The following is a 57,671-nucleotide window of genomic DNA, read 5'->3' as shown; positions in this document are numbered from 1 at the left end:
CGCCGATGACGGCGACCAGACCGGCGATGCTCCGTTCGGCGAAGTGACCGATCGGACGCCGAGCCACCTCTTTGACCGCGGTCACCCCGCACCTCCCTTGTCGTACCTGGCGAGGCGAGGTACCCGATCCGCGTCCGGCGTACACCCGGCGCGCTCAGAGCGCGGTCATGTCCCCGGTGTCGAACAGCTCGGCCCGGTCGGCCTCGGGTTCCCACAGGTCGGGCTGCGCGGGCTCCTGCACACCGATCCGCAGCGCCTCCAACTGGGCGGCGAAGGCCAGCCCGCCGAAGAGCGCCATGCCGGTCAGGTTGGCCCAGAGCAGCAGCGCCATCATCCCGGTGAGCGCGCCGTAGGTCTGCCCGAAGCCGTCGCTGAACTTGACGTACGCGGCGAGCAGCAGGCTGGCCAGCCACCACAGGGCGGTGGCGATGCCGGCGCCGAAGAACAGCCAGGACAGCCCCGGCTGGTTGCGGCGCGGCGCGTGCCGGAACAGCACCGCCACGGCGAGCACGGTCAGGCCGAGGCTCAACGGGAACCGGATCACGTTCCAGATGATGTTGGCGGTCTCGCCCCACTCGTAGTGCTCGCGTACCGAGTCGCCCATCGCCCCGCCGCCGACGAGGATCAGGAAGCCGGCCAGCGCGGGCAGGCCGGCGGTGACGGCCAGCACGGCCGCCCGCAGGTATTTCCAGAACGCCGGGCGGTCCCGTTCGACGCCGTAGATGCGGTTGGCGCCCCGCTCGATCTGGGCCATCGTGGTGGTCAGCGCGACCAGGCCGGTGAGCAGACCGAGGGTGAGCGCCAGCTCCCCCGCGTCCTCGACGCGTTCGCCCTCGCCGAGCAGTTCGCCGACGACCTCGGCGCTCTGACCGGGGGTGAGCGCCAGCACGGTGTCGGCGACCACCCGGCCGCCCTCCTCCACGCCCAGCTCGCTGATCAGACCGGTGAGCGCGATGAGGAACGGCACCACGGCCAGGCAGAGTTGCAGCGCGAAGGCGCGCGAGTGGCTGAACCCGTCGCCGTAGCGGAACCGGATGAACGCGTCGCGCAGCAGGTGCCAGCCGCCCTTGCGGCGCAGTGTGTGCCAGGCGTCGTCGGCCGACAGCTCCTCGTCGGCCATCAGCCGGGTCTCCGGCACGATCCGGGTGCTACTCACGGCGCGCTTCCTCGATCAGCTGCTCGCCCCGCTCCCCGGCGCCCTGCGCGTCGTCGGACAGGTCGGGGGCGTCCTCGGGCTGCGGGACGCAGAGCCACAGCGACTGCGGTCGGATCTCGGCGTGCAGCCGCCGGCCGGGGGCGATGAGATCGCCGTCCAGCTCCCGTGGCTGCGGACGGTTGCTGGTGACCATCACCTTGCGGCCGCGGAAGACCTCCAGCTGCGGCACCTGACCGCTGCGGCGGACCACGGCCCAGCCGAGCGCCAGCCAGTGCCGCAGGTTACGCGGGGTGAGGACGGCGACGTCGAGCCAGCCGTCGTCCGGCTCGGCCTCGGTCAACAGGGTCACGCCGCCCTGGAGCCGGCCGACGTTGGCGATCAGCACCGAGCGGGCCCGGCGGCGCACGGGCGGGCGGTCGTCGATGCGGATCTGCACCCGCATCGGCCGGTCGCGCAGGTGCTTCACGGCGCCCATCACGTACGCCGGCCAGCCGATGCGGGCCTTGGTGGTCTCGTTCGTCGCGTCGAGCATCTGGGCGTCGAAGCCCATACCGGCCATCACGGTGAAGTACTGGTTCTCCACCGCGCCGACGTCGAGCAGTCGCCGACCGCGTTCGACGGCGACCTGGAGCCCCGCCGCGAGGTCGGTGGAGAGGCCGAGGTTCGCGGCGAGCAGGTTGCCGGTGCCCTGCGGCAGCACGGCGAGGGCCACGTCGGTGCCGACCAGCCCGCTGACGCAGGACATCACGGTGCCGTCGCCGCCGCAGGCGAAGACCAGGTCGACCCCGTCCTTGACGGCCTGCTCGGTCTGGCCCCGGCCGGGGTCGTCGACGGTGGTCTCGAACCACTGCGGCTCGGGCCAGCCGGCGGCGGCCAGCGCGTCGTTCACGGTGCGGCGCAGCTCGTCGAGGTCGGCGACCTTCGCCGGATTGACCACCACGGCGGAGCGCAGCCCGCCGTCGCCACCTGAGGGGCGCCTGTCCTGTCCAGCATCCACGGCGCCAGTGTGCAGCACCGAGCCGCCGTCAGCGACCCGGCGGACGGCCTGCGTCGGAAGTGCCACAGACAGGTTTCAACGCGCGGGTGACGCCTCACGCCGCCGTACGCAGCGCCACCTCCACCCGACGACGAAGATCGTCGAGGTCGACCCCGGCCTCGGTGAGCACCAGCGCGCCCAGCCCCTGGCCCTCACGCAGCACGCCGAGCAGGATGTGTTCGGTGCCGATGTGCTTGTGGCGCAGCCGCAGCGCCTCGCGCAGCGACAGCTCCAGGGCCTTCTTCGACCGGGGCGAGAACGGGCCGCCCAGGTAGCGGCGACGCCCCCAGCGACGACGCGGCGCCGGCACCGCCTCGCGCAGCGCGTCCGGGCCGAACGACTGCTCGATGCGGGCCACGATCGCGGCCAGGTCGATGCCGATCTCGCGCAGCGCCGCCGCGTCCGCGTCGCCGAGCCCGGCGCCCCCGCCGGTGGTGTGCCGCCGGACCCGCTCGCGCAGGTCGTCGGCGCGCACCCCGGCCTCGGCCAGTACGCGTCCGGCCAGGCCGTCCTCGTCGGCGAGCAGGGCGAGCAGCAGGTGCTCGGTGCCGATCGGCCGCCGGCCCTCGGCGCGCGCCTCCTCCAGGGCCCGCCGGACCACGTTCCGTGCCCGGTCGGTGAACCGTTCGAACATCACGCCTCCCAGGATGAGTTGACCGCCGGTCGCCCGGCGTGCTTCTTGTGCACCGCCTGCCGGCTGACCTCGAGCGCGTCGGCGATCTCCTGCCAGGACCAGCCCTGTCGGCGGGCGTTGTCCACCTGGACCACCTCGAGTCGCTCGAGCAGCCGACGCAGCGCGCGGACGGCGCGGAGCCCGACCCGGGGGTCGGTGCTGCCGGCTGCCGCCGCGAGTTCTGTCGCCTGACTCATGCTGTCAACATACGTTGACAGCATGCCCGTCGTCAACATCCGTTGACACGACGCGCCCGCCTTCGCGTACCCCATGGTCCGATCCCACCCACACACCGCGACTGCCCGACTACCCTCGGTGCAGGGAAACGCGGTCGTGCCGGGCGCGACGCCCGGGAGGTGGTATCGGATGGCGGCATCGGCCGACGCGGCGGTGCTGGTCGGCCTCGGTTCGGACGGTGACCTCCCTGTCGTGGAGCAGGCCGCCCAGGAGGCCGCCGGACATGACCGGCCGCTGCACCTGGTGCACACCTTCGACTGGCACGCCGCCTTCGCGGCGGACACCGTCGCCGCGCCCCGCGACCAGGCCGAGGCTCTGATCACCCGGGCCGCCCAGCTCGCCCACCAGGTCGAACCCGGCCTGACCGTACGCGGCGAGATCGTCGAGAGCGCCATGCTGCCCACCCTCATCCGCCGGTCCGAGACCGCCTTCCTGCTGGCGGTCGGCGACAGCGGGATGGCCGGCAGCGGTCAGTGCGTCCCGGCCGACACGCCCGCCGTGCAGTTGGCGGCGCGGGCCAACTGTCCGCTGCTGACGGTCCGCCGCGAACCACCGCCGCAGGGCCCGGTCCTGGTCGGGGTGGACGGCTCACCCAGCTCGCACCTCGCGCTGCGGTGGGCCGTCGAGTGTGCCGCCCGGCGCGACGCCCGCCTGGTGGCCCTGCGGGTGGTGGAGAGCGACGAGGACACCGACGCGGTCACCGAGCAGCTCGGCGAGGCGCTGGCCCGGCATGCCGACCGGCACACCGGGGTACCCACCGAGTGCCGGGTCGTGCGCGGCGACCCCGCGCAGGTGCTCATCGACACGTCCCGGTCGGCCCAGGTGGCGCTGGTCGCGGCCCGCGGCGACGAGCCTGGACGGGCCATGCTCGGCGCGGTCGCCCAGTCCCTGCTCTACCACTCCCCCGCCCCGGTGGTCGTCGTCCGCGGCCTCGCCGAGATGCCGCTCACCGGGCCCGACGCCCACCCGACCCGGGACCAACGACCCTGACCGAGCGCGTCCGCAGCGGCGAGGCTGGACGCCGGACCCACCCCCTACCCGCGAGAGGCAGCATCATGGACACCGCTCTCGACGTACAGCGCGCACTCACCGACGACGAGCTGCGCCGGCTGGACGCCTACTGGCGCGCCGCGAACTACCTCACCGTCGGGCAGATCTACCTGCTGGGCAACCCCCTGCTGCGCGAGCCGCTGACCCCCGAGGACATCAAGCCCCGGCTGCTCGGGCACTGGGGCACCAGCCCCGGACTCAACCTGATCTACGCCCACCTCAACCGGCTGATCGTCGCCCGCGACCTGAACGCCATGCTGGTCACCGGCCCCGGGCACGGCGGCCCGGCCATCGTGGCCAACACCTGGCTCGAGGGCACCTGGTCCGAGCGCTACCACGACGTCGCCCGCGACGAGGCCGGGATGGCCCGGTTGTTCCGGCAGTTCTCCTTCCCCGGCGGCATCCCCAGCCACGTCGCGGCGGACGTGCCGGGTTCGATCCACGAGGGCGGCGAGCTGGGGTACGCCCTGAGCCACGCCTACGGGGCCGCCTTCGACCATCCAGATCTCGTGGTCGCCTGCGTGGTGGGCGATGGTGAGGCCGAGACCGGCCCGCTGGCCGGCAGTTGGCTCTCCAACGTCTTCCTCAACCCGGCCCGGGACGGCGCGGTGCTGCCCATCCTGCACCTCAACGGCTACAAGATCGCCAATCCCACCGTGCTGTCCCGGATCCCCGAGACGGACCTGCTGGACCTGATGCGGGGCTCGGGTTACGAGCCGTACGTGGTGGCCGGCGACGACCCGAGCGTGGTGCACCGCACCCTCGCGGCCACCATGGACCGGGCACTGGACGAGATCGCCGCGATCCAGCGCCGGGCCCGCTCCGGCGGCGTCGTCGAGCGTCCCCGCTGGCCGATGATCGTCCTGCGGACGCCGAAGGGCTGGACCGGACCGCGCGAGGTCGACGGCACGGAGGTGGAGGGCACCTACCGCGCACACCAGGTGCCGCTGGCCGGCGTGCGCGACAACCCGGCGCACCTGGCCGAGCTGGAGCACTGGCTGCGCAGCTACCGACCGGAGGAGCTGTTCGACGCCACCGGCGCACCTGTCGACGAGCTGCGGACGCTGCCGCCGACCGGCGACCGGCGGATGAGCGCCAACCCGGTCACCAACGGCGGCGTGGTCCTGCGCGACCTGGTCCTGCCCGACTTCCGCGACTACGGCGTGGACGTCCCCGAGCCGGGTCAGCCCATGGCCGGGGCGACCGGGGTGCTCGGGCCGTGGATCCGCGACGTGATCGCCGCCAACCCGCAGGCGTTCCGGCTGTTCGGCCCGGACGAGGTCGCATCGAACCGGTTGGGTGCCGCGTTCGAGGTGACCGACCGGGCCTGGATGGCCGCCACCGTCCCCGGCGACGACCACCTCTCGCCGGACGGCCGGGTGATGGAGGTGCTCTCCGAGCACCTGTGCCAGGGCTGGTTGGAGGGTTACCTGCTGACCGGCCGGCACGGCGTGTTCACCAGCTACGAGGCGTTCATCCACATCGTCGACTCGATGCTCAACCAGCACGCCAAGTGGCTGAAGGTGACCCGGGCCATCCCGTGGCGGCAGCCGATCGCCTCGCTGAACTACCTGCTGTCCAGCCACGTCTGGCGGCAGGACCACAACGGCTTCTCCCACCAGGACCCGGGCTTCATCGACCACGTGGTCAACAAGAAGGCCGAGGTGGTACGGGTCTACCTGCCGCCGGACGCGAACACGCTGCTCTCGACGATGGACCACTGCCTGCGCAGCCGGCACTACATCAACGTGGTGGTCGCCGGGAAGCAGCCGGCGCCGAACTGGCTCACGATGGACGAGGCGATCCAGCACACCCGGCGCGGGCTCGGCATCTGGGAGTGGGCCAGCACCGACGGCGAGAGCGAACCGGACGTCGTCCTCGCCTGCTGCGGCGACGTGCCCACCCTGGAGACGCTGGCCGCCGCCGACCTGCTGCGCCGGCACCTGCCGGACCTGAAGGTGCGGTTGGTCAACGTCGTCGACCTGATGCGCCTGCAACCCGACACCGAACACCCGCACGGCCTGCCGGACAAGGAGTTCGACACCATCTTCACCCCGGACCGACCGGTCATCTTCGCGTACCACGGCTACCCGTGGCTCATCCACCGGCTCACCTACCGCCGCACCAACCACGAGAACCTGCACGTACGCGGCTACAAGGAGGAGGGCACCACCACCACCCCGTTCGACATGGTGATGCTCAACGACCTTGACCGGTTCCACCTGGTCATCGACGTCATCGACCGGGTGCCGGGGCTGGGCGCGCGCGCCGCGCACCTGCGCCAGCAGATGGTCGACGCCCGGCAGGCGGCCCGTGACTACACCCGCCGGTACGGCGAGGACGACCCGCAGGTCGCCGAGTGGCGGTGGGTCCGCGAGACCGACCCGACCAACCCGTGAAGAAGGAGGACGACGTGCGGGACGCGGAGATCCTGGTCGGCTACGACGGCTCGACCGACGCGTCGGTGGCCCTGACCTGGGCGCTGGACGAGGCCGAGCGCAGCGGTCAGCCGGTGCGGCTGGCGTACATCTTCGAATGGTTGACGGTGGCCGGTTGGATCGGTCCCGGCGTCGCGCCCGGCGTCTGGCCGGACGACGCCGCCCGGCAGCAGGTGGACGACCTGGTCCACAAGGCCGCCACGGAGGCCGCCGCCGCGCATCCCGGTCTGACGGTCACCGGCGAGGTGTACGACGGACCGCCCGCCCTGGTCTTGCAGGAACGCTCCACCGAGGCGGGGATGCTGGTGCTCGGCAGCCGGGGGCACGGCGGGTTCGCCGGGCTGCTGGCCGGGTCGACCGCGGTGTCGGTCGCCGCGCACGCGCACTGTCCCGTCATCGTGGTCCGCGACGGCACCGCCCACGGCCCGGCCGACCCGGTGACGGTCGGTGTGGACACCTCGCAGCCGTCGCTGGTGGCGCTCGGCTTCGCGGCCGAACGGGCGGCCCAGCGCCGGGTACCGCTGCGCGTGGTGCACGCCTGGACGCCGGGCCCCGGTGGGGCGGCCGGGACGCCCGACGAGCGGGCGGCCGTCGAGGAGGCGGTCGAGCCGTGGCGGCGGACGTTCCCCGAGCTGGACCTCACGGTCGACCTGGTCGGCGGAAACCCTGCGGCAACGCTGATCGAGGCGAGCCGGTCGGCCCAGTTGGTGGTGGTCGGCAGCCGGGGCCGGGGCGGGCTGGCCGGGATGCTGCTCGGCTCGGTCAGCCAGCAGGTCATCCAGCACGCCGGCTGCCCGGTCGCCGTGGTCCGGGAACGCTGACGCCGAGCCGGCCTCACCGCCGCTCGGGGGCCGGGTCGAGGGTGAAGAACTCCTCCTCTTCCTGCGCCAGGTGCAGGCGCAGGACGGCGTCCAGCCCGTAGAGGGTGGCCAGCAGGTCGGGCACCTGGTCCGGGCGCAGCCGGCCGTCGACCTGGGCCAGCTGCGCGCCGAGCAGGTCGACCTGACGACGGATCTCCACGTGGGCGCGGCTCATCGTCGCCGTCGCCTCGCCGCTGCCCAGCGGGTCGGCCAGAGCGGGATAGAGCTGCCGCTCCTCGGCCGCCTCGTGCGGCAACACCCGCTCGGTCAGCCGGCGGTGCGCCTCGCGCACCGCCGGCAGGCACCTCGGCGACGCCGGATCGGTGGCGGCCAGGTCGGCGGCGTCGCGCACCCCGGCCAGCACGTCCCGGACCGCCGCGTGTTCCTCGGCCGCGCGGGCCAGCAGCTCCCGGGTGCGCGGCGGGACGTCGCGGTGGCGCAGTCCACCCCGCAGGGCCCGCAACGCGTTGAGGATCACCAGGACGTCGATGCCCTCCTGGAGGAACGCGCCGGCGACCGGTGGCAGCCGGCCGGCCGCCGCCGCGAGCATCGCCAGCACGGCCAGTCCCATCCCGACGGTGGCGCTCTGCACGGCGATACGACGGGCGTACCGGGCGATCTCCACGGCGTCGGCGAGGCGGTCCAGCCGGTCCACGGTGAGCACCGCGTCCGCCACGTCCGCCGAGGCGTTCGCCCCGGTCGCGCCCATCGCCACGCCGACCTGTGCCTGGGCCAGGGCGGGGGCGTCGTTGACGCCGTCACCGACCATCACGGTGACGGCCCGGTCGGCCTCCTGCCGGACCCGGGCCACCTTCTCCTGTGGCGTGCAGCGGGCCACCACGTCATCCACGCCGACCGCCTCGGCGACCTGGGCGGCGGTGGCCGGCCGGTCACCGGTGACCATGACGATGCGCCGCAGTCCCGCGGCGCGCAGCCGGCGCACGGTCCGGCGGGCGTCGGGGCGTACCGGATCCTCCAGCAGGATCGCGCCGAGCGGGCCGCCGTCGTCGCTCACCCACACGGCGGACCAGCCGGCCAACTCGGTACGGGCCCGCGCCCGGTCCGCCCACTCGGGCAGCTCGCCGCCGAGCTGCCCGACCCGGACCAACCGCCCGTCCACCCGACCGGTGACCCCCCGACCGGGCTCCTCGGTCACGTCGGCGGGCTCGGTCAACGCCAGTCCCCGCGCCCGGGCCTGCCGCACCAGCGCGGCGGCCAACACGTGCGGGGAGAGCTGCTCCACCGACGCCGCCAGCCGCAGCACCTCGTCCCGGTCACCGCCGGGGGCGACGACCGTCTCGGCCGTACGCGGGCGGCCGGCGGTGAGCGTGCCGGTCTTGTCCACCAGCAGGGTACGGGCCCGGCCGAGCAGTTCCAGCGCGCCGCCGTCGCGCACCAGCACGCCGCGTCGGGCCACCCGCGACAGCCCGGACACGATCGCGATCGGGGTGGCCAGTAGCAGCGGGCAGGGGGTGGCCACCACGAGCACCGCCACCGCGCGGACCACGTCGCCGGAGAACAGCCACGCCAACCCCGCCAGCACCAGCGTGAACGGGACGAAGGCGGTGGCGTACCGGTCCGCCAGCCGCACCATCGGGGCCTTGTGCGCGCTGGCCTCCTCGGCCAGCCGGACGATGCCGGCGTACGTGCTCTGCGCCGCGCTCTTGGTCGCCCGCATGCCGAACCCCGCGCCCGCGTTGACCACGCCGCTGGCCACGGCCTCCCCGGCGGCCCGCTGCACCAGCCGCGACTCCCCGGTCACCACCGACTCGTCCAGGGTGGCCGCCTCGTCGACGGTCCCGTCGACCGGCACCACGTCACCGGGCCCCACCAGCAGTCGGTCCGCCACCGCCACCCGGTCCAGCGGCACCACCTCGATGGTGCCGTCGGCGCCCCGCCGGCGTGCCGTGCGCGGGGCGCGCTCCAGCAGGGCCCGCAGGTCCCGGGTCGCCCGGCGCTGCGCGTACGCTTCCAACGACCGTCCGGTCGCCACCATCACCGCGATCACCGCCCCGGCCAGGTACTCGCCGACGACGAGCGCGCCGGCCAGGGCCAGGACGGCGATCACGTCCACGCCGAACTGCCGACGCCACAACTGGCGCAGCATCGACCACAGGGCCGGTGCCAGTGCGGCGACCGTGACGGCCGCCCAGATCACCTGGGCCGCGCCGGGTCGGCCGGCGATCCACAGCACCGCACCCACCAGCACCGCGACACCGAGCCCGATCAGCGGCGCCCACGCCCACCAGCGTCGGATGCGGCTGCGCGCCGGCTGCTCGTCGACGCACTCGGACGGCTCCGCTGTCACCTGCGCATCGTCGCAGCCCAGCGGCGTGCACCGTCCCCACACCGCGCGATTGGCCGGCCGGCGGGCCGGTCGCGCGAGCCGGGCCGACGACCGGGCCGGCGTACGGTCACGCGAGCCGGCTCGGCGGGCGGCACGACCCGGCGCGGGCGGGACCTTCGACCCCTGCGGTCCCGAGTCCGATGCCCCAGGATGGAACGGCAACGCACCCGCAGGACATCCTCCGGTGAGGCACGATGGGCAGAGACGGAAAGGTCGTGACGATGAGTCAGGAGAGCCAGCTGACCACCGCGCTGGTGGAGGCCGCCACCACCGCCGGCCACGCCCCCTCGGTGCACAACACGCAGCCCTGGCGCTGGCAGGTCCTCCCCGACGCGCTGGAGCTACACACGGCCGCCGACCGGCAGCTCCTGGCCGGCGACCCGGAGGGACGACTGCTGGCGGTCAGTTGCGGCGCGGCCCTGCACCACGCCCGGGTGGCGCTCGCCGCCGAGGGCTGGCGCACGGTGGTGCGACGCCTTCCCGACCCGGGCGACCCCGGCCTGCTAGCCCGCCTGTCCGACCTGACCCGGACCGAGCCCGACCCCGATGCCATGCGCCTGGTGCAGTGCATGTCGGTGCGGCACACCGACCGACGGCCGGTCAGCGACGAGCCGGTGCCCACCGACGCGATCGGGGAGATCACCCGGGCGGTCACCGCCGAGGGCAGCCGGCTACAGATCCTCGACCGCGACCAGGTGCTGGAGCTGGCCGCCGCGGCCGGGCACGCCGGCTCGGTCGAGGCCGAGGACCCGGAGCTGCGCGCCGAGCTGGCGTACTGGACCAGCCGCGCCGACACCGGCACCGGCCTACCCGCGAACGTGCTGCCCGCGGAACCCACCCAGACCACCGTCCCGAGCCGGGACTTCGGCCGTCCCGGCAGCCTGCCGGTCGGCCCCGGCCACGACCACGCGGCGGTGTACGCGCTGCTGCACGGCGACGAGGACGAGCGGGACAGCTGGCTCCGCGCCGGTGAGGCCCTCTCCGCCGCCTGGCTGACCGCCACCCGGCTCGGCGTGTCGGCGGTGCCGCTGAGCGCGGTGGTCGAGGTCGAGGGCACCCGGCAGACACTGCGTCAGGTGCTCGCCGGCATCGGCTTCCCGTACCTCGTGCTGCGCCTGGGGATCGCGGACCCGGCGCACGCGGGGCCGCCGCACACCCCGCGACTGGCCGGCGAGCAGGTGGTCGACACCTCCGCCGTCCGCGGCGACCGGGCCTGACGGGTCGATCGTCGCCATTCGTCGGCGCTAGGATCGCGCGGTGACCAGCAGCGTCCCGCAGCCCCGCCCGGAAACCCCGGTCACGCCGTCGCTCGGCCTGAGCCCGCTGTCCCGGGTCCGTCTCGACGAACTGCTCCAGGAGATGCTGGACCGGGTCGGCGAGGTGATGACCAGCCGGGAGCGGCTGCGCGCGCTGCTCGACGCGGTCGTCGGTATCGGCACCAACCTGGACCTGCGCACCACCCTGCGGCGCATCGTGCAGGCGGCCTGCGAGCTGGTCGGCGCCCAGTACGGCGCACTGGGCGTGGTCGGCCCGGACCGGCTGCTGCACGACTTCATCGTGCACGGTGTCACGCCCGAGCAGCACGCGCTGATCGGCGACCTGCCGCACGGGCGGGGCGTGCTCGGCCTGCTCATCGACGATCCCCGCCCGCTGCGCATGCCGGACATCACCCAGCACCCGCGTTCCTACGGCTTCCCCGCCAACCACCCGCCCATGCACAGCTTCCTGGGCGTGCCGGTGCTCATCCGGGAGCAGGTGTTCGGCAACCTCTACCTGGCCGAGAAGCAGGGCGGGGCCCAGTTCACCGAGGACGACGAGGAGATCGTCGTCGCGCTGGCCGCCGCCGCCGGCGTGGCCATCGAGAACGCCCGCCTGTACGCCCTCGCCCACCGGCGGGAACGCTGGCTCGCGGCCACCGCCGAGATCACCACGGTGCTGCTCGGCGAGGTGCGGCGCACCGACGCGCTCGCGCTCGTCGCCCGCCGCGCCCGGGAGGTCGCCGAGGCGGAGTTGGCGCTGGTGCTGCTGCACGACGCCGACACCGCGCAGTTCACCGTGGAGGTCGTCGACGGCGTCGACGAGCGGGCCCGGGCGCTGGTCGGCGCGGTCCTGCCGGCCGCCGACACCAGCTTCGGGGCGGCCGTGGCGCAGGGACGGCACGACCAGGTGGACGACCTGGCGCACGCCGCGCCGTGGCCGGCGCTGCTGCACACCGGGCCTGCGATCGTCTCACCGCTGGCCACCGCGGAGACGCTGCACGGCGTACTCATCGTGGCGCACCGGCCGGAGCGGGGCGGCGGCGCCAACGACGAGGACGTGGCGCTGCTGGGCAGCTTCGCCGGCCAGGCGGCGCTGGCCATGGAGCGGGCGCGCGGTCAGGAGGAGCGCGAGCTGTTGGTGGTGCTGGAGGACCGTGAGCGGATCGCCCGGGACCTGCACGACGTGGTGATCCAGCGGCTCTTCGCCACCGGCCTGCAGTTGCAGAGCGCCGCGCCGATGATGGCCCGCCCCGAGGTGGCCAAACGGATCAACGCCGCCGTCGACGACCTCGACGACACCATCCGCGACATCCGGCGCACCATCTTCGAGCTGCGGACGCCGATGACCGCCGCGCTGCGCACCGAGATCCGCGAGGCGATCGAGCTGGCCGCCGAGTCCCTGGGCTTCAAGCCGCACCTGGAACTGACCGGCCCGGTGGACAGCGCCGTCCCCGACACCATCCGCCCGGAACTGACCGCCGTGCTGCGCGAGGCGCTGTCCAACACGGTCCGCCACGCGCAGGCCACCCGCGTCGACGTGGCCGTACGCGTCGACGGCGATCAGGTGAGCGTGACGGTCACCGACAACGGGGTGGGCTGCGACCCGAGTGCCGCCCGAGGCGGCCTGATCAACCTCCGCGAACGCGCCGACCGCCTAACCGGCGCCTTCACGATCCGCCCGGTCGATCCCCAAGGCACCGAGCTGCACTGGTCAATACCCCTGCGCGACTGACCACGCCGGCACCCTTGCGCACGCCGATCTTGCAGTTTCGGTTGACGGTATGAGGGACAACGTCGGTTTTGTCGGCGCAGAAAGTGCAAGATCGCGGGGAGCGGGGTGGCTCAGGGGGTCTTGCCGAGCAGGCGGGTCGCCAGGACCGCCGCCTGGGTACGACGCTCCAGGCCCAGCTTGGCCAGCACGCTGGAGACGTAGTTCTTCACCGTCTTCTCGGCCAGGAACATCTTCCCGGCGATCTCCCGGTTGGTGAGCCCTTCGGCCACGTACTCCAGGATCCGCCGCTCCTGCTCGGTGAGCGACTTCAACTCGCGCGGCTGCTCGACGCCGTTACGGATGCGTTCCAGCACCCGGGTGGTGATCGCCGGGTCGAGCAGGGACTGCCCGGCCGCCACCCGGCGCACCGCGTCGACGAGGTCGGTGCCGCGGATCTGCTTGAGCACGTACCCGGCGGCACCCGCCATGATCGCGGCGAACAGCGCCTCGTCGTCCTCGTACGAGGTGAGGATCAGACCCTTGATGGCGGAGTCGACGGCCCGGATGTCGCGGCACACGTCGATGCCGTTGCCGTCGGGCAGCCGGGCGTCGAGGATCGCCACGTCGGGCCGCAGCGCCGGAATACGACGCGACGCCTCCTGCGCGGAGCCGGACTCGCCGACCACCTCGATGTCACCGCTGCTCTGCAGCAGGTCGGCCAGGCCACGGCGGACGACCTCGTGGTCGTCGAGGAGGAAGACGCGGATCATCCCTCGTTTCTACAGGCACCGATCGGCGGGTGCACGGGCCGAAGGTCCCGACCTCGGCCGGACTCCGGCTCGGCCCGTCCGGCGATGGACGGCGGGCAGACCCCGGCCTCGAAGCGGTCCCGGGCCGGGCGGTCGGCCCGATGGGTCGGGACGTCCGGCCCTGCTCGGCGCCGCCGGATCGGCGCAGGGTGGAAGTGCGCCAGCCGTCCCGGCTCGACGACCCACCCAGGCAAGGAGCACCGCCATGGACATCGGCTACACCGCGGACCACCTGCGGACCGCCGCCGCCACCGCGGTCCGGGCGCCGTCGCTGCACAACACGCAGCCGTGGCGGTTCCGGCTGCGGGACGGCGGCATCGAGGTGCTGGCCGACCCGTCGCGGCGGCTGCCGGCGACCGATCCCAGCGGCTGGGGCGTACGGGTCGCCTGCGGCGCGGCCCTGTTCAACCTGCGGATCGCGTTGGCCGTGGCCGGCATCCCCGCCCGGGTACGGCTGCGTCCCGACCCGGCCGAGCCGGACCTGCTGGCCCGGCTGGTGCCGGACATCCCGCGCCGGCCCAGCCCCACCGAGCAGAGCCTGCACCTGGCCGTCCCCCGTCGGTTCAGCAACCGGCTGCCGTTCTGGCCGGACCCGGTGCCGTCCGACGCGCGTTGGCGGCTCGGCGACGCGGCCCGCGCCGAGGGATGCTGGCTGGAACTGCTGGTCGGGGTGAGCGCGGTGAACGCGTTCGGCGAGATCGCCCGCAGCGCGCACCGGGTGCTGGAACGCGACCCGGCGTACCGCGCCGAGCGGGAGCAGTGGCTGCGTCACGAGCCCGCGCCGGACGGCGTACCCGCCTCGGCCGGCGGACCGCAGCACGAGCCGCAGGACGTCCTGCCCGCGCGTGGCTTCGGCGGGCGCGACCGCGCGCCGGGACGCGACTTCGAACCCGAGCCGCTGGTCGGGGTGCTCGGCTCGGCCGGCAACACCGCCATCGACCAGGTGGTCGCCGGTCAGGCCCTGCAACGGGTGCTGCTCACCGCCACCGACTCCGGGTTGGCCGTGTCGCTGCTGTCCCAGCCGATCGAGGTGCCGACCGCCCGGGAGCAGCTACGGGTGTCGCTGGGGCGGTTCGGCACGCCGCAGATGGTGCTGCGCATCGGGTACGGCCAGCCGGGCCGACCCACCCCGCGCCGGGAGGTCGACGAGGTGGTGGACCAGCCGGTCGTGCCGGCCTGAGACCCGGGGCCAGCGGTGGATCAGCCGGCGAGCAGTCGGTCCAGCGGGCGGGGCACGCGGTCCGGGTCGAGCGCCCGCACCAGCGCCTCGGCGTAGCGGGCCTTGCGCCCACTCATCGTGCCCAGGAATCGGCGCAGTTGCCGTCCGACCGACCGTTCACGTTGGGCCGGCTGGTTCTGGAAGACCCGCCAGCGGGTCAGGTCCCCCTGTTCCGCGATGACCCGCCGCACGCCGTCGCTGCCCAGCGCACGGATCAGCTCGTCCTCCAGGTCGGTCACGCACACACCGAACCCGAGCGCCTCCAGCGCCGGTCGGTCCAGGGCGGCACCGAAGCCCGCCTGCTCCAGGCCACGGCGGAAGAAGCCCTCCTCGGCCTCGTCGCACAGCCCCCGTACCGGCACGTCGAGCCCCTGCGCCCCGAACAGACGGAGGTACCGGCCGACGCTCATCGCACCGCCGAGCGGCACCACGCAGACCCCCTCACCGGCGAGATCGCGGTGCCGTCGTTCCGCGAGTGCCTCCACCGCGCGCTGGTCGCTGACCCCTTCGACGAGGACGACGGCACGCAGGCCGGCCGCCGCCTCCCGGGCCGTGTCGGCGGCCGTCGCGGCCTCCGGACCGCCGGCCGCCCACAGGTGTACGGCGGCGCGAAAGCGGTCCGGCTCGGGCACGGGACCGAGTCTCGCAACGGTTGGTCCACCCCGCCACCGGATTCTCGGCGTCGAATGACCTCAGCACCTCGACGCCGCCGCCCGCTCACCCGGTGAGCGGCTTGGCGGCGAACCTCAGCTTCTCGATCTCGTGAAACGCCTGGCCCCCCTCGTGGCCGTTGAACGGGTAGACGCGGATCTGCTTCGGTCCGGCGTAGTGGTTGTACGAGGCGTACACGGTCGAGGGCGGGCAGGCCTGGTCCATCAGCCCGACGGAGTACAGCGCCGCGGCGCTGGCCCGCTTGGCGTGGTTGACCGTGTCGAAGTAGGAGAGCGTTCGCATCACCCGGTCCCGTTCGTCACGGCGGACCTTGAGATAGCCGGCGATCTCGGCGTACGGCGAGGCGTCGGTGATGGTCAGCGCACGGGGAAAGTCGGCCAGGAACGGAACGTCGGGCATGACGGCCACCAGACCCGACGCGAGGCCGGCCACGGCGGTGGCGATTCCGCCGCCCTGGCTGGTCCCGGTGACAGCCACTCTGCTCGGGTCCACCTCGGACATCTCTCGTACGGCGTCGACGGCACGGACCCCGTCGGTGAAGACCCGGCGGTAGTAGTAGGTTTCCGCACTGGCGATGCCTCGGGTGGTGAAGCCCGCGATCGCGGGGTCACCAGTGGGGTCGGGATCGGGTGTGTCCCCTCTGGGGCCCTTGGCGCCCTGACCTCGGGTGTCCATGATGAGGTGGGCATATCCGGCCATGGCCCACAGCGGCCTCTCGTGCGGCAGGCCGCGGCCTCCGCCGTATCCGACGTACTCCACCACGGCGGGCAGTGGACCGGTGCGGGTGACGGGCAGATGCAGCCAGGCCTTGACCGGGTTGCCGTCGTAGCCGGCGAAGGTGACGTCAAGGGTGTCGATCAGTGCGAGGCCGTTGTCGACCGGCGTGACGGTGAGATTCAGCTGATGAGCGCGCGCATCCTTGAGTGTCGCGGTCCAGAAGCTGTCGAAGTCCTCCGGCTCCGAGACGTCGGGCCGGTAGCTGCGCAGCAGGTCTTCGGGCAGGTCGAACAGTGCCATGGCATCTCCACGGTTGCGGGTGGTCGGAAGTCGGGTGGGTCGTCACCACTCGGTGAACGCGCCGTCCGGGCCGCGCCAGACGGGGGAACGGAACCGGTGGCCGCGTGCCGCCGCTTCGCGCACCGCCTTCTCGTCGACGTCGATGCCGAGGCCGGGTGCGCCGAGTCGCTCCACGTGCCCGTCGCGCAACCGCAGGACGTCGGCGTCGACGAGATAGTTCAGGCCGTCCTGGCCGTTGTTGTAGTGGATGCCGAGGGCCTGTTCCTGAATGAGGAAGTTGGGTGTGGCGAGGTCGATCTGCAGGCACGCGGCCAGCGCGATGGGACCGAGTGGGCAGTGCGGGGCCAGGACGGCGTCGTACATCTCGGCGACGGCGGCGATGCGCCGGACCTCGGAGACGCCTCCGGCGTGCGAGAGGTCAGGTTGGACGACGGCCACGCCGGCGTCCAGGACGTCCCGGAACTCGCGCCGGGTGTAGAGCCGCTCGCCGGTGGCGATCGGCAGTGCGGTCGCCGTGACGATCCGGGCGATGTCGCTGGAATACTCCGGCCGCAGCGGTTCCTCGACGAACAGCGGCACGTACGGCTCAAGCAGTGGCAGGAGGCGACGGCTGGCGGCGATCGAGGCCCGGCCGTGCAGGTCGACCGCGACGTCGTTGTCGGGGCCGATCGCGTCGCGGACCTTGGCCACGAGATCGACGACGGATCTCACGCCCGCGGGGGTGTCCAGGAACGCCATCGGGCCGGACGGTGCGATCTTGACGGCGGTGTATCCGGCAGCGATCGCCGTGGCGGCGGCTTCGGCGACCTGTTCGGCGGTCTCGCCGTACGCCCAGCCGTACATCCGGACGCGGTCGCGTACCGGCCCGCCGAGCAGTTCGTGGACCGGCGCCCCGCGGACCTTTCCGGCGATGTCCCACAGCGCCTGGTCGATGCCGGCGACGGCGCTGGAGAGTACGGGGCCGCCGCGGTAGAAGCCACCGCGGGTGAGGACCTGCCAGTGGTCCTCGATGCGCAGCGGATCGCTGCCGATGAGCAGGTCGGACAGCTCACCGATGGCGGCCTGGACGGTCTCGGCGCGTCCTTCCACGACCGGTTCGCCCCAGCCGACGACACCGTCATCGGTGGTGATCTTCAGAAAGAGCCAGCGGGGCGCGACGAGGAAGGTCTCCAGACGGTCGATCTTCACGGGGCCACGATCCCGCCGTCGAGGTGCCGAACCTGGGCCGACCACCGTTCGTGGAGGTGTTCCACGGGCGGGTACTTGGCCGCCTCCGCCTCGTCGAGATCGATGCCCCAGCCGGGCGCGTCCGACGGATAGAGGAAACCGTTGCGGGGTGCGAGCGTGCCCGGGAACACCGCGTGGACCTCAGGTGCGTACTCGTGGCCCTCCTGGACGACGAACGCCGCACTGGTCACGTCGAGGGCGACGTTGGCCGCCGCGCCGACCGGGGACACGTCGGCCGGGGCGTGCCAGGCGGTGCCCACACCGTGGAGTTCGCACAGGGCGACGAGCTTGCGCGCCGGGCTCAGGCCGCCGATCGAGGAGATGTGCAGGCGCAGCAGATCGACGCCGCCGCCCGTCACGAGCCGGGCCGCGTCGGCCACCGACGCCACCTGTTCGCCGACGGCGATGGGCATGGGTGCGGCCGCGCGGACCTCGCTCAGCCGGTCGTAGAACTCCGGGGCGATCGGATCCTCCAGGAAGAACAATCGGTACTCCTCGAGCTGGCGGGCCAGTCCGACGGCCTGCTTGACGGTGAGCCGGGAATGGACGTCGTGCATCAGGTGCGGCTCGGGCCCGAGGGCCGCGCGGGCCTGCGCGAACAGGTCCGGAGTGTCGCGCAGGTAGCGGTGCACGTCCCACCCGCCGGGATGCGGCGTTCCGGGGTACCCGCCGGGCGTGGGCGGAGCGCCGTAGGTGCCGACACCGGGGCTGCCGACCTGGAGCCGGACGTGCCGGTAGCCCCGGGCGAGCAGGGCGCGGGCCTGCTCCAGGGTGGCGTCGACGGTGGCCCCGCCGGCGTGCAGGTACGTGTCGGCCGCCGCCCGGACCCGCCCGCCGAGCAACTCGTAGACGGGCATGCCGGCTCGTTTACCGGCGATGTCCCACAGCGCCTGGTCGACGCCGGACAGGGCGTTGTTGGTGACCGGGCCGCTGCGCCAGTACGACGAGAAGTGGACCATGCGGAAGATGTCCTCGATGTCGGCCGGATGGCGGCCGACGAGCAGCGGCGCGACATGACGATCGACGGTGGCGGCGACCGCGTGGAACCGCTGGGTGAACGTCGCGCAGCCGAGCCCGTACAGGCCGGGATCGTTGGTGTCGACCCGGACGACGACGAGCGGCACGCCCTCCGGGGCGGTGACGATCGACCGGACGCCGGTGATGCGCAGCCGGTCACGGCCGGGCCAGGGTGCCTGCGTCTCCGGCATGGGATTGAGGGGCACGAACGTGGTCTCCTGTTCGAGGATCGTTGCGTGGATGGACGGCGGCGGCAGATCGTCAGGCGTAGGCCCGCACGGCGATCAGCTGGGCCGACCCGGTGCCGTTGGTGGCGGTGACGACAACCCTGATCCGGTCGGTCACGATCGGGGCCGCGAGACGGTGCGTACGGCGCCGCTGCCGGTTGTCGGCCACCGACACGAGCGGCTGCCAACCGGTCCCGACGGCGCGGGCCTCGATCCGGTAGTCGCGCACGAGCGTCGGCATGAGCGTGAACGGCATCCGGTGGTGGGGCAGATTGATCAGGTCCTCGTTGACGTCGTCGTTGGCGATGACCTCGACCCGGCTCACCGTCACCGGCTCCGCCCAGGTCAGCTGCAACCACGGCGCGCCGTCGGTGGCTAAGGGCCGCGACATCCACAGGTGCGGTCCGGCGAAGGGCCGCAGGTACCCGTCGACGACCTTGTCGGCGGAGTAGGCCGCCGTCGGACCGGTGCGCAGGCAGAAGGTCCGGCGGCGCAGGGCCGCGCTCTTCCACTCGAGCACCGGTTGCGGCTCCGTGCGGTCCGGCGGCGGCACGTGGGACAGGCAGAGGACGCCGGGGACGGTCGTGTCCGCGACGTGCAGGGCCACGGCGGGGTTGGCCCGTACCCGCAGGAAGGCGTTGCGCGCGGTCGGCGGCGTCCAGGCCAGCGGAAGGCGGACCCACTGCCGGGCGCCCGCGCCGACCGGGACCTGCACGGTGTCGATCAGCGTGTCCGGTACGTAGTTCTGCCCGAGGCCGGGGTCGTAGAGGTCCACCACGAGCGTGGTGGCCTCGGCCGCGTCGACGAGGAGTTCCGGGCCGGCCAGCGCGGGATCGACCGGCAGCACGATGCCGGCGTCGGCGGTCAGCGGCCACTGCCCACCCGGTCCGGTCACGTCGATCCCGTCCAGCGTCGACGACGCCGTCACCAGCGCCGTGCGGGCCTGATCGGTGGGGTCGGCCGCGGCCACGCCGATGAGGGACGCGTCGGAGCGCAGGAGGGTCTGCTGCAGGTGACCCGCGTCGAGTTCGCGGGGGGCCACCTGCCGGTCGAGGCACAGGGCAGCGGCGGTTCCCGCCGCCTGGCCCAGCGTCGCGCAGGTGGCCATCACCCGGGTCGACCCGAACGCGATGTGGCTGGCCGAGACGTTACGCCCGGCGAACAGCAGGTTCGTGGTGTTCACCGAGTACAGGCAGCGGTAGGGGATGGGGTAGACGCCGTCCGGGTGCAGGTGTTTGGAGGCGGCCTCCGTCGCGTACATGCCCTGCGGCGGATGCATGTCGATGGACCACCCGCCGAAGGCGATCTGGTCGGGGAACTCCCGCTGGCCCATGATGTCGTTCTGGGTCAGTACGTAGTCGCCGATGAACCTGCGGTACTCCCGCTTGCCGGGGACGGCCCCGACCCATTCCAGGGTCATCGTGTCCGCGTCGAACCGGCCCGAGTTCTTGATGTGGTCCCAGATGCCGTAGATGACCGACCACAGCTCGTCCCGGATGACGTCGTTGTCGTGGACGGTGTCCAGCTCCCCGCCGTACTCGATCCACCAGTACGCGGTGCCGTTGTCACCGGCCCGGATGATGCGTCGCTGCGGGATGCTGGTCTGCGTGATGTCCTTGGCGAACGACGGCGCCACGTAGGTGACCGGCTCACCGGCGTCCTTGGTGTAGAAGAGCAAGGTGCTGCCGAGGGTGATGTCATCGGCCTCGACGGGTGCCCAGGGTTCGTCGTACTCGCTGCGGGCCTCGCGGCCGATGCGGTACTCGGCGCCGGCCAGGTGTCCGACCAGTCCGTCGCCCGTGCAGTCGAGGAAGATCGGCGCCGAGAAGTGGATGAGCCGTTCCGAGCCCATCATCCAACCGGTGACGGTGTGGATCCGCCGCGCCTCGGGCGGCCCGTCCGCCTCGACGTCCCGGACGTCGGTGTTGAGATACAGGGAGATGTTCGCTTCCGCCCGTACGGCGTCGAGCACGACCGTGTCCCACACGTACGGATTGCCCTGCGGGTTGCGGTACTGGTTCTCCACGAACAGCTCACCCATGATCCCGCCTTCGCGGGCGTAATGGTTGTCGCCGTGGCTCGTGGCCCCGACCACCCAGACCCGCACCTCGCTGCTGGAGTTGCCGCCCAGCACCGGCCGGTTGTTGATCAGCGCGACCGTCCGGCCGAGGCGGGCGGCGGCGATGGCTGCGCACACACCCGCCAGACCACCGCCCACCACCACGATGTCGTGCTCGGCGTGTTCAACACGCATGGTGATGAGCCTCCGTCGGTGTCACTTGAGCCCCGTGCGGCTCAGTGCGGACAGGAACTGGCGCTGGAACACGAGGAACACGATGATCATCGGTACGACCGAGGAGGTGGCCGCGGCCATCGACAGCCCACCGGCGAGGCCGCCGTCGCCGTCGACGAAACGGGTCAGGCCGACGGGAAGCGTGTAGTTCTCGTCGGTGGAGAGCATGATCAGCGGCGTCTCGTAGCTGTTCCAGGACCAGACGAAGCCAAGAATCGCCAGTGCGGCGAGGACGGGCTTCGCCATCGGGAGGTAGATGCGCCAGTAGATCGACCATTCGCCGGCACCGTCGATACGTGCGGCCTCGGCCAATTCCCCGGGTACGGCGGAGAAGTGCTGACGCATCAGGAAGGTGCCGAAGACGGTGAACATGCTCGGCAGGATCAGCGCCCACAAAGTGTCGTACAGGCCGACGGCCTGGAAGAACATGAACCGGGGCACGAGCAGCAACTGGGTCGGCACGATCGAGGTCGCGATGTAGAGCAGGAAGAGGCGGTCGCGACCTTTGAACCGCATGCGGGCGAAGGCGTACCCGGCCAGGGAGGACGTGAACAGCTCGCCGGCGACGGCGACGGTCGCCACGATCAGGGAATTGGCGAAGTAACGCAGCAGGGGTGGGTCGCCGGCCCACACGTCGGCGTAGTTGACCCACCGAACCGGGTCGGGAATCCACGTCACCGGAAGCGTGAACACGTCGATGTTGCGTTTGAGCGAAGCCGAGATCATCCACAGCAGCGGGAGGGCGAAGAGCACGGCGATCGCCCACATGACGAGGCTCAGCAACCAGGTGCGCAGGGTCCGGTCTGTACGGCTGCGGGTCATGTGTAGAGCCCTCGTCCCTTCTGGAACCGCCACAGCACCAGCGTCAGCAGCAGTACCGCGGCGAACGTGACGACGCCGATCGCTGCGGCGTAGCCGAACTTGTAGGCCTGGAATCCGGACTGGTACATGTAGTAGGCCAGCACGGTGGTGGACTCCCCCGGGCCGCCGCCGGTCAGGAAGGCGATCAACCCGAACCCCTGTGACGTGCCGATGAACGACGTGATCGCCAGGAAGACGGTGGTCGGCATGAGACTCGGCCACGTGATGGTGCGGAACCGACGCCACGCGCCGGCGCCGTCGATCATCGCCGCCTCGTGCAGGTCCTGGGGCAGCTCCTGAAGAGCGGCCAGGTAGATCACCGCTTGGTAGCCCATGCCGGCCCACACCTGGATAAGCACGAGCGCCGGCAGAGCCCAGTCCTCGGACACCAGCCAGGTCGGCGGCTCGGACAGACCCAGGAACCGCAGGGCCTGGTTGAGCAGCCCGGCGCTGGGGTTGAGCACGAGCAGCCAGACCATACCGATGGCGACCGTGTTGACCATGCTGGGTACGAAGAACACGACCCGCAGCGCGGCCCGGCCGACCAGCGGCCGGTTGAGGGCCAGCGCGAGCAGCAGGCCGAACGCGATCGACAGCGGAACGCCGAGGCCGGCGAAGAACACCGTGCGGCCCAGGGCTTTCCAGAACTTGGGGTCGGCGAACAGCTCCGCGAAGTTGTCCAGGCCCACCCACTCGATCCCGCCAAGGCCGGACAGCACGTTCCAGCGGGTGAACGCGATGCCCAGCCCGGCCAGCATCGGACCGAGGGTGAAGGCGATCAGTCCGATGAGATTGGGAGCGATGAACAACCACGGCAACCAGGAACGGACCCCGGCGGGCCGGCGCTTCTTCTCCCGTACGACGGGCGGTACCGGTGACCGGGCCGACCCAACCAGAGTCTGCATGTGTCTCTAGGCCGCCTTTTTGATCGCGGCGTCGCACTGTTCCTTGGCGGTCCGGGCCCATTGGTCGATGCTGATGTTCCCGAGCAGGACCCGCTGGTTGAGCCCGTTCATGATCGTGGTGATCTCCGCGTGCGCCGTCTGGATGGCGTCCACGGGAATCCTCGCGTCCGAGGTCAGCAGGTTGGTGACCAGCGACTGCTCGTCGAACAGCTTTGCGGCGTCGGGGCCGCCCAGATCGCCGGCCAGTTTGGCGGTGTCGCCCCCGGGCAGCGACGGGAGCCGGCCGCCGGGCACCATGTGTGCCGCGCCTTCGCCGAGCCAGAACTGCAGGAGCGTGAAGGCGGCGTCCTGGTGCTTGGACTTTTTGGTGATGGCCACGTTGTCGCCGTACGCACCGGTGTTCCAGAACTGCGCGCCCTTCTGCGGCGCCGGCATCGGCAGCAGAACGGTCTTGAAGTCGTGCGGATACTCCTTGGTGTCCTTGATGTAGCGCATGACGAACGGCTGGGAGATCCACATCGCGACCTTCCCCGTGAGGAACGGGGTCTGGGCGAACGCGTCCCACTTCTGCGCGACGATCTCGGTCATCGGTACGGCGGACTTCTCGGCCATCATGTCCAGCCGGAGCTGGAAGTTCTCCCGGAACGCCGGGTGGTCGAAATTGGACTCGCGGCCGCCGGGCTTGTAGGTGAAGTCCGGGCCGAGCTGCTGGCGGGCAAGGTCCGGCGGGATGAGACACCCGTACACGCCGTTGCCGGAGAGCTGTTTCGCGATCGCGCGGAAGTCGGCGGTCGTCCAGTCCGTCGGGACGGTGACGCCGGCCTTGTCGAGCAGGCTCTTGTTCGCCAGCACCGTCTCCACGCTGCGGCTGGCCGGAGCGGAGTACGCCTTACCGTCGAAGAAGTAGTTGCTGGCCGGATTCGCCCCGGGGGCGAAGACCTTCAACACCGGGTCACCGGCGAGCCGGTCGGTGAGGTCGGTGAGCAGACCCGCCTCGACGCGTTTGGCCAGGGCCGAACGCGCGTACGACACGACCACGTCGATGTCGAGACCGCCCTGCAGCGCGGTGTCGAGCTTGAGGTTGCCCTGATCGTCGTTGACGAAACGGGTGTACTTGACCTTGATGTTCGGGTGCTTCGCGGTGAACGCGGCGAACAGGGCGTCGGGTCCGTTCTCCGCGGGGACTCCGCCCCAGACGTTGAGGGTCACCGTGCCGGCGTCACCGGAATCGTCCTTGCCGCAGGCCGCGAGGAGGGCGGCGGAACCCAGTCCGGCCGCGCCCGCGAGCAGGCGCCGGCGGCTGATCGTACGTGTCATGGCGTCACTTCCTGGTCTGAGGATGGTGGCTGTCCGGGTGGGGACAGTGGGTAGCGGTGCTCGGGGGTGAAGCCGAGCAACCGGGTGGCCCGACCGGTGTCGATGGCGACGTTCCGGCCGGTCAGTCGCGTCCGCCGGGGCACTCCCGGCAGGTGTTCGTCCAGCAGCGCCTCCGTGTCGGTGGCGCTCAGGGTGTCCGGGGCGGCGACGAACACCGGGTGAAATCCGGTCAGGGGGGCGGTGAGGGCCAGCAGACCGGCGCGGGCGGCGTCGCGGGTGTCCAGGTACGCCCACATCTCCTTGGCACCCCACGACGGGTGTTCGGCGTAGTAACCGGCGTAGGTGTCGAACTGGTCGTTGGGCCCGCCGAGCAGCGGCAGGCGCAGTGCGACGACGGTCATCCCGTGCCGGCGGGCCATCATGGCGCCGATCGCCTCGTCGGTCTGCTTCGACAGCGCGTACGGGTCGGCCACCTGCAGCGGCAGATCCTCGTCAATGGGCAGGTAGGCCGGTGTCTGCGGATGCGGCGACCAGGGCAGGCCGGTCACCGACAGGCTGCTGGCGATCACGGCCCGACGGACGCCCCGCTGAGCCGCCTCCTCCAGCACCGTGAACGTCGCCTGGGTGTTGGTGGTGAACACCTCGTGCGGTGTGCCGAGGGTGGGCGCGGGGATGGCCGCGCAGTGGAAGACGGCGTCGACCTCGGCGAGGGCGTCGCGTACCACGATGGGGTCCCCGGCGGATCCGGTCACCATCCGGTCCGCCCGGGTGTCGCCCGGGTCGTGCAGGTCGAGACCGGTGGTGGGGATGAGCTGGTCGGCGAGGAGCGTCAGGGCCGCCCGGCCCAGCCGTCCGGCCGCACCGGTGACCAGGATCCGCCGGGGCCCGCTCACGGCGCCATCACCTGCACCGGCCGGAACTCCGCGGTGTTCTTGGCCAGGACGATGCCGCCACCCCACTGGATCCAGCCGGCCCGGCCGATGCCGTCGTCGTCATCGTTGACCACGAAGGACAGGGCGACCGGCGCGGTGGGCGGACCGCTGAGCCCGAGTGCGGACCAGGGCACCGACACGCGGTAGGAGGTGGTGGTCCCGTTCCGGACGATCGCCGCCGTCGCGCCGGGCGTCGCCCCGGCCACTCCGCCGGCCGGTGGCGTGAAGGTGTACACGGCCGGACCGGTGCCCAGCAGCGCCGCGCCGATCTCGACGCGGGCGGTCGACCGCCCCGGAAGGTCGGGGCTGACCGCCAGTTGGATGGAGTCGCCGTCCCACATACTGCCGGCCGTCTTCGTCTGGGCGTGGACGTTGTCGGTCACGTCGGCCGTCAACCACAGGGCGTCCGCGGTGCGGGTGAGCTTGACCGTGCCCGACAGGTCCGACGTGCCGCCGTAGGGAACTCGCCGGTAGTCGACCGCGCCGTCGGCCGCCAGATTCACGGGTACGACCGTGTTCTGTCCGTCGGCCTCGATCGGGTTGAAGCCGACGGTCCCGCCGGCCCGGAACGCGCCCAGCTGTGTCGTGTCGACGCGCACCGACATGTCGTACGACTTCCACGGGGCGATCCCCGCGACCGGTATGTCGACCGAGGTGACGGAGTTCGGCGGTACCGGGGCGACGCTGCTCACCGTGCCGCTCTGGGTCCCCACCGTCCACGCGATCTGTGCGACGTTCAGCGCCGTCGCCGACTTGTTGTTGGTGATCTTCACCCGCAGCGACCCGCCGAGCGGCCCGACCGACGTCACGATCGGATCGACGGTCGCCACGACCGGATCGGTGATCATCGCGTCGTCGCGCAGCACCATCGACGCCGATCCGCCGGACCCGGCCCGCACGTGTACCGTTCGCGGGCCCTTCACCGTACTGCCGGGAACCGTGACGGTCTTCGTTCCCACCTGCCCGGCCGACGCGTACACCGCGTAGGTGCTGTCCTCGATGTGGAAGTTGGTCCACGTGCCTCCACCGCCGTGGGTCCGGTCCACCTTCAGCGTCACCGGGATGTCATCGCCGACCGCGACGGTGTCCGGAACCGAGACGGAGTAGACCTTCGGGTTGCTCACCGCCAGGGCCGTCGGCTTGCCCCGGGTGAAGACCGGGTGCTCGGTCAGGTCCAGCGTCACCTTGCCCTGTAGGGGTTCCAGGGTGTTCGACCGGCCGTAGGCGTTGGTGACCGTGACCGGCGTGGTGGTGCTCAGCTCCACCTGGGTCGGTGTGGTCGCCCACATCACCCGGACCGGCGTCTTGCCGGCCCCGCCGGCGAACTCGTACGAGTGGACACCCGAGCCCAGGTTGTCGGCGGCACGGAAATCCAGACCGGCGAGCTGGCGGATCAGCACCGACTGCGTGACCAGCGCCGGCTTCGGGGCGTAGGCGTTCATCCCCAGGTACCCGGGACGGCGCATCACGCCGAAGTTGTACTCCTGGTTCGACGCGGTCGTGCCGTCGTTGAGGAAGTCGTACCAGTAGTAGCGGCTGGCCCCGTTGGCCACGGCCAGGCTCGCCGTGCGGACCAGGTAGTCGCCCTGCTGGAGCTCCGTGACGCCGCCGCTGGTGTGGGTCGGGTATCCGTTCTCGGTGATGTCGATCGGCATGTCACGACCGTTGTTGTAGCGGCGGATCAGATCTTTGAACGTCGGGATCATGGTCACGCCGCGGACCTCCGGCGGTGCCGGGAAGCCGTAGAGGTGCGCGCTGAAGCGGTCCATGTACTGCAGGCCGCCGATCTGGAACAGCTCTTCCCACCACGCCGGTCCGCCGCCGGCCGGCGCGACGACCACGGCCTGCGGGTGGTCGGCCTTGACCTTGGCGTAGGTCGCCTGCAACAGAGGCAGGTAGCACTCCGGGGTACGACCGCACAGGCCGTTGTTGAAGCCCCCGTCGAACTCGTTGTACACCTCGATCTTGTTGGTGCCGGAGAGGGTGAGCATCGCCGAGGCGTAGGCGGCGAAAGCGGCGTGGCCCTCCGGCGTGCTCGGCGTCTTTCCGCCGTCGTAGAGCGGATTGGCGAACGCCGCGACCAGCAGAGGCTCCATGCCGTTGGCGGCCAGCCCGTTGAGGAACGGGGCGCCGTAGGTGGGCATGGTGTAGGTGCCGGCGGTCTTCTCCACGTGCTGCCAGGAAAGGGCGTCGCGGACGTGGGTGTAACCGACCTTCGCCATCGTGGGAATGAGACTGGCCGGGTCGCTCTGGGAGAAGTGGGTCCCGACTCCCCACGGCGCCCCGGATCTGCGGGCGTCGGCGGGAAGCGCGTCCAGCAGCGCCACCGGCGTGTACCTGGTGACCGGGAGTCCACCCACCTCGGCCGTCACGCCGAGGGTGTAGTAGCCGGGCTTGACCGTGGCGAGGTTGACCGTCGCCGTGCCACCGGACACCGCGGCCGTGCCGCTGGCCGCCGGCACCCCCTGCTCGTCGGCGACCGCCCAGCTCACGCTGGCCGCGCTGGAGGTCACCGGGATGGTCCGCGGCTCGGATCCGCTGAAGACCAGGTTCGTCGCGGTGATGCGCACCGCCTCGGCGGTGCTGAAGCTGACCGAGACGTCGGAGACGCACAGGTCCGTCGCCGACCGCCCGAGCCGGCTGTCCCAGGAGGCGATGCGGAAGTCGGCGCCGGACGGCAGATCGCCCTTGAACTCGGCGTCGGGCAACTGGAAGACGTACGAGCGCCAGACGTTGCCGCCGGTGAGCGGGACGGCGTCGGCGGCCCGGTTCTGGCCCGTACCGTCGTACTGGATGGTGAAGTGTCCGGGGCCGGCGTCGAAGTAGCTGACCTTCACGAACGCGTAGCCGGTGGTGGCCGGCTGCCGGGCGGCGTCGACCCGGAAGTACAGGAAGTCGTTGGTGATCGGCGTCTGGGTGGTGGTCCAGCAGGGGCGGCCGCCCCGCTCGGTGGCCGCCGCGGAGATCTGGCCGGAGGCATCGCCGGGGTTGCCGGCCATGCCGTTCCACTGTGGAGGAGCAGAAAGCACCGCGGAGGCCGCGGCGGCGTCGGCGAACGCGGGAGACGCGTTGCCGATCACGGGTAGTCCGATGAGGACGGCCAGTCCGGCCGCGACGTGCATCCGCCACCTGCGGCGGTGCACGTTCGAGGGTCGTGTCACGTTCGTCACCTCTCGGCTCAGCCACGGTCCGCTCGTTGGCGCGTCGTCGTCTCGTGACGTGGGTGCGTGGTGAGCCGACCGGCTCGCCACGGTTCGCAGCAAGTGGTGCCTTTCCGTCCATCGCGGCAGCCCGCCGGACCCACCCCGTGATGTCAGGAACCGACCGGGGCAGCAGTCATCGCGCCTGCTGGAGCAGGGTCAACTGCGGCGACCAGGCGGGATCGTTGGTCAAGTGCGGCGAGCGTAATGGTGCAGTAATAGCACCGTCAAGACACGTCGAGGAAACCCGAGCGACACGAGCCCGTAGCGCTACGCAACGAAGTGATGCTATAAATGCAACATGCTGCCGTCTCAGCCGAACAAATCGCTCCAGGACGGGCTCGACTGCCTGCAGTTGCTGGCCAGCTCGGCTGAGTCCCTCGGTTCACGCGAGGTCGCGCGACGGCTCGGGCTGGAACCCTCCCGTGCAAACCGGCTGCTCAAGACCCTCGCGCACATCCGGCTGATCGAACAGGACGAGCGGCGCCGCTATCGTCCCGGCCCGGGAATCCACGCCCTGGCCGCGCAGAGCCTCTTCGGGTCCGGCCTGATCCGCCGCGCGCTCGGACCGCTCGGCGAGCTGCACACCCACGGTCACACCGTGGCCATGGGTGTGCTCTGGCGCGACCAGATGTCGTACCTGTACCACGCCGACCCGGGCATGGACACCAGCACGGCCCTCGGCCGGATCGGCCTCTTCCCGGTCACCCGATCCGGGCTCGGGATGGCCCTGCTGGCCTCCCAGGACGACGAGAACGTCCGCGACACGTGGGCGACCAGCGGGAACGAGACCCCGATCGAGCAGGTCCTCACCGATCTTGCGGAGATCCGCGAAGCCGGGTTCGCCCTGCGCGCCGGTAAAACCGAACGCACCGTCGCCGTCACCGTCGGCTCGGCACCGTACGCCGCGATCGGCATGTCCGGCCGCTTTCCCGACGCGCACATCCCGGAACTCGTCAGCGCGCTGCGGCACGCGGCGGGGAAGATCGAGAAGAAGGGCTGAGGCGCACCGCCTCCGGGGAGCAGAAACAAGGAACCCGTTACCGGAGGTCCGGCAACGGGTCACTGACCTGCTCGTAGATGTGGTGGGCGATACTGGGTTTGAACCAGTGACCTCTTCCGTGTCAAGGAAGCGCGCTCCCACTGCGCCAATCGCCCGTGGTGGCCGCTCGACCCGGGAACCAGGCCCGTCGAGACGGATCGCGAGCGGACGACGGGATTCGAACCCGCGACCCTCACCTTGGCAAGGTGATGCGCTACCAGCTGCGCTACGTCCGCACGTCCCCGACTACCGCCGGCGACGGAGCAGACTCTACCCGATGCCAAGATCGGCCGGCGCGGCACCCTCGGGCGACCGCGATTGCGCTGCTCGACGACGGGGTACTGAGGAACCTCGACAGCGCACCACACCCCCTAAGGAGGCTGTCGTGGGTATCGGCACCAGCATCTTCCTGATCGCGCTCGGCGCGATTCTCACCTTCGCCCTCGACGCCAGCGTCGGCGGCATCAACCTCGACGTGGTCGGTTGGATCCTGATGGGCGCCGGCGTCCTCGGTCTGATCATGACCACGCTGATCTGGGGTCGCCGCCGCCAGGCGGTCCCCGTCGCCACCGAGCAGCCGGTGGAGTACCGCCGGGTCGAGGAGCCGGTCGAGTACCGCCGGGTCGAGGAGCGGCGGGACATCGCCCCGCCGCTGTGACGCGCTCGGATGGACGGGCCGGCGATCTCCTGGAAGGATGCCGGCCCGTCCTGTTTGCGCTGGTGAGGGCACAGACGAGCCCGCGTTACCATCCAGCCCATGGAGTCCCTGGACACGGTGCTGGCCGCCCACCGGTCGTACCTGCTCGGTTGGAACATCGGCGCGGACGGTGACCCGAGCCTGCCGACCTACCGCAGTGAGGTGCCGCACGCCACCCTCAACGGTGTGCTGCGGGTGGCCGGGCCCGCGCCCGGCGAGGCGCTGGCGGAGGCCCGGCGACGGCTGCGGGGCGTACCCCGAATCTGGTGGGTCGGACCGGACAGCGACGCCGGCACCGCCGACGGCCTGGTCGCCCTCGGGGCGACCGAGGTCGCCCGCATGCCGGTCATGACGATGGCGCTCGACACGGCAGCCGAGGCTCCGACGCCCGCCGGCCTGCACATCGCCGAGACCGACGACCTGGACGCCTTCGTCGCGGCCTACGCCCGGGTGTCCGGCATCCCGCCGGCGGGTGTCCCGGCGACGGTCGAACGGGAGAAGGCGTTCGATGGCGACGGCACGGTGATCCGGCTGGCCGGTCGCCGCGCCGACGGCCGGATCGTCGGCACCGCCGTCGCCTGGCTCAGCCACGGTCTGGTCACGCTCTACTTCGTGGGTACGCAGCCCGAGCAGCGCCGACAGGGCATCGGCGCGGCCATCACCCGGGCCGCGCTCGACCTGGCCCGTGAGCGGGGCGCCCACACGGCCGCCCTCACCTCCTCCCCCATGGCCGAGGCGATCTACCGCCGGCTCGGCTTCCGGCCGGTGGGCGAGTTCCGGCTGCTGACCTTCTGACCGCTCAGTCGGTCCGAGCCAGAAAAGCCGCCCGGGGGCATGGTCAACGAGGCCGCCGGTTGCGAGACTGCTGGGAATGTCCACCACCCCGCTGTCCCTGCCGCAGCAATCCGCGCGGGCGCCCGAGTTCGGCCGGGACGCGCTCATCGTCTGCGAGAACCTGGTACGGATCTACCAGACCGGTTCGATCGAGGTGCAGGCACTTCAAGGGCTGGACCTGGCGGTGGAGAGCGGCGAGTTGGTCGCCGTCGTCGGCGCCTCCGGGTCGGGCAAGTCGACGCTGCTCTCCATCCTGGCCGGCATCGACGCCCCGACGGCCGGGCGGGTCCGGGTCGACAGGTGGAACCTGCTGTCGATGTCCCGCGCGGACCGGGTGGACTACCGCCGGCACACCGTCGGGTTCGTCCGCCAGCAGACGGCGAGCAACCTGATCCCGTACCTGACCGCACGGGAGATGGTGGACCTGCCGATGACGGCGGCCCGGACCGCGAAGAAGGAGCGGCGGGAGCGCACGGCCGAACTGCTGGACAGCCTCGGCGTCGCCGACTGCGCCGATCGACGGCCCGGGCAACTCTCCGGCGGGCAGCAGATGCGGGTGGCGATCGCGGTGGCGCTGGCCAACCAGCCCCGGGTCCTGCTCGCCGACGAGCCGACCGGCGAGTTGGACGCGGCCACCTCCGCCGAGGTCTTCGGGGTGCTGCGGGACGTCAACCGGCGGTACGGCGTCACCATCGTCGTGGTCACCCACGACCCGGAGGTCAGCGGCCAGGTCGAGCGGACCGTCGCGATCCGGGACGGTCGCACCAGCAGCGAGGTGCTGCGCCGTGCCACCACCGACGCGGAGGGCGACACCCACATGATCGCGGAGGAGTACGCCGTGATGGACCGGGCCGGACGGGTCCAGGTGCCCCGCGAGTTCCGCGAGGCGCTGGCGCTGACCCGCCGGGTCCGACTGGCCCTGGAACCCGACCACATCACGATCCGCTCCGACTCGCGCAGCGGCGAATGAGCGCGCCACTGCTGCGCGTGCGGGACGTGCACCGCAGCTTCCGCACCGGCCCGGCCGTCGTGCACGCCCTGCGCGGCGTGTCGTTCGAGGTCGCCGCCGGCTCCATGGTGGCGCTCGTCGGCCGGTCCGGCTCGGGCAAGACCACCCTGCTCAACGTGATCGGCGGCCTGGACCGCCCGGACGGCGGGACCGTGCACGTCGACGGCACCGACGTCACCGCGCTCGACGAGGACGGCCTGTCCCGGCTGCGGCGCGAGAAGGTGTCGTACGTCTTCCAGAGCTTCGGGCTGATCCCGGTGCTGTCGGCCGCCGAGAACGTCGCCGCGCCGCTGCGGCTGGCCCGCGTCGCCCCGGCCGAGCGCGAGCAGCGGGTCGAGTTGCTGCTGGACCTCGTCGGCCTGGCCGACCACGCCCAGCAGCGGCCGACCGAACTGTCCGGCGGCCAGCAGCAGCGGGTGGCGATCGCCCGCGCGCTGGCCGCCTCGCCCCGGTTACTGCTCGCCGACGAACCCACCGGCCAACTGGACGCCGAGACGGGCCTGTCGGTGATGGCACTGCTGCGCGGGGTGGCGGAGTCCGAAGGCGTCACCGTCCTGGTGTCGACACACGACGCGGTGATGATGGCCCTGGCCGACCGGGTGATCCGCATCCACGACGGACACCTCGACGAACAGCCGACCGAGCCGGTGCGGGACGTCGGGTGACGCGACGATGCTGAGGCTCGTACGCCGACGTGCCCGCGCGCAGTGGCCGTTGCTGGCCGCCCTGCTCGGGGTCGTCACGGTCGGCGCGACCCTGCTGGGAACCTGCACCCTGCTGGTCACCCGCAGCGCCGAGCGGGCGCTGGAGGTGGCACTGGCCCGCGCCGAACCCGCCGCCGTCGACGCGACCGTCTACGCCGGCACCGTCGAGGGCCCCGACACGTCGTCCGTCGTCACCGACACCCGCGCCGGCCTGACCTCCGCGCTCGCGCCGTTCCCGGTGACCACCACCGCGCGGGCGTCGACGGTGCTGCGGGCCCTGCCGCCGAAGCTCGCCCCGGGCACCACGGTCGGCGCCCAGACGTACCTGTCCGGCCTCGACGACCTGCCGACCCGGACCGAGCTGGTCACCGGACACTGGCCGGAGCGCCCCGGCGACGCGGTGCTCCTGGAATCCACCGCCCAACTGCTCGGCCTCACCCCCGGTAGCCGGGTACGCCTCGGCGCCGAGCTGGCCCACCCGCCCGTCCCGGCCATCGACGTGACCGTCGTCGGTGTCGTACGCCCGCTGGCCGGGCGCGGTTGGGACCGCGACCCGCTGGCCGCGGCCGGGTCCGCCACCGGCTACCGGGACGGTCGCTACATGCAGCCGGTCAACGCGTACGGCCCGTTCCTCGTCGACCTCGCCGACCTGGTCACCACCGGCGCCACCGTGGACCGTCTGGAGGTCACCGCCCACCCGGACCTGACCCACGCCAGTCGCCGGGACCTGGACACCGTGGCCGGGGGCATCCGCGACGCGGACCGCCGGTTGGCAGGCACCCTCGGCGACCGCGTCCAGGCGGCCCGGGTCGCCACCGACCTGTCGCTGACCCTGCGATCGGCCGACGAACAACGGCACGTGACCGCCGCCGTCGTGCTCGCGATCGCCGTCCTCGGCGGTGTCCTGGCCGCGACGGCGCTCGTCCTCGCCGGCCGCCTGACCGCCGGCATCCGCGCCGACGAGACCGCCCTGCGGTCCGCGCTGGGCGCCAGCCGTCGACAACTCGCCGGCACCGCGACACTCGAGGCCGGGCTCGTCGCCGCCGTCGCCGTCGCCGTCGCGATACCGGCCTCGTCGGCCCTGCACGCCGCGCTGACCCACCTGCCGCCGCTGGACGACGCCGGCCTGACCGTCCGGCCGACCATCACCGGCACCCAGGTCCTCGCGGTCGCCGGGGCCGCGCTGGTGCTCGCCACCGTCCTCACCGTCCTGGCGATCCGTCCGGCCCCGGCGGCCGGCGAGCGGCGCACCCGCCGCGAGCTACTGGCCCGATCCGGCGTCGACCTGCTGCTCGCGGCGTTCGCCGCGGTCGGGTGGTGGCAGTTGTACGCGCAGCCCACCACCGCGAGCCCACGCGCCGACGCGGTCCGGGTGCTCGCTCCGGCGCTGCTGCTCACCGCCGGTGCCGCGCTGGCGCTCCGGGTGGTACTGCCCGCCCTGCGCGCCGCCGACCGACTGGCGTACCGCGCCCGTGGGCTGGCGCTTCCGCTGGCCGTCGCCGAGAGCGCCCGCCGACCCCAGGCGGTCGCCGCAGGTCTGCTCGTCGGGCTGGCCTGCGCGGCCGGAACCTTCGGCCTGGCCTTCGACACCACCTGGCACCAGTCGCAACGCGACCAGGCAGCGCTCGCCGTCGGCACCGACCTGGCGCTCACCCTCGGCACGTCGCCCGTCACCGGCGAGGGCGCGGTCGTCAGCGCGGCCACCGCGGGGGCGGTGAGTCCGGTCCTCGACCGTGGCACCGCCGTCGGTCAGTGGCTCGGGACGTCCGGCGAAGCGCCGCGCCTGGTCGCCGTCGACACCACCCGTGCCGACGCGCTGCTGCGCGGGCGGCTGGACGGTGACCGCGGCTGGGCGGACGTGGGCACCGCACTGGCCCCACGCACCCGGGTCACCGGCCTCGACGTGCCGGCCAATGCCCCGCTCGTGCTCAGCGGCACCGCGGCCGGCGACGTCCCGCTAGCCGTGACGCCCCGGCTGCTGCTGCAGGACGGCACCGGCCTGCGTACGTCCTGCACCGGTCCCGCCGTACCGCTCGACGGCCGGGAGGTGCGACTGCCCGCCTGCGCGACGGCCGACGGGCTGCGCCTCGTCGCGGTCGCCCTGCCGATCACCGCCGACACCGACGACGAACCCGTGGCCGCCGCCGGGCCGGTGGCCGTGGCCGTGACGCTCACCGTGCCGGCGGCGCCGTCCACCGACGGATCGGACTGGACCGCCACCTCCGCGCCGCCGGTGCCGACCAAGCTGAGCGACCTGGATGTCCGGTTGTCCGCCACGCCGACCGGGACCGCGCTGCGGATGGCCGCGAACGTCGAACTCGGCGGTGCCGACGACGCCGCCCGGACCCTGGTCGCCAGCGCCTTCCCGGACCCCGGTCCGGTGCCGGTCGCCGTCTCCGAGCGCTTCGCCGGCGAGGTCGGTGTGCACCGCGGCAGCGAGCTCAGCGTCACGGTCGGCACCACGCCCGTCCCGATCGTCGTCACCCAGGTCGTGCCGGCCGTACCCTCCGCACCCGGGGCCGTCGCCGTCCTGGCCGACCTGGACGTGCTGTCCCGGGCGCGGGTCGTCACCGGGGACCTGACGTTCCCGGTCGACGCCTGGTGGGTCGGCCACCCGGCCGGTCCCGACGCCGCCGAGCGGGCCGCCGACCTGCACCTGGGCAGCATCACGACCCGCGAGGCGGAGACCACCCGCCTCGTCGGCGGCCCGCTGCGCGCCGCCCTGCCCGGCGCGCTCCGGCTCGTCGTACCGGCCGCGGCCCTGCTGCTGCTCGCCGGTGTCGTCCTGCACGTCACGTGCGACCTCCAGCTCCGCGCCGTCGAGGTGGCCCGGCTGCGCGGCCTCGGGATGTCCCGGCGCGACATCCGGGCGGTGCTGCTCGGCCAACACGTCGGCGTTCTGCTGCCGCTGCTCGCGGCGGGTGCGGCCGTCGGCGCGCTCGCCACCCTTCTCGTCGCTCCCCTGCTCGTACGCTCCGACACCGGCGCCGCGCCCGTCCCCGCCGCCCAGCCCCACTGGCCGTGGCCGGCCGAGGCCGCACTGCTCGCGGTACTGCTGGCCGGGTGTCTGCTGGCGGTCACCATCGTGGTCGGCATCCAGGCCCGCCGGGCCGACGCCGCGCACCTGCGGGTGGCGCCGTGACGCAGATGACCCGCCGGTTGCCGGCACCGCACTGGCCCAGCGTCCGGGGCCGTGGCCGGGCCGACGCCGGACCCCTGCTGCTCACCGCGGCCGTCATCGCCGCCGTCGCGCTGCTCGCCGGGGCCGTACCGGTGCTGCTCCGCGCCGCCGCCGACCAGACCGTCCAGGACACCGTCCGCCACGCCGGCCACGACGCGAACGTCATCGCCCACGCCGACTGGGAACGCGACGACGGTCCGACCGGCGGGCGGGTGCGCATGGCCGACCTCGCCAAGGGCGTCGACGACTTCCGTGTCCGGGCGACGTACGCCCTCGGGCGCGACCTGGACGACGCGCTGCTCGCGCCCATCGCCGTCGTCGACGGCCCGGTTCTGACCGTCACCGAGGGCAATGCCCCGCGTACCTTCCAGTTCAGCTACCTGGCCGATGACGCCGGCGGCCCGGAGGTCACCTGGATCGCCGGGAACGCCCCCGCCGCCGCCGTCCCGGACGACTACGTCGAGGCCCCCTACCAGGGTCCGCCCTGGCCGGTGCAGGTCGGCATCTCCGAGACGGACGCGGCGGCGCTCGGCCTCGGCCCCGGCGATCGGATCCCGGCCAAGGACAGCCGGGGGCGCGGCAAGGACCTGCGGATCAGCGGGATCTGGCGACCCACGGACACGTCCGATCCCGCCTGGCGACTCGCCCCGGCGCTGCTGCGCCCCCTGCCCGGCGCCGACGGCGTGGGGATCACCCGGTTCGCCGGTCTGCTGTCGCGCGATTCGTTGCCGGACGCCCGGCTCGCCGTCGACGAGGACCAACTGCGGCGCGCGGTCCACTTCGCCCCCGACCCCGACGCGCTCACCTGGGGCAGCAGCGCGACCCTGGTCGACCGGGTGGTCACGCTGAAGGCGGCGTCCGGCTCGTCCGGCGCCCGCGACGACTCCCTGAAGTGGGAGTCGCAGCTCGACGCCACCCTGCGCGCGACCCGTACCCGGATCAACGCCGTCGCCGCGCAGGCGGCCGTGCTGCTCACGGGTGTGCTGACCGCCGCGGTCCTGGTGCTGCTGCTCGCCGCCGACCTCCTGGTCCGCCGCCGTAACCCGGCGTTGAGCGCCGCCCGGCAACGCGGGGCGGCGCTGGGCGACCTCGGTACGGAACTGGCCGTCGAGTCCACAGTGGTGTCGCTGTCCGGCGCTGTCGTCGGACTCGTGCTCGCCCGGACGGTGGCTCCGGGCGTCTCCTGGACCTGGGCCGTCCCGGTGGTCCTGGCCGGCGCCGCCGCCGGGCCGGCGTTCGGCATCCTCGCCGCCGCTCGGGCCAGCCGCGACCGCCGGCAGCCCGCCAACCGGTCCGCCCGACGCTGGATCCGGACCACCGGCCAGCTGCGTCGGGCCGTCGTGGAGGCCGCTGTCCTGATCGCCGCGGTCGCCGCCCTCGTCACGCTGCACCAGCGCGGACTCCTGCCGGTCACCTCCGACGGCGACATGGCTGAGCCGACCGGTGACGTGATCCTGCCGGTCAGCGCCGTCGCGCTGGGCGCGCTGGTGGGCGCGCTCGTCCTGATCCGACTGCTGCCCCTCGGGGCACGGCTCGCGCTCCGGCAGGCCCTGCGCTCGCGCCGCCCGCTGGCCGTGTTCGGCACCGCCCGGGCGGCCACGACGGCCGGGCGCGCGCTGCCGCTGCTGGTGCTGGTGTGCGCCACGGCGCTCGCGTCGTTCGCGCTCATCCTGGGTGCCACGGTCAACCGGGGCCTGGCCGACGGCGCGTGGAGTGCCGTCGGCGCCGACGCCCGCCTCGACGTCGCCGGGGACGCCGAGACCGCCACGCCCACCGTCGCCGCGCACATCGCCGCCGCGCCCGGGGTACGGCAGGTCGTGGTCGCGCAGGTCACCGACTCGGCGCGGGTGTTCACCGACTCGTCGCCGCTCACGCCCCGCCTGGTCATCGTGGACGCCGCCGCGTTCCAGCGCCTGTTGGCCAGCACCCCGCTGCCCGACGCGCCGGCCCTGGCCCGGCTCACCACCCCCGGTCCCCGTCCCGGGGAGGTCCCCGCGCTGGTCCGGTCGGGCGACGGCGAACTGCGGACCGGCACGAGGTTGCAGCTACCCCGGGACGACGCCCCGGCGATCCACCTCGTCGCGGTCGGTGCCGCACCCTCGGTCGACGGCGCCGGTGACGTCGTCATCGTGGACGCCGGGGCGCTCGCCGACGCCGGGCTGCCCGCCGTTCCGAACACGGTCTGGGTGACCGGTCCCGGCGCGGCGCGGGCGGTCACCAACAGCGGTGTCGCCTCCGACGTCGTGGTGCGGGCGGACGTTCTGCGGGCGCAGCGGGTGGCTCCACTGACCGCAGGGCTCCTCCGGCTGGCGTGGGCCGCCGCCGCGGTGCTGCTGGCGCTGGGGCTGCTCGGCCTCGCGCTCGCCGCCGCAGCGGGGGCGGGGGAACGGTGGCAGACCCTGACCCGGCTGCGGACCCTCGGCCTGCGGCCACGCGACGCGCGCTGGGTGGCCGCCGGAGAGCTGCTGCCGCCGGTGGTGGTCGTCGCGGTGTGCGGTCCGCTCCTCGGTGCCCTGCTGGCACGCCTGACGCTCGGCCCGCTCGACCTGCGGCTGCTCACCGGTCAGGCCGGCGACCCGGGGGCGGTCCTGCCGTGGTGGCTGCTCGCGATGGTGGGTGTGGCGCTGCTGGCGGCCGCCGCCACCGTCGTACCCGTCGAGTCGACGCTGCGACGACGCGACCGGTTGAGCGAGGTGCTCCGCGCCGGCGAGTAGTGGTACGCGTGAGGCCCGCCACCGGATCCGGTGGCGGGCCTCAACACTTGTCCAGCTGGTGGGCGATACTGGGTTTGAACCAGTGACCTCTTCCGTGTCAAGGAAGCGCGCTCCCACTGCGCCAATCGCCCGTGCTTGTTGCCGAGGTGGGGACGGGATTTGAACCCGCGTGGACGGCTTTGCAGGCCGTTGCCTCGCCTCTCGGCCACCCCACCGAGGTTGCCCCCGTCACGCGTGGCGGCAGCTCCGAGCGGACGACGGGATTCGAACCCGCGACCCTCACCTTGGCAAGGTGATGCGCTACCAGCTGCGCTACGTCCGCACGCCCCCGGCTTTCCCGGGTGACGGATGAGAACTTTAGCCGAGCCGGGGAACGACTGCCAAATCGGGGTCCGTGTCGGCGCGTCCCTCCTGCCCGATCCGACGCCGAGGAAGCGGTCGCGGAACCGCCCGGTACGGGGAGTTCGGCACCACCCGGGGCGGGCTTCCTAGTCAGCTGACCTGATGTCTCAATTGACGTCCGACCGTCACACTCCGGCATCAGGTGAACGAGCCACCGCATCCCCGGAAAGTGTCCATCTTCCGACTCTTACCCCACGAATCGGACGGTAGCGGTAACTGTTCGTGTTCGGGTCGATGGGCTACGGTAACGGTCGTGACGAGACGTGCGGCCGAGATCCGCCTGGATGCCCTGCTGCGCACCGCCTGCGACGTGATCGTGGAGCGCGGTCTGGCCAACACCCGGACGGCCGACGTGGCGCAGGCGGCCGGGGTGAGCCAGGCACTGGTGTTCTACCACTTCGCCACGAAGGAGCGGTTGCTCGCGCAGGCCTTCGCATACGCCGTCGAGCAGGATCTGGCCCGCCTGGACGCGGTCACCCGCTCCTCGGCACCGCCGCTGACGAAGCTCCGCCGGATCCTCAAGCTCTACACCCCGGCCGGTCGGGCCACATCCTGGTCGATGTGGATCGACGGCTGGTCCGAGTCGCTGCGCACCCCCGAGCTGGAGAAGGTGTCCCGCCGGCTCGACCTGCGGTGGCGGCAGGACCTCGCCGCGGTGATCTCCACCGGGGTCGCCGACGGCACCTTCCAGTGCGCCGACCCGGACGGGGCCGCCTGGCGGATCAGCGCCGTGATGGACGGCCTCGCCGTGCAGCTCGCGGTGCACGACCGGGTCATCTCCCGGCGACAGTTCGGGGAGTGGGTACGCCTGGTCACCGCCCGCGAGCTGGGCCTGGATCCGGCCGACCTCGACTAGGGCCGGCGTCAAAGCTCCTGGCCGGCCCGCGGCGGGCCCAGCTCGGCCGAAGGACGTCGACACATCCCCGGGCGACCGACCGCGCCGGACACCGGGCCGGGCAAAACGGCTCCGGCAGGCGCGCCGAAGTGAACAATCGACGGCATGGATCTGCTGGAGGCGTACCGCCGGAGCCTGGCCGAGTTCGTCGACCGGGTGGACCAGATCGGGCCCGGCCAGTGGTCCGCGGAGACACCCTGTCCCGGCTGGGACGTCCGCACCCTGGTCAACCACGTGGTCGGCGAGGACCGGTGGAGCGTTCCGCTGCTCGCCGGCCGCACCATCGACGAGGTCGGCGACCGCTTCGAGGGTGACCAGCTCGGCGACGACCCGGTCACGACGACCCGGGAGGCGGCCGCGCAGGCCGAGATCGCCGTCACCCACCCCGGCACGATCGACCGCACCGTGCACCTGTCGGCCGGTGCGACCCCGGCCGCCGAGTACGTCAGCCAACTCCTCGCCGAACACCTGATCCACGGCTGGGACCTGGCGGTGGCGATCGGCGCCGACCCACGGTTCGACCCGGACGCGGTGCACGTGTGCGCCCAGTGGTTCGCCGGCCGGGTCGACGACTATCGGCGCGACAAGCTGGTCCGGGACGAGGCGCGGGTGCCCGCCGATGCCGACGAGCAGGATCACCTGCTGGCCGCCTTCGGCCGCGACCCGGACTGGGCGCCCGGCGAATGACCCGCGACCCGGACTGGGCACCCGGCGACTGAGCCGCCACCGCCGGGAACTGCGCCCGGCGACCGAGCCGTCAGCGCCGGGGTCGGGTGTTGGCCAGCCCTCGGTCGCCGCCGTAGTGAGCGAGCACCCGGTGGTCCATCACCCGCCGCCACAGCGGTGGGAGCAGCGCCACCACCACCATCGTCGCGTACCCGGCGGGCAACTGCGGTGAGCTGTCGAAGCTGCGCAGCGTCTGGTACCGGCGCAGCGGGTTCGCGTGATGGTCGCTGTGCCGCTGGAGTTGGAAGAGGAAGACGTTGGTGACCGTGCGGTCGCTGTTCCAACTGTGCCGGGCGTCGACCTTCTCGTAGCGTCCGGTGGCGGTGCGCTGCCGGGCCAGCCCGTAGTGCTCCAGGTAGTTGACGACCTCCAGCAGGGAGAACCCGACCACCGCCTGCAGCACCAGGAAGGGCAGCACCGCCGGGCCGAAGAGCACGGCCAGCGTCGCGTAGAGCGCCACGGTCATCGCCCAGGCGTTGAGCACGTCGTTGCGGTACGTCCAGGGGGTCCGGCCCCGGAGGCGGAACCGGGCGGTCTCCAGCCGCCACGCCGAGCGGAGGCTGCCGAGGACGGTACGCGGCCAGAACGCCCAGAAGCTCTCCCCCAGCCGCGAGCTGGCCGGATCCTCCGGCGTGGCGACCCGTACGTGGTGGCCGCGGTTGTGCTCGACGTAGAAGTGCCCGTAGGCGGCCGGCGCGAGGGCCACCTTGGACAGCCACCGTTCCACCCGCTCGCGCTTGTGGCCCAGCTCGTGGGCGGTGTTGATGGCGATGCCGTTGACCACTCCGACGGTGGCCACCAGACCGGCGGCGCCGACGACCGAGAGGCCGTCGTGGGTCCAGACCGCGCAGCAGGCCACCAGGGCCGCGTACTGCGCCGGCAGGTAGAGGTAGGTCAGCCAGCGGTAGTAGCCGTCGGCGGCCAGCCGGGGCACCGCCTCCTCGGGAGGGTTGCGCCGGTCGTCGCCGATCAGCAGGTCGATCACCGGGATCAGGCCGAACACGACGACCGGGGTGAGCCACCACGCCCAGGCACCGCCGGTGGTCCGCCAGAGCGCGAGACCGGCGAAGGGTAGCGCCGGCACCAGCAGCGCGAGCGGCCAGAGGGGTTTGCGCCGATCCCGCCAGGCGACGGGCTGGACGGTCGGATCGATGTCGACGGCCATGGATCGACTGTGACAGCCGTCACTGTCTTTTACAAGAGGAAGCGTTTTGTAAAGTCGACATATCTCTATCGGGACCTTGCCGCTTCCTCGATCGACTGATATCCACAGATGCGCATGCGTCACCGCGCATCGCCGGTCGGCAGCCGCCGGCCATCCCGCTCCCACGAGGAGGTTCCGTGCCACAACCGGAGTGGTCACCCCCGATGAGCCGGCGTCGACGCCGGCTCATCGCCGTCCTGGCGACAACGGCGACCCTCGCCGCGCTGCTACCCAACGGCACGAGCAACGCCGCACCCGCCGCCGCTCCCGCCGAGCGCTCGTCCGGGCCGTTCGCCGAGGGGCACCAGCCCGCCGACCTCGACAACCGCACCGGTACGGCGGCGCCCGACGCCCGCCAGCGTGGCCTGGCCCGCGCCGCCGACCCGGACGTGCGGTGGAACCGACTCGGCACGCCGCAGGCGCTCGGCCCCGGTCGTACCCCGCTCGCCGCCGGACTGCCCGCCGACCCGGAGGCCGCCGCGCGCGCCTACCTGACCGCGAACCGCGACCTGTACGGCATGGACGCCGCGACGGTCGCCGGTATGGACCGGGTGCTGGTCAGGCCGATCGGCAGCGGCGCGGTGGTGACCCTGCGGCAGCGCTTCGGCGACCTGCCGGCCGGTCACGACGGCCTGGTCACGCTCGCGGTCAGCGGCGGCTCGGTGCTCGCCGTCAACTCCTCCCTGGCCCGGGACACCCGCGCGCCCGCCCCCGCGACCCGCACCGCCGAGCAGGCGTACGCCGACGCGCTCGCCGACGCCGGACTGAGCCCGACGGCCGTCGCCAGCCACACCGTGCGGGCCGTGGCCGTGCCCACCCCGCTCGACGGACCCCGGGCCGCCTACGAGGTGACCATGATCGGCGCGGACACCGACCACCCGGCGGCGTTCACCAGCTACGTGGACGGCAGCACCGGGAAGGTGCTGGTCCGCGAGGACCTCGTCGACTTCGACTCGGACAACCCGAGCTGGGCGGTCTTCCCGGCCACCCCGCCCCGGGACCTCGCCGCCGGCCAGGACCCCCGGGTGCGCTGGTGCGGCGACCCGGCCCCGGACTGCCAGGCGGCGTTCCGCGACCCGGCCACCGGGCAGCCGTGGGACGTCGACGCGGCCACCGGCACACCCACCTTCACCTCGCGCGGCAACTCGGCCAACACCGTGCTCTCCTGGGGCAACAACACCCCGGTGGTGCCGGCGACCCCCAGCGCGGACCGCCGCTACGAGTACCCGTTCACCGACCAGTGGCACCAGGCCAGGTGCAACCCGGAGGTGTTTACGTCCGCGCAGCGCAACGACGCGGACGCGGCGATCGCCAACCTGTTCGCCATGCACAACCGGATGCACGACTGGGCGTACCAGCTCGGCTTCACCGAGTCGGCGTGGAACCTCCAGGCGGTCAACCTCACCCCGTCCGGCCTGGGCGGTGACGCCGAGCAGGGCCGTGCCCAGCAGGGCGCGCTGACCGGCAATCGCAACAACGCCAACCAGGGCACCCCGCGCGACGGTCTGCCGCCGACCACCAACATGTACCTGTGGCAGCCGCAGGCCGGTGGCCCGTACCCGCCGTGCGTCGACGGCGACTACGACATGACGGTGATCGGCCACGAGTACACCCACGCCATCACCAACCGGATGATCGCCGGCCCGGACAGCGGGATCAGCGGCCACCAGGGCGGGGCGATGGGCGAGTCGTGGGGCGACCTGATGGCCGCCGAGTACCTCTTCCAGAACGGGCTGCGCGCTCCCGGCGAGTCGCCGTTCGTCACCGGCGGCTACGTCACCGGCAACCTGGTCAGCGGCATCCGCAACTACGACCTGAGCCGTAGCCCGCTGAACTACTCGGACATCGGCTACAACACCGCCGGTCCGGCGGTGCACGCCGACGGGGAGATCTGGGGGGCCACCAACTACCGGGTACGCGCCGCGCTGGTCAAGCGGTACGGCCTGGGCACCCCGCAGCGACAGCGGGAGTGCGCGCAGGGCGCCGTGCCGGCCGACAGGTGCCCGGGCAACCGGCGCTGGTCGCAACTGGTCTTCGACTCGTTCCTCCTGCAGGCGGCCAGCCAGGTCAGCATGCTCGACATGCGGGACAACATGCTCACCGCCGACCTGCTGCGCTTCGGCGGCGCGAACCAGGACCTGATCTGGGCCGAGTTCGCCCGCTCCGGGATGGGCCGGGACGCCGCCACCAACGGCGCCGCGGACACCGACCCGACACCGAGCTTCGCCTCACCCCGGGGCGGCAACGCGACGTTGACCCTGCGCCCGCGCGGGGACAGCGCCGACGCGCCCATCCGGGTGTACGTCGGGCACTACGAGGCAAGGGCTGTACCGATCGCGGACACCGACCCGGCGACGCCGATCCCGGACACGGTGGAGCTGGTCGCCGGCACGTACGACCTGCTGGCCGTCGCGCCCGGCTTCGGGCACCAGCGGCTCAGCGTGGTCGCCGACGCCGGCAAGAACGGCTACGTGGACCTGCGGCTGAGCCGCAACCTCGCGTCCAAGGCCTCCGGCGCGACGATCAGCGGCGACGGGGTCAACCTGGACCGGGTCGCCGACGACACCGAGGCGACGAACTGGGCCGCGCTGGACGGGGTGGCCGGCAAGCAGCTCACCGTGGCGCTGGCCGGTGACGCCCCGCAGGTGGTCAAGCGGGTGAACGTCAGCGCGATGCTGCGACCCGCGATCGTCGGGGACGCCGACACCGGCAGTCAGAACGCGCTCAGCGCGCTGCGCTCGTTCGCCGTGTCCGCCTGCGACGCGACCACCACCGACTGTGCCGACCCGGCGCGCTGGCGGCGCATCTACACCAGCGCGGCCGACGCGTTCCCCGGCGGGGCGTACCGGGCGTACAGCCGCGACATCAACCTGCGCACGTTCGCGGTGCCCACCACCCTCGCCACCCACCTGCGGCTGGAGGTGCTGACCAGCCAGTGCACCGGCGGCCCGCAGTACGCCGGTGAGCAGGACGACGACCCGGCCACGACGACCGACTGCGCCACGGCCAGCCCGGCCCAGGCACAGGTCAGGATCGCCGAGTTCCAGGCGTTCGCGAAGTGACACCGTCGGGGCCGGCGGGCGACCGCCGGCCCCGACAGCCCCCGATCAGCGGCGTGCCGGGTGCCAGCGCCCGGTCGGCGCGGGCCGCTCCCAGAGCCGGTCCACCGGCGGGTCCTCGGCCTCGGCCTCGTCCTTCGCGGCGCGGGTCAGGTGGCGCAGTCGCAGCAGCAGGCCCACCCCGAGCGAGAGCAGCAACCCGCCGAGCAGGAACGCCGCCTGCACCACACCGAACCCCCCGGTCTGCGCGACCGGACGGCCGGCCGGCGGTGGCGCCGCGTCGACCGGCTGGTCCGCGATCGCCTCCTCGGTCGGTGCGCTCTCCTCCGACGCCGGCTCGCTCGGCGGGTCGCTCGGCAGCGCCGGAGTCGGGCTCGGCGTCGGCGTCGGCGTACGGGTTCCGGTGCCACCCGCTCCCAGCACCGACCGGGTGGCCGTCTGGCGGGCCAGCAGGCGCAGGTTGGCGTCGTACGCCTCGGCGGCGAGGGTGACCCGCCCCTGGCTGACGTCCTCGGCGAAGGCCACCCGGTAGCGGGCGGTCACCGTACGGCCCGGGCAGAGGGTGCCCGGGTCGAGTTGCCGGTCGGTCAACCGGGCCACGTCACCCTCGGTCCGGATCTCCACCGGGAAGTCGCCGTTCTCCTCCACCCGGTCCATCTTCACCTGGTCGAGGCGGATGCCCTGCACCCGCAGCACCATCGACCAGCGCACCTTCACGCACCCACCGCGCCGGTCCGTCTGCGAGACCACCGCGGAGATCGTGCGCACCTGGTCGCCGGCGGTGAACCGGGCCGGCAGGCCGCCCATCTCGGTAGCGAACGCCGCCTGCGCCGGTGCCGCCAGGGTGAGCACCACCCCGGCCACGCCGGCAACCAACGCCCCGAGCCGCAGCGCGTACCGCCACACGATCACCACCACCTCACTCCTTCTCGTCCCCGTAGGGAAACGCTAGGAGGAAGCGGACGGATCACACAGACGGGTGTCTTCGCACCGGACGCCAAGCGCGAGGGGTCATTTCACCGACAGTGGTGAACCGGTCACCACTCCCCCACGACACGCCGCGTGCCGGGCCACTGGGAGAATCACCAGGTGTCCGAGCTCTCCAGCACGTTCGTCCGGCTGCACGCCCGGCTGACCCCGGTTCCCTTCGTCCCCGAGGTACGCCTGCACCAGGCGGACGAGCCGATCGGGCTCTGGGAGTTGACCGAGGGGCAGTTCTCCAGCGACCGGCCGCCGCCGTTCTGGGCCTTCGCCTGGGCCGGCGGCCAGGCGCTGGCCCGCTACGTCACCGACCATCCGGACCTGGTCGCCGGCCGGCGGGTGTTCGACCTCGCCTCCGGCTCCGGCCTGGTGGCCATCGCCGCCGCCCGGGCCGGCGCGGCGTCCGTGCGGGCCGTCGAGGTCGACGAACTGGCGGTCGCGGCCGTCGCGCTCAATGCCGAGGCCAACGGGGTACGCGTCGACGCCGAGCTCGGAGACATCCTCGACGGCGACGCGGGCGACGCCGAGGTGGTGCTCGCCGGGGACGTCTTCTACAGCGACGCGATGGCCCGACGGGTGCTGCGGTTCCTGCTGCGCGCCACCCGGGCCGGGGCGCCGGCGCTGGTCGGTGACCCCGGCCGGGCGTTCCTGCCCCGGGACCGGTTCGACGAGCTGGCCAGCTACGACGTGCCGGTGCCGGAGGCCCTGGAGAGCGTGCGGGTGAAGCGCACCACCGTCTGGCGGTTGCGTCCCGGCCTGCCGGGGGCCGCCAGCTAGCGTGGCGGCGTGCTCTTCTCCGGCTGGGCGTCCGCGGTCGAGGCACCCTGGCCGGACGTCGCCGAGGTGACCGATCACGTCGGCGTACGCCACCTCGTCGTCACCCGGCACGCGCTGGTCCGCCAAGTCCTCGCCGACCCCCAGCGCTACCGGCCGGACAACGCCCTGGACGCGGTGACCCCGATGCCGGTGACCGCGCTGCGCGTGCTCGCCGGGCACCGGTTTCGGCTGCCGCCGACCCTGGCGAACAACTCCGGCCACAGCCATCCGCAGATCCGGGGCATCGTGGCGGACGCGCTGCACCCCGCGAAGGTGGCCGCCCAGCGCCCCTGGCTCACCGCCCTGGTCCGGGAGCGGGTCACCCGGCTCCGCGCCAGCCTCGACGCCGGCGCGTCGGTGGACCTGTACGCGGACCTCGCCGCCGACCTGCCCCTGCTGGTGCTGGCCCGGCTGGTCGACCTGCCGGACGCCCCGGTCGGCGCGGTCAAGGAGTTCGCCCAGGCGGCACTGGAGCTGTTCTGGGCGCCCCTGGACGACGACCGGCAGGTCGCGCTCGCCGCCGAGGTGGGCCGCTTCCACCGCGTGCTGCGGGAGTTCGCGGCCACCGGGGGTGGGCTGGCCGCCGAACTGCGCGCCGCCGGGCACCCGCCCGACGTGGTGGTCGGCGCGCTCTTCTTCCTGCTGGTCGCCGGCCAGGAGACCACCTCGCAGTTCCTCACCCTGCTGCTGCACCGGCTGGCCGGCGAACCGGCGGTACGCGCCGCGCTGCGCGCGGGCGACGTCGCGGTGGCCGACGTCGTGGAGGAGGGCCTGCGCCTGGAACCGCCGATCGTCACCTGGCGACGCGTCGCGGCGGCGGACGGCACGCTCGGCGGCACGGCCGTGCCGGCGGGCACCAGCATCGTGCTGTGGCTGGCCCGCGCCGGCCGCGATCCGGCGGTCGTCGGCGCGCCGGACGAGTTCGTCCCCGGGCAGCGCGGGTCGCGGCGGCACCTGGCGTTCGGGGCGGGTGCGCACCGGTGCGTCGGCGACGTCCTGGCCCGGATGGAGGCGGCCGTGGTGGTGGCCGAGGCCGCGCCCCTGCTCGACGGGGTGACGGTGGTACGGCCGCCGTGGTGCCCGGACAACCTCACCTTCCGGATGCCGGACGCCTTCGTGGTGCGGTCAGTCGAGCGGCCCGCTGACCAGTAGCACGATGCCCCCGATGACCGCGGCAGCGCCGAGGAGCAGTACGGCGCCGCCGACGAGGAACCGCGCGACGGTGAAGCCGACGTCCTGCCGCACCTCAGCCGGATCACGGTCGGGTACTCCCCACACGCGATTCCATGGGTTCCTCGCCAACCGGCGGGCCTCCGCGTCGACATACCCGAACAAGTTGCGGGTCATCGTCAGCCCGATAAACCCCAGCAGCACGCCGAAGCCGACGACGGCGAGTACCTGCACGATCCACCGCACCGTCGGCCGCCTCCGCTGATCCCCTTGACTCCCATCCGAGGCTAGGCCGCCCGGGCAAGACCACTCGGGGCCGCGGCCCCTGAGCGTGACCCGCTATGTTTCCGGGCGTGTCATCAGCCCTTCCGCGCCGCATCGCCGCAGTGGTAACACTTCTGGCCCTGCTGGTGCTGAGTGCCTGCGCAGCCGGACCCGCGTCCCACGCCCGGCAGGTCGCGGCGCAACCGAGCCCGTCCGCCTCGCCGTCCGCGTCACCGTCGCCCTCCGCGTCGCCGACCGCCCGGCCCACGCCCGGAAGCCTCGACTGGTACGTGTCGCAGGCGCCGACCTTCCCCGAGGCGCCGCCGCCGCAACCGGTGCCGCTGCCGGTGACCGGCCCGATCCCGTTCTGGCACCGCCTGCCGACCGACCAGAAGGTCGCCTTCATCACCATCGACGACGGCGGGCTGGCCCGACCGCCCGCGGTGGCCGACTTCATCTGGCGCGCGCACATCCCGGTCACGATGTTCCTGAACTCGCCGGCCGCCGAGGAGCACGACGAATACTTCCGCCAGATCCAGGTCGCCGGCGGGGTCGTCGAGAACCACACCATCCGGCACAACTCCCTCGCCGGCCGGTCGTACGACTACCAGAAGCAGGAGATCTGCGGGGCGGCGGACAAGCTCGAGACACTGTTCGGCAAGCGGGCGACCCTGTTCCGCCCGCCGTTCGGCGAGTACGACAGCACCACGCTGGAGGCCGCCCGGGACTGCGGCGCGAAGGCGGTCCTGCACTGGTCCGAGACGGTCCACGAGGGCAAGGTGCGCTACCAGACCCCGGAGAAGGTGGTCCAACCCGGCGACGTGCTGCTGATGCACTTCCGGCCGGCGCTGATGGACGACCTGCTGGCGGCGCTGAAGGCCATCCACCGGGCCGGACTCACCCCGGCGCTGCTGGAGGACTACATCCGCTGACCCGCGAGGACTGACGAAAGTCAGTGCCGGTCGGTGCCGTTCGGGCGCGGCGGGCCCAGCCGACCGACGCCTAGCGTCAACGCATGATCACATTACGTGGGTTGACGAAACGGTTCGGGGCGACCCTCGCGGTCGACGCCCTGACCGTCGACGTCGCGCCCGGCCGGGTCACCGGCTTCCTCGGCCCCAACGGCGCCGGCAAGTCCACCACCATGCGGATGATCCTCGGCCTGGACCGGCCCACCGCCGGGCAGGCGCTCGTCGCCGGCCGGTCGTACCGGGAACTGCGGCGACCGTTGCACGAGGTGGGCGCCCTCCTCGACGCCCGGGCCCTGCACCCGACCCGGTCCGGGCGGGCGCACCTGCTGGCCATGGCCCGCAGCAACGGCATCCCCGCCCGCCGGGTGGACGAGGTGCTCGACACCGTGGGGCTGGACGGGCGGGCGGCCGGCAAGCCGGGCCGCGCCCTCTCGCTGGGCATGGCGCAGCGGCTCGGCATCGCCGGAGCGCTGCTCGGTGACCCGCCGGTGCTGATGTTCGACGAGCCGGTGAACGGCCTCGACCCGGACGGGGTGCGCTGGGTACGGCAGCTCATGCGCTCCCTCGCCGGGCAGGGTCGGACGGTCTTCGTGTCCAGCCACCTGATGAGCGAGATGCAGCTCACCGCCGACCAACTCGTGGTGATCGGTCGGGGACGACTGCTCGCCGACGCCCCGGTCGGCGACGTCATCGCGGGCAGCGCGGTCGCCGTACGGGTCCGTAGCCCGCACCGCGAAGGGCTCGCCACCCTCGCCGCGCGGCTCACCGCGACCGGCGGCACCGTCGAGGAGGCCGGACCGGACGAGCTGACCGTCACCGGCGCCACGGTGGACCGGATCGGCGACCTCGCGTACGAGCTGGGGGTGCGGTTGCACGAGCTGAGCCCGCACGGCGCCTCGCTGGAGCAGGCGTTCATGGAGTTGACCGCCGACAGTGTCGAGTACGCCGGGGGTGCCGCATGAGCACGCAGGCCGCCACGCCCACCCGTCCCTTCCGCGGTGCGCTGGCCGCCGAGTGGAGCAAGCTGTTCTCGGTCCGCAGCACCTGGTGGACGCTGCTGGCCGGGCTGCTCGTGATGGCCGCGAGCGCCGGACAGTTGGCCATCTACGCGGCGAACGCCAACACCAACGACGACCCGGTCGACGACCTCGGCGTCGTCACCGCCGGCACCGTGCTGATCGACGCGATCGAGCTGACCCAGTACGCCGTGCTGGCGGTGGGTCTGCTCGCCATCACCACCGAGTTCACCAGCGGCACCATCGCCACGACCCTGCAGTGCACCCCGGCCCGCGGTCGGGTGCTGCTGGCCAAGGCCGTCGTGGCCGGCGCCGTCACCTTCGCCCTCGGGCTGCTGCTCGGCGTTGTCGGCGTCCTCGTCGCCCGCCCGGTGCTCGGCGACTGGGGAAGTGCGCCGACCGCCGACACGATCGGCGACATCGTGGCGGTGGCGACCTACCTGGCCCTGGTCGGCGTCCTCGCGCTCGGCCTCGGTGCGGCACTGCGCAGCGCCGTACTCACGATCATCGTGCTCTTCGCCACCCTGATGATCGTGCCGCTGTCGCTGCAGGAGCCGGACATCACCGTCCTGAACCGGATCGCCGACGTGTTTCCCGGCGTGGCCGGCGGGCACTTCCTCGCCGGGGACACCGACCCGTACCCGAGTGTGGTCGGGTTGCTGCTGCTCGCCGGCTGGGCGGGCGCCGCGCTGCTGCTCGGCCGCGCCATGCTGCGCCGCCGGGACGCCTGACACGGTGAGCGGGGGCCGGCCGGCCCCCGCTCACCGCTCGACCAGACCCGCCTCGTACGCGAGGATCGCCGCCTGCACCCGGTTGCGCACCGCCAACCGGGTGAAGATGCTCGTCAGGTAGCTCTTCACGGTGCCCTCCACCAGGTGCAGCCGGCGAGCGATCTCCGCGTTGGACAGACCCGCGCCGACCAGCGCCAGCACCTCGCGTTCCCGCTCGGTCAGTCCGGCCGTCCGATCCCGCGCCGCGGGACGGCGCGCCAACCGGCCGGCACCCAGCTCGATCACCCGACGCGCCACCCGTGGCGACAGGTACGCCCCGCCGTCGGCGACCGCGTGCACCCCGGCGATCAGCTCCCGCGGGTCACCGGCCTTGAGCAGGAACCCGCTCGCGCCGTGCCCGAGCGCCCGGGCCACATGGTCGTCCTCTCCGAAGGTGGTCAACATGACCGTCGCCGTGGCCGGCGCCAACCGGTGGATCTCAGCCGCCGCGGCCAGGCCGTCCAGCCGGGGCATCCGGATGTCCAGCAACGCCACCCGCGGTCGGTGCGCTCGGACCAACTCCACCGCCGCCCGCCCGTCGCCGGCCTCGGCGACCACCTCGATACCCGGATCGGCCGCGAGGATGGCCCGCACCCCGGCCCGGATCATCGCCTCGTCGTCGGCCAGGACCACCCGGACGGGCGCGGCCGGGGCCATGTCGGTGTCCACTATGTGATGCGCTCCTTGCTGACCAGTCGGCCGTCGGTGAAGCAGAGCCGCCACGTCGCCTCGGCGAGGGGGAAGTTGCCGTCGGTGTAGTACTCGCAGCCCGGCGTCGACACCCCGAGCGGCGGGGCGAGCTGCCGGCGGGGCAGCCCGGGCAGGTCGGCCCGCGCGGTACCGGGCCGCATCCGGTCGTACGTCGACTCGTCGAGCACCGTGCCGGCCGTGGCGAACGGGTAGTAGACAAGCGACAGGGCCAGCGCGAAGCCGGCCGGCGCGGCGAGCGCCGTCAGCAGGCTCCGACGCGCCCGGCGGCGGGCCTCGCGCAGCCGCCGTTCGGCGTCGGCCGGCCGTTCCGGGACGCCCCGGGGCGTGGGGACGTCGTCGACCGTCCCACCGGCGGCGGCCACCGCCGGCAGCCCCGGTTCGGCGGCGAGCGGCAGCCGGGCACGCAGCGCGAATCCGCCGTCGGGGCACGGACCGGCGTCCAGTACGCCGCCGGCCAGCCGTACCCGCTCGGCCAGGGCGACCAGACCACTTCCCGAGGACGCCGGTCGGGGCAGCGGACCGGCCGGCGGCGGCGCGTTGCGCACCCGCACCCGCACCCCGTCCACCTCGGTCGTCAGGGTCACCGTAACCGGGGCGCCCGGGGCGTACCGGGCGGCGTTGGTGAGCGCCTCCCGCACCACCTGGTGGGCGGCGGAGCCGGTCATGCCGGGCAGTCGCAGGGCGTCGGGCGCCGCGTCGAGCCGTACCGCCATGCCGGCCTCACGGGCCCCGGTCACCAGGTCCACGACGGTCTCCCCCACCGGCCGGACGCCGGCCGGGCCGCCCTCCTCCCGCAGCACCCCGATGATGTCGTGCAGCCGTTCGGTCGCCGCCGCGACGCTGGCCCGCAGCTCCCCCACGGCCGCCCGGTGGGCCGGCGCGAGGTCGGCGGCGAGTTCCAACGCGGCGGCCCGCACCGCGATCAGGCTGAGGTCGTGACCGAGTGAGTCGTGCATCTCCTCGGCGATCCGCGCCCGCTCGCGAAGCCGGATCCGTTCCGCGACGCCACGGCGCTCGCGCGCCACCGCCTCGACGTGTCGACGGCCGGCGTCGGCCAGCGCCTGCTGCTGCCGCCGGTACCGACCCACCAGCCACGGGAACACCCCGCCGAACAGCAGCACCGACGCCAGCAGGAACCAGGTCGCCGCCCCGGTGCCGAGCAACCCGAGGTTCAGCACCGTGCCGCCCAGGGCGATCACGCCGAACAGCACGGCGGCCGGCGTCGCGGTCGCGCTGCGCCGGCCGGTCAGATAGCTGAACACCGGGATGGCGAACACGAAGTTGCCGTCCACCAGCGAACCGAGCACCACCAGCAGCAGACCCACCAGCGGCCACCGTCGCGCCGACGCCACGGCGGCCGCGAGCAGCGCCAACGCGCCGAGCAGCAGCACCACACCGAACCGTGGGTACGGCGGAGTCACCCGCGCGGCCGCGACCGGCGCGGCCACCACCGCCCAGAGCGACACGTCCAGCACGGGACGCCGCCACCGGGGCGGCCCGGACGCCGACGGCTCCAGGATCCTCACGGCGGCCAGGCTACCCACGTCCGACCTGCGCGGACACCGACGAAAGTCAGGTGTTCAGCTGCTCTCCTCGGCCCAGACGCGCCAGTCGTCGAGCACCCCGTGCAGCGCCGGGGTGAGCCAGCCCGGCGCCGACCGCCGGAACACCCCCGGGTCGATCGCGCCCGCGCCGGCCGGCACCGCGCCCAGCAGGTTCGGCACCAGGTCGGTCAGGTTCGTCCAGTGCACCAGCTCCGGCGACGCCGGCCAGGCGCCGATCACGACTCCGGCTGGTACCGCCCGACGATCCAGCGCCTCCAGGGTCAGCGCCGTGTGGTTGAGCGTGCCCAGCCCGGCCCGGGCGACCACCACCGCGGGCGCGCCGAGCGACACCGCCAGGTCGGCCATCGTCCACGGCTCGCCGGACGGCCGCAGCCCCATCGGCACCAGCAGACCACCGGCCCCCTCGACGAGGACCAGGTCGTGCTTGTCCGCCTCCTCGCGGACGGCGTCCACCGCCGTGTACAGCTCCAACGGCGGCAGGTCCGCGACCCGGGCCGCGGCCAGCGGCGCGAGGGGGTCCGGGAAACTCGCCAGGGTACGGCCGGTCAGCGGGGCCGCCAGCCGGTTGACCGCGTCCACGTCACCCGGCTCACCACCGGCCGTGCCGGTCTGGCCCGGTTTGACCACCGCCACGCGCAGACCGGCGGCCTGCGCGGCCGCCGCGATCGCCGCGGTGACCACCGTCTTGCCCACCTCGGTGTCGGTGCCGGTGACCAGCACCGGCCCCGCCCACGCCGTATCACTCATGGGGCACAGTCCACGATGACGTCCAGGGCCCGCTCGAAGTCCGCCCGGGGCACCCCGGCGCTGACCGTGAGGCGCAGCCGGGAGCGGGTGTCCGGGGTCGACGGAGGCCGGAAGCAGCCGACCGCGACGCCCCGGTCCCGGCAGTCGGCCGCCCACGCCGTCGCGGCCTCCGGACCGGGCGCCGTCACCGAGATCACCGCCGCGTCCGGCGCGGAGACGGCCAGCCCGGCCGCGCGCAGACGACCGACCGCCAGCGCCACCCGGTCGGCGACCTCGGCGCGCAGGTCGTCACCGGCGCGGGCCAGCCGCAGCGCGGCGTGCACCCCGGCCGCCACGGCCGGCGGCAGCGCGGTGTCGAAGATGAAGGTACGGCCCGTCTCGACCAGGTGCCGGACGAACTCGGCCGGACCGGCGACCACCCCACCCGCCCCGCCGAGCGCCTTGGACAGGGTGGCGGTGACCACCACGTCCGGCTCACCGGCCAGACCGGCGGCGGCCACCGCCCCCGCTCCGGACAGGCCGGTCAGGCCGAGCGCGTGCGCGTCGTCGACCAGCAGCAGCGCGCCGTAGCGGCGGGCCACCCTGTGCAGCTCGGCCAGCGGCGCGAGATCGCCGTCGACCGAGAAGACCGACTCGGTGACCACCACCGCCGGGCGTCCCGGCGCCACGGCCAGGGCCGCGGCCACCGCCGTCACGTCGGCGTGCGCGCTGACCACCGTCTCGGCGCCCGAGATCCGGCAGCCGTCGATCAGCGAGGCGTGGTTGTGCGCGTCCGAGACGAGCAGGGTCCGGGGCTGCACGAGCGCCCGCAACGCGCCCAGGTTCGCCAGGTAGCCGGAGGAGAAGACGAGCGCCCGGTCGGTGCCCAGCCACTGCGCCAGCTCGTCCTCCAGGGCGTGATGCGCGTCGGTCGAGCCGCGCACCAGCCGTGAGCCGGTCGCGCCCAGCCCGTACGCCGACAGTGCCGCCGTGGCCGCGGCCGTGACCTCCGGGTGGGTGGCCAGGCCGAGGTAGTCGTTGCCGGCGAGGTCGGTCAGCCGATCGTCGGCGGGACGCGGGTGCAGCCGCCTGGTCAAGCCGGCCTTCGCCCGCAACTGCGCGCGACGATCGAGCGCCGCCAGCCAGTCCGCCACCGTCACCCCTTCACCGCCGTCCGCGCCGGTCACGCCGACGTCCGCCGGGCGAAATTACCACCCGGCTGCGCCGCGCAGACGAATCCACTCGGTACGCGAGGCGAACGCCGACCCAGAGACAGCTACCGCCACGTACGGTCAACGGGTTGTCACTCATGGTCGCCGTGCGGGTGGCGTGGCCTGGCCGTCCTCGGTCCGCGCCGACGGCGGGTCGTACCCGGCGGACCGGGGGCCTTGTAGGGTACGAGCCATGCCAGAGATCCTCGACCAGGCCCGCACCCAGGTCCTGGGTGACGGCGTCGGCCTCGACCAGGCCGGCGTCCTCGCCGTGCTGAACCTGCCCGACGAGCACCTGCCCGCCGCCCTGCAACTCGCCCACGAGGTGCGGATGCGGTGGTGCGGCCCCGAGGTCGAGGTCGAGGGCATCGTGTCGCTGAAGACCGGCGGCTGCCCGGAGGACTGCCACTTCTGCTCCCAGTCGGGCCTGTTCACCTCCCCGGTGCGCTCGGTCTGGCTGGACATCCCGTCGCTGGTCGAGGCCGCCAAGCAGACCGCGAAGACCGGTGCCACGGAGTTCTGCATCGTGGCCGCCGTGCGCGGCCCGGACGCGCGGCTGATGAAGCAGATGCGCGAGGGCGTCGCGGCCATCAAGGCCGAGGTCGACATCCAGGTCGCCGCGTCGCTGGGCATGCTCAGCCAGGAGCAGGTCGACGACCTGGTCGACATGGGCGTGCACCGCTACAACCACAACCTGGAGACCTGCCGGTCGTACTTCCCGAACGTGGTCACCACGCACTCCTGGGAGGAGCGTTGGGAGACGCTGCGGATGGTCCGCGACTCCGGCATGGAGGTGTGCTGCGGTGGCATCCTCGGCCTCGGCGAGACCGTCGAGCAGCGGGCGGAGTTCGCCGCGCAGCTCGCCGAACTCGACCCGCACGAGGTGCCGCTGAACTTCCTCAACCCGCGCCCCGGCACCCCACTCGGCGACCGCCCGGTCGTCGAGGGCAAGGACGCGCTGCGGGCCATCGCCGCGTTCCGGCTGGCCATGCCCCGCACCATCCTGCGGTACGCGGGCGGCCGGGAGATCACCCTCGGTGACCTCGGCACCCGCGACGGTCTGCTCGGCGGCATCAACGCCGTGATCGTCGGCAACTACCTGACCACCCTGGGCCGGCCGGCGACCGCCGACCTCGACCTGCTCGACGAGCTGAAGATGCCGGTCAAGGCCCTCTCCGCGACCCTCTGAGCTGATCGGTGAGGACGACGTGACCGAGCTGGTGGCAGCGCAACGCTGGTGTGACCGCTGCGGCGAGGACGCGTCGGCCGCCGGGCACGAGTCGTGCGCGGCGGCCCGGACGCTGGAGCCGCCGCGCTACTGCCCGGCCTGCCGACGCCGGATGAAGGTGCAGGTGTTGCCGGTCGGCTGGTCGGCGGTCTGCGTCGAGCACGGCGAGAGCCGAGGCTGAGCCGGTGCTGCGCGGGCGTGCGGTGACCCTGCGACCGGCGACGGTCACGGACGTGCCGGCCCTCGCGGCCATCCGGGAGCAACCGGAGGTACGCCGGTGGTGGCGCGGCGGCGACGACCTGACCGCCGCGGTCCACGCCGACCTCGATGACGACGACCTGACGCTGTACGCCATCGAGCACGACGGCCGGGTGATCGGCGCGATCCAGTGGTACGCCGAGTCCGACCCGGACTACCGGCACGCCAGCCTGGACGTGTTCCTCGATCCGGAGTCACGCGGCGCGGGCCATGGTGGAGACGCCATCCGCACCCTGGTGCGGCACCTGATCGACGAGTACGGCCACCACCGGTTCACCATCGACCCGGCGGCGGCGAACAGCGCCGCCATCCGGGCGTACGCCAAGGTGGGTTTCCGTCCGGTGGGCATCATGCGCCGCTACGAACGCGGCGAGGACGGCCGCTGGCACGACGCCCTGCTGATGGACCTGCTCGCGGAGGAGCTGGCCGGCTGAGTCAGCCCGCCGCCCAGAGCAGGTGCCCGTCGGGCAGGCGGCGGGCACCCTCGGCCGGCCGGTGCGGGCTGAGCCGGCCGTCCGGCATGAGGTGCGACACCGGCACCCCACGGCCGAGTACCGCGACGTCGGCGATCAGCCGTCGGTGGCAGCGCCACCAGACGCTCTCACTGCACATCACCGCTGTGGTGCGCGATACGCAGTCGGCCAGCACCTCGTCCAGCGCAGTGTCGAAGTCGGACGTGCGCGTGTACGCGGCGTACGCCCGGAAGGCCGCGACAGTCCACCAGGTGTCCGGCTCCGGCTCGCCGGCGCGGACGTGCCGTCGACCGCCGAGGCGCGGTTCCCAGCGGTAGTCGATGCCCCGTTCGGGCAGCCAGCGTTCCATGGCCTCCCGACGGACGTCCGGGTTGGTCCGGCTGGCCGGGTAGCGGCGCACGTCCACGACCAGGGCGACCTCCGCGCCGGCCAGCAGTGCACCGAGCTGGTCCCGGCCGGCGGTCCCGTGCCCGACGGTCACCAACGCGCGCTCCATCGACCCAGCTTGCCCCGAGTCGCCGCCGTCCGCCCGCCGGCCCGGCACGGTGCGCCAAAAAAGCGCGCCCGGCACCGTACGGTGC

General features: G+C 73.0%; 49 protein-coding genes and 5 tRNA genes (1 of these 54 running past the window's edge). 24 read left to right on the top strand and 30 right to left on the bottom strand.

From position 1 onward, the window contains the following. The 5 genes from AC3EN4_RS15230 to AC3EN4_RS15210 form a co-directional block, all read right to left on the bottom strand. Positions 1–85: the 5' end (the start) of a phosphatase PAP2 family protein gene (locus tag AC3EN4_RS15230; protein WP_435206480.1), read on the bottom strand. The gene continues 1,406 nt to the left of window position 1, outside the view; 85 of the gene's 1,491 nt are visible here — the first part of the coding sequence; it begins with the start codon at positions 83–85; its stop codon lies off the left edge, out of view. A 69-nt stretch (positions 86–154) separates the two neighbouring features. Then, positions 155–1,156: a YihY/virulence factor BrkB family protein gene (locus AC3EN4_RS15225; RefSeq protein WP_421475339.1), complete on the bottom strand. Its 1,002-nt coding sequence runs from the start codon at positions 1,154–1,156 to the stop codon at positions 155–157. Beyond that, the gene (locus AC3EN4_RS15220) at positions 1,149–2,153 is read right to left on the bottom strand and encodes a diacylglycerol/lipid kinase family protein (protein WP_435206479.1); all 1,005 of its coding nucleotides are present in this window, start codon (positions 2,151–2,153) and stop codon (positions 1,149–1,151) included. The genes AC3EN4_RS15225 and AC3EN4_RS15220 overlap by 8 nt, the downstream gene beginning before the upstream one ends. A gap of 94 nt (positions 2,154–2,247) precedes the next feature. Beyond that, positions 2,248–2,826 carry a Clp protease N-terminal domain-containing protein gene (locus AC3EN4_RS15215; protein WP_435206592.1) on the bottom strand — a complete coding sequence of 193 codons (579 nt, stop codon included), beginning with the start codon at positions 2,824–2,826 and terminating at the stop codon, positions 2,248–2,250. Beyond that, positions 2,826–3,062 (bottom strand): HTH domain-containing protein, encoded by a 237-nt coding sequence (locus tag AC3EN4_RS15210; RefSeq protein WP_007457155.1) that lies wholly within the window; start codon positions 3,060–3,062, stop codon positions 2,826–2,828. Before AC3EN4_RS15210 ends, AC3EN4_RS15215 begins: the two co-directional genes overlap by 1 nt. A gap of 169 nt (positions 3,063–3,231) precedes the next feature. On the opposite strand from AC3EN4_RS15210, the gene AC3EN4_RS15205 reads away from it, so the two are divergent. The 3 genes from AC3EN4_RS15205 (at position 3,232) to AC3EN4_RS15195 (ending at position 7,411) form a co-directional block, all read left to right on the top strand. After that, positions 3,232–4,092, top strand: a complete 861-nt coding sequence (locus AC3EN4_RS15205) for a universal stress protein (RefSeq protein WP_435206478.1) — start codon at positions 3,232–3,234, stop codon at positions 4,090–4,092. Between the two features lie 65 nt (positions 4,093–4,157). Beyond that, positions 4,158–6,551, top strand: coding sequence for a phosphoketolase family protein (locus tag AC3EN4_RS15200; RefSeq protein ID WP_435206477.1), 2,394 nt, complete (start codon positions 4,158–4,160; stop codon positions 6,549–6,551). Positions 6,552–6,565: 14 nt separating this feature from the next. After that, positions 6,566–7,411: a universal stress protein gene (locus tag AC3EN4_RS15195; protein ID WP_435206476.1), complete on the top strand. Its 846-nt coding sequence runs from the start codon at positions 6,566–6,568 to the stop codon at positions 7,409–7,411. 13 nt (positions 7,412–7,424) lie between these two features. Here AC3EN4_RS15195 and AC3EN4_RS15190 read toward each other — a convergent pair whose 3' ends face one another. Further along, positions 7,425–9,758: a heavy metal translocating P-type ATPase gene (locus AC3EN4_RS15190; protein ID WP_435206475.1), complete on the bottom strand. Its 2,334-nt coding sequence runs from the start codon at positions 9,756–9,758 to the stop codon at positions 7,425–7,427. Positions 9,759–10,018: 260 nt separating this feature from the next. Here AC3EN4_RS15190 and AC3EN4_RS15185 point away from each other — a divergent pair, with 260 nt between their 5' ends. After that, the gene (locus AC3EN4_RS15185; protein WP_435206474.1) at positions 10,019–11,014 is read left to right on the top strand and encodes an Acg family FMN-binding oxidoreductase; all 996 of its coding nucleotides are present in this window, start codon (positions 10,019–10,021) and stop codon (positions 11,012–11,014) included. Positions 11,015–11,111: 97 nt separating this feature from the next. Then, a complete protein-coding gene (locus AC3EN4_RS15180; RefSeq protein WP_435206591.1) occupies positions 11,112–12,788 on the top strand; it encodes a sensor histidine kinase in 1,677 nt (558 codons plus the stop codon). Positions 12,789–12,898: 110 nt separating this feature from the next. On the opposite strand, the gene AC3EN4_RS15175 is transcribed toward AC3EN4_RS15180, so the two are convergent. Further along, the gene (locus AC3EN4_RS15175) at positions 12,899–13,537 is read right to left on the bottom strand and encodes a response regulator (protein ID WP_422739043.1); all 639 of its coding nucleotides are present in this window, start codon (positions 13,535–13,537) and stop codon (positions 12,899–12,901) included. A gap of 244 nt (positions 13,538–13,781) precedes the next feature. Here AC3EN4_RS15175 and AC3EN4_RS15170 point away from each other — a divergent pair, with 244 nt between their 5' ends. Beyond that, on the top strand, positions 13,782–14,756 hold the full coding sequence (locus tag AC3EN4_RS15170; RefSeq protein ID WP_435206473.1) for an Acg family FMN-binding oxidoreductase: 975 nt from the start codon (positions 13,782–13,784) through the stop codon (positions 14,754–14,756). A gap of 20 nt (positions 14,757–14,776) precedes the next feature. Here the strand turns inward: AC3EN4_RS15170 and AC3EN4_RS15165 are convergent, their stop codons facing one another. The 10 genes from AC3EN4_RS15165 to AC3EN4_RS15120 form a co-directional block, all read right to left on the bottom strand. Then, positions 14,777–15,427, bottom strand: coding sequence for a TOPRIM nucleotidyl transferase/hydrolase domain-containing protein (locus AC3EN4_RS15165; RefSeq protein ID WP_435206472.1), 651 nt, complete (start codon positions 15,425–15,427; stop codon positions 14,777–14,779). An 85-nt stretch (positions 15,428–15,512) separates the two neighbouring features. Further along, a complete protein-coding gene (locus tag AC3EN4_RS15160) occupies positions 15,513–16,484 on the bottom strand; it encodes an acetylxylan esterase (RefSeq protein ID WP_435206471.1) in 972 nt (323 codons plus the stop codon). Between the two features lie 42 nt (positions 16,485–16,526). Beyond that, a complete protein-coding gene (gene dgoD, locus AC3EN4_RS15155) occupies positions 16,527–17,672 on the bottom strand; it encodes a galactonate dehydratase (RefSeq protein ID WP_435206470.1) in 1,146 nt (381 codons plus the stop codon). Beyond that, positions 17,669–18,934, bottom strand: coding sequence for an enolase C-terminal domain-like protein (locus AC3EN4_RS15150; protein ID WP_435206469.1), 1,266 nt, complete (start codon positions 18,932–18,934; stop codon positions 17,669–17,671). Before AC3EN4_RS15150 ends, dgoD begins: the two co-directional genes overlap by 4 nt. Positions 18,935–18,989: 55 nt before the next feature. Further along, positions 18,990–21,209, bottom strand: coding sequence for an FAD-dependent oxidoreductase (locus AC3EN4_RS15145; protein WP_435206468.1), 2,220 nt, complete (start codon positions 21,207–21,209; stop codon positions 18,990–18,992). Positions 21,210–21,230: 21 nt separating this feature from the next. Then, the gene (locus AC3EN4_RS15140; protein ID WP_435206467.1) at positions 21,231–22,070 is read right to left on the bottom strand and encodes a carbohydrate ABC transporter permease; all 840 of its coding nucleotides are present in this window, start codon (positions 22,068–22,070) and stop codon (positions 21,231–21,233) included. Then, positions 22,067–23,014 carry a carbohydrate ABC transporter permease gene (locus AC3EN4_RS15135; protein ID WP_435206466.1) on the bottom strand — a complete coding sequence of 316 codons (948 nt, stop codon included), beginning with the start codon at positions 23,012–23,014 and terminating at the stop codon, positions 22,067–22,069. Before AC3EN4_RS15135 ends, AC3EN4_RS15140 begins: the two co-directional genes overlap by 4 nt. A 6-nt stretch (positions 23,015–23,020) precedes the next feature. Continuing rightward, positions 23,021–24,331 (bottom strand): ABC transporter substrate-binding protein, encoded by a 1,311-nt coding sequence (locus AC3EN4_RS15130; protein ID WP_435206465.1) that lies wholly within the window; start codon positions 24,329–24,331, stop codon positions 23,021–23,023. Then, positions 24,328–25,224 (bottom strand): NAD-dependent epimerase/dehydratase family protein, encoded by an 897-nt coding sequence (locus AC3EN4_RS15125; RefSeq protein WP_435206464.1) that lies wholly within the window; start codon positions 25,222–25,224, stop codon positions 24,328–24,330. The genes AC3EN4_RS15130 and AC3EN4_RS15125 overlap by 4 nt, the downstream gene beginning before the upstream one ends. Beyond that, the gene (locus tag AC3EN4_RS15120) at positions 25,221–28,424 is read right to left on the bottom strand and encodes a sugar-binding protein (RefSeq protein WP_435206463.1); all 3,204 of its coding nucleotides are present in this window, start codon (positions 28,422–28,424) and stop codon (positions 25,221–25,223) included. The genes AC3EN4_RS15125 and AC3EN4_RS15120 overlap by 4 nt, the downstream gene beginning before the upstream one ends. Positions 28,425–28,764: 340 nt before the next feature. Between AC3EN4_RS15120 and AC3EN4_RS15115 the strand changes: the two genes are divergently transcribed. After that, positions 28,765–29,466, top strand: a complete 702-nt coding sequence (locus tag AC3EN4_RS15115; RefSeq protein ID WP_435206462.1) for an IclR family transcriptional regulator — start codon at positions 28,765–28,767, stop codon at positions 29,464–29,466. 80 nt (positions 29,467–29,546) lie between these two features. Here the strand turns inward: AC3EN4_RS15115 and AC3EN4_RS15110 are convergent. Together AC3EN4_RS15110 and AC3EN4_RS15105 are read right to left on the bottom strand one after the other, a co-directional pair. Beyond that, a tRNA-Val gene (locus AC3EN4_RS15110) sits at positions 29,547–29,621 on the bottom strand. A 47-nt stretch (positions 29,622–29,668) separates the two neighbouring features. Beyond that, positions 29,669–29,741 (bottom strand) — tRNA-Gly (locus AC3EN4_RS15105). 149 nt (positions 29,742–29,890) lie between these two features. Here AC3EN4_RS15105 and AC3EN4_RS15100 point away from each other — a divergent pair. From AC3EN4_RS15100 to AC3EN4_RS15075, 6 genes are all read left to right on the top strand, one after another. After that, positions 29,891–30,163: a DUF6458 family protein gene (locus tag AC3EN4_RS15100; RefSeq protein ID WP_007457129.1), complete on the top strand. Its 273-nt coding sequence runs from the start codon at positions 29,891–29,893 to the stop codon at positions 30,161–30,163. Between the two features lie 99 nt (positions 30,164–30,262). After that, a complete protein-coding gene (locus tag AC3EN4_RS15095) occupies positions 30,263–30,997 on the top strand; it encodes a GNAT family N-acetyltransferase (protein WP_435206461.1) in 735 nt (244 codons plus the stop codon). A gap of 76 nt (positions 30,998–31,073) precedes the next feature. Next, positions 31,074–32,006, top strand: a complete 933-nt coding sequence (locus tag AC3EN4_RS15090; protein WP_435206460.1) for an ABC transporter ATP-binding protein — start codon at positions 31,074–31,076, stop codon at positions 32,004–32,006. Next, the gene (locus tag AC3EN4_RS15085) at positions 32,003–32,710 is read left to right on the top strand and encodes an ABC transporter ATP-binding protein (RefSeq protein ID WP_435206459.1); all 708 of its coding nucleotides are present in this window, start codon (positions 32,003–32,005) and stop codon (positions 32,708–32,710) included. Before AC3EN4_RS15090 ends, AC3EN4_RS15085 begins: the two co-directional genes overlap by 4 nt. Before the next feature lie 7 nt (positions 32,711–32,717). Continuing rightward, the gene (locus AC3EN4_RS15080) at positions 32,718–35,891 is read left to right on the top strand and encodes an FtsX-like permease family protein (RefSeq protein ID WP_435206458.1); all 3,174 of its coding nucleotides are present in this window, start codon (positions 32,718–32,720) and stop codon (positions 35,889–35,891) included. A gap of 5 nt (positions 35,892–35,896) precedes the next feature. Continuing rightward, entirely contained in the window at positions 35,897–38,644 is a 2,748-nt protein-coding gene (locus AC3EN4_RS15075; RefSeq protein WP_435206590.1) for an FtsX-like permease family protein, read from the top strand. Positions 38,645–38,700: 56 nt separating this feature from the next. On the opposite strand, the gene AC3EN4_RS15070 is transcribed toward AC3EN4_RS15075, so the two are convergent. From AC3EN4_RS15070 to AC3EN4_RS15060, 3 genes are all read right to left on the bottom strand, one after another. Continuing rightward, positions 38,701–38,775: transfer RNA gene (locus tag AC3EN4_RS15070), tRNA-Val, on the bottom strand. 13 nt (positions 38,776–38,788) lie between these two features. Beyond that, positions 38,789–38,859 (bottom strand) — tRNA-Cys (locus AC3EN4_RS15065). Positions 38,860–38,893: 34 nt separating this feature from the next. Further along, positions 38,894–38,966: transfer RNA gene (locus AC3EN4_RS15060), tRNA-Gly, on the bottom strand. 333 nt (positions 38,967–39,299) lie between these two features. On the opposite strand from AC3EN4_RS15060, the gene AC3EN4_RS15055 reads away from it, so the two are divergent. Both AC3EN4_RS15055 and AC3EN4_RS15050 read left to right on the top strand, forming a co-directional pair. Beyond that, a complete protein-coding gene (locus AC3EN4_RS15055) occupies positions 39,300–39,902 on the top strand; it encodes a TetR/AcrR family transcriptional regulator (RefSeq protein ID WP_422739035.1) in 603 nt (200 codons plus the stop codon). Positions 39,903–40,046: 144 nt separating this feature from the next. Continuing rightward, positions 40,047–40,628, top strand: a complete 582-nt coding sequence (locus tag AC3EN4_RS15050) for a TIGR03086 family metal-binding protein (protein ID WP_435206457.1) — start codon at positions 40,047–40,049, stop codon at positions 40,626–40,628. A gap of 70 nt (positions 40,629–40,698) precedes the next feature. Here AC3EN4_RS15050 and AC3EN4_RS15045 read toward each other — a convergent pair whose 3' ends face one another. Continuing rightward, positions 40,699–41,832 (bottom strand): alkane 1-monooxygenase, encoded by a 1,134-nt coding sequence (locus AC3EN4_RS15045; protein WP_435206456.1) that lies wholly within the window; start codon positions 41,830–41,832, stop codon positions 40,699–40,701. A 176-nt stretch (positions 41,833–42,008) separates the two neighbouring features. On the opposite strand from AC3EN4_RS15045, the gene AC3EN4_RS15040 reads away from it, so the two are divergent. Beyond that, a complete protein-coding gene (locus AC3EN4_RS15040; RefSeq protein WP_435206455.1) occupies positions 42,009–44,933 on the top strand; it encodes a M36 family metallopeptidase in 2,925 nt (974 codons plus the stop codon). A gap of 45 nt (positions 44,934–44,978) precedes the next feature. Here the strand turns inward: AC3EN4_RS15040 and AC3EN4_RS15035 are convergent, their stop codons facing one another. Beyond that, a complete protein-coding gene (locus AC3EN4_RS15035) occupies positions 44,979–45,848 on the bottom strand; it encodes a hypothetical protein (protein WP_435206454.1) in 870 nt (289 codons plus the stop codon). Positions 45,849–46,019: 171 nt separating this feature from the next. Between AC3EN4_RS15035 and AC3EN4_RS15030 the strand changes: the two genes are divergently transcribed. Beyond that, positions 46,020–46,688, top strand: a complete 669-nt coding sequence (locus AC3EN4_RS15030; protein ID WP_435206453.1) for a class I SAM-dependent methyltransferase — start codon at positions 46,020–46,022, stop codon at positions 46,686–46,688. Positions 46,689–46,697: 9 nt separating this feature from the next. Continuing rightward, positions 46,698–47,879, top strand: a complete 1,182-nt coding sequence (locus tag AC3EN4_RS15025; protein WP_435206452.1) for a cytochrome P450 — start codon at positions 46,698–46,700, stop codon at positions 47,877–47,879. Here the strand turns inward: AC3EN4_RS15025 and AC3EN4_RS15020 are convergent. Then, complete coding sequence (locus AC3EN4_RS15020) at positions 47,853–48,131, bottom strand: hypothetical protein (RefSeq protein WP_435206451.1); 279 nt, start codon at positions 48,129–48,131, stop codon at positions 47,853–47,855. The two genes, AC3EN4_RS15025 and AC3EN4_RS15020, sit on opposite strands and share 27 nt — an antisense overlap. Positions 48,132–48,250: 119 nt before the next feature. Between AC3EN4_RS15020 and AC3EN4_RS15015 the strand changes: the two genes are divergently transcribed. From AC3EN4_RS15015 to AC3EN4_RS15005, 3 genes are all read left to right on the top strand, one after another. After that, the gene (locus AC3EN4_RS15015; RefSeq protein ID WP_435206450.1) at positions 48,251–49,093 is read left to right on the top strand and encodes a polysaccharide deacetylase family protein; all 843 of its coding nucleotides are present in this window, start codon (positions 48,251–48,253) and stop codon (positions 49,091–49,093) included. Between the two features lie 83 nt (positions 49,094–49,176). Continuing rightward, on the top strand, positions 49,177–50,094 hold the full coding sequence (locus AC3EN4_RS15010) for an ATP-binding cassette domain-containing protein (RefSeq protein WP_435206449.1): 918 nt from the start codon (positions 49,177–49,179) through the stop codon (positions 50,092–50,094). Next, the gene (locus AC3EN4_RS15005) at positions 50,091–50,879 is read left to right on the top strand and encodes an ABC transporter permease subunit (protein WP_435206448.1); all 789 of its coding nucleotides are present in this window, start codon (positions 50,091–50,093) and stop codon (positions 50,877–50,879) included. The genes AC3EN4_RS15010 and AC3EN4_RS15005 overlap by 4 nt, the downstream gene beginning before the upstream one ends. A gap of 30 nt (positions 50,880–50,909) precedes the next feature. On the opposite strand, the gene AC3EN4_RS15000 is transcribed toward AC3EN4_RS15005, so the two are convergent. From AC3EN4_RS15000 to AC3EN4_RS14985, 4 genes are read right to left on the bottom strand one after another with little or no spacing between them, the layout of a single operon-like run. After that, a complete protein-coding gene (locus AC3EN4_RS15000; protein WP_435206589.1) occupies positions 50,910–51,575 on the bottom strand; it encodes a response regulator in 666 nt (221 codons plus the stop codon). An 11-nt stretch (positions 51,576–51,586) separates the two neighbouring features. After that, a complete protein-coding gene (locus AC3EN4_RS14995; protein WP_435206447.1) occupies positions 51,587–53,155 on the bottom strand; it encodes a sensor histidine kinase in 1,569 nt (522 codons plus the stop codon). 54 nt (positions 53,156–53,209) lie between these two features. After that, the gene (bioD, locus tag AC3EN4_RS14990) at positions 53,210–53,941 is read right to left on the bottom strand and encodes a dethiobiotin synthase (protein ID WP_422739024.1); all 732 of its coding nucleotides are present in this window, start codon (positions 53,939–53,941) and stop codon (positions 53,210–53,212) included. Continuing rightward, positions 53,938–55,074, bottom strand: coding sequence for an 8-amino-7-oxononanoate synthase (locus AC3EN4_RS14985; RefSeq protein ID WP_435206588.1), 1,137 nt, complete (start codon positions 55,072–55,074; stop codon positions 53,938–53,940). Before AC3EN4_RS14985 ends, bioD begins: the two co-directional genes overlap by 4 nt. Before the next feature lie 250 nt (positions 55,075–55,324). Here AC3EN4_RS14985 and bioB point away from each other — a divergent pair, with 250 nt between their 5' ends. From bioB to AC3EN4_RS14970, 3 genes are read left to right on the top strand one after another with little or no spacing between them, the layout of a single operon-like run. Continuing rightward, positions 55,325–56,320: a biotin synthase BioB gene (gene bioB, locus AC3EN4_RS14980; protein WP_355051766.1), complete on the top strand. Its 996-nt coding sequence runs from the start codon at positions 55,325–55,327 to the stop codon at positions 56,318–56,320. 1 nt (position 56,321) lies between these two features. Continuing rightward, complete coding sequence (gene bsaP, locus AC3EN4_RS14975) at positions 56,322–56,540, top strand: biotin synthase auxiliary protein BsaP (protein WP_422740620.1); 219 nt, start codon at positions 56,322–56,324, stop codon at positions 56,538–56,540. 4 nt (positions 56,541–56,544) lie between these two features. Beyond that, on the top strand, positions 56,545–57,051 hold the full coding sequence (locus tag AC3EN4_RS14970) for a GNAT family N-acetyltransferase (protein ID WP_435206446.1): 507 nt from the start codon (positions 56,545–56,547) through the stop codon (positions 57,049–57,051). A gap of 1 nt (position 57,052) precedes the next feature. Here AC3EN4_RS14970 and AC3EN4_RS14965 read toward each other — a convergent pair. Then, positions 57,053–57,671, bottom strand: a 619-nt coding sequence (locus tag AC3EN4_RS14965) for a DUF488 domain-containing protein (RefSeq protein ID WP_435206445.1), incomplete at its 5' end; no start/stop codon positions are given.

This window comes from Micromonospora sp. bgisy143 (assembly GCF_057708145.1).
The sequence above is the reverse complement of the archived record's forward strand: the minus strand, read 5'-3'. Positions and strand labels throughout refer to the sequence as shown.

Coding starts and splice junctions, on each gene's coding strand:
- AC3EN4_RS15215 (WP_435206592.1), bottom strand. CDS start 2,826: ATGTTCGAACGGTTCACCGACCGGGCACGGAACGTGGTCCGGCGGGCC.
- AC3EN4_RS15210 (WP_007457155.1), bottom strand. CDS start 3,062: ATGAGTCAGGCGACAGAACTCGCGGCGGCAGCCGGCAGCACCGACCCC.
- AC3EN4_RS15205 (WP_435206478.1), top strand. CDS start 3,232: ATGGCGGCATCGGCCGACGCGGCGGTGCTGGTCGGCCTCGGTTCGGAC.
- AC3EN4_RS15200 (WP_435206477.1), top strand. CDS start 4,158: ATGGACACCGCTCTCGACGTACAGCGCGCACTCACCGACGACGAGCTG.
- AC3EN4_RS15185 (WP_435206474.1), top strand. CDS start 10,019: ATGAGTCAGGAGAGCCAGCTGACCACCGCGCTGGTGGAGGCCGCCACC.
- AC3EN4_RS15175 (WP_422739043.1), bottom strand. CDS start 13,537: ATGATCCGCGTCTTCCTCCTCGACGACCACGAGGTCGTCCGCCGTGGC.
- AC3EN4_RS15170 (WP_435206473.1), top strand. CDS start 13,782: ATGGACATCGGCTACACCGCGGACCACCTGCGGACCGCCGCCGCCACC.
- AC3EN4_RS15160 (WP_435206471.1), bottom strand. CDS start 16,484: ATGGCACTGTTCGACCTGCCCGAAGACCTGCTGCGCAGCTACCGGCCC.
- AC3EN4_RS15145 (WP_435206468.1), bottom strand. CDS start 21,209: ATGCGTGTTGAACACGCCGAGCACGACATCGTGGTGGTGGGCGGTGGT.
- AC3EN4_RS15140 (WP_435206467.1), bottom strand. CDS start 22,070: ATGACCCGCAGCCGTACAGACCGGACCCTGCGCACCTGGTTGCTGAGC.
- AC3EN4_RS15135 (WP_435206466.1), bottom strand. CDS start 23,014: ATGCAGACTCTGGTTGGGTCGGCCCGGTCACCGGTACCGCCCGTCGTA.
- AC3EN4_RS15130 (WP_435206465.1), bottom strand. CDS start 24,331: ATGACACGTACGATCAGCCGCCGGCGCCTGCTCGCGGGCGCGGCCGGA.
- AC3EN4_RS15115 (WP_435206462.1), top strand. CDS start 28,765: ATGCTGCCGTCTCAGCCGAACAAATCGCTCCAGGACGGGCTCGACTGC.
- AC3EN4_RS15095 (WP_435206461.1), top strand. CDS start 30,263: ATGGAGTCCCTGGACACGGTGCTGGCCGCCCACCGGTCGTACCTGCTC.
- AC3EN4_RS15090 (WP_435206460.1), top strand. CDS start 31,074: ATGTCCACCACCCCGCTGTCCCTGCCGCAGCAATCCGCGCGGGCGCCC.
- AC3EN4_RS15085 (WP_435206459.1), top strand. CDS start 32,003: ATGAGCGCGCCACTGCTGCGCGTGCGGGACGTGCACCGCAGCTTCCGC.
- AC3EN4_RS15080 (WP_435206458.1), top strand. CDS start 32,718: ATGCTGAGGCTCGTACGCCGACGTGCCCGCGCGCAGTGGCCGTTGCTG.
- AC3EN4_RS15075 (WP_435206590.1), top strand. CDS start 35,897: ATGACCCGCCGGTTGCCGGCACCGCACTGGCCCAGCGTCCGGGGCCGT.
- AC3EN4_RS15050 (WP_435206457.1), top strand. CDS start 40,047: ATGGATCTGCTGGAGGCGTACCGCCGGAGCCTGGCCGAGTTCGTCGAC.
- AC3EN4_RS15045 (WP_435206456.1), bottom strand. CDS start 41,832: ATGGCCGTCGACATCGATCCGACCGTCCAGCCCGTCGCCTGGCGGGAT.
- AC3EN4_RS15010 (WP_435206449.1), top strand. CDS start 49,177: ATGATCACATTACGTGGGTTGACGAAACGGTTCGGGGCGACCCTCGCG.
- AC3EN4_RS15005 (WP_435206448.1), top strand. CDS start 50,091: ATGAGCACGCAGGCCGCCACGCCCACCCGTCCCTTCCGCGGTGCGCTG.
- AC3EN4_RS15000 (WP_435206589.1), bottom strand. CDS start 51,575: ATGGCCCCGGCCGCGCCCGTCCGGGTGGTCCTGGCCGACGACGAGGCG.
- bioD (WP_422739024.1), bottom strand. CDS start 53,941: ATGAGTGATACGGCGTGGGCGGGGCCGGTGCTGGTCACCGGCACCGAC.
- bioB (WP_355051766.1), top strand. CDS start 55,325: ATGCCAGAGATCCTCGACCAGGCCCGCACCCAGGTCCTGGGTGACGGC.